The organism is Amycolatopsis sp. NPDC051758, from assembly GCF_044453095.1.
Taxonomy (GTDB): domain Bacteria; phylum Actinomycetota; class Actinomycetes; order Mycobacteriales; family Pseudonocardiaceae; genus Amycolatopsis.
Window position 1 is genome coordinate 1506415 of the sequence record NZ_JBITCJ010000001.1, and the last position, 54028, is coordinate 1560442.

Sequence of the window (54028 nt, forward strand, 5' to 3'; positions counted from 1 at the left end):
CTCCGGTGGGGGCGGGGGGGCTGCGCGGGGCCCCCCCCCCCCCCCGGGGGGGGGGGGGGTGGGGGGCCCCCCCCCCCCCCCCCCCCCCCCCCCCCACGCCGGGTGTCACTTCAGGCCGGTGGCTTCCGCGGCGGCGGGGTCGGAGTCGGCGAGGAAGGTCCGGCAGCGGTCGTACTCCTCGGTCTCGCCGATCTTCCCGGCGGCCTTGCCGAGCACGGCGAGGGCACGCAGGAAGCCCTGGTTCGGGCGGTGCGACCACGGCACCGGGCCGAAGCCCTTCCAGCCGGCACGGCGCAGCTGGTCGAGACCCCGGTGGTAACCGGTGCGGGCGTACGCGTACGCGGCGACGGTCTCACCCGCGTCGAAGGCCTTCTCGGCCAGCGAAGCCCAGGCCTCGCTGTAGTCGGGGTGTTCGGCCGCAACGGCCGCCGGGTCGTTCCCGGCGTCGAGCGCGGCCTGGGCGGCGGTGTGCTCGGGCAGCAGCGTCGGCTCGGGGCCGAGCAGGTTGTGCGTCATGCCGCCCATTGTGCCCACGCGCCCGGATCAGAAGAACAGGCCCGCGAGAACCCCGCCGCCGGCCAGCACCAGCGCGGCGATCAGGACAGCTGCCACAACTCGTTTCGGCATCATGGCGGCACACCATGCCAAGTCCCGCAGCCCGGAAGCAAATCGTCCACCCGTAGGGGTGAACCCCGATTTTGGCGTCGTTTGCCACGGTCTTGGCCCGCTCGTGACCATGACCGGCCATGATGTCGGCATGGCCAAGGCAGTCGACGTCCCCGTCGTGGACGTGATCCCGCGCAGCCCCGTCGCCAAGACGCGGCTGTTCTTCACGCGGCACTGGCACCGCGGCGCCCCCGGGCAGCCGACGCCGGAGTGGGTGCTGCGGTTCTGCTACGGGATGTGGCTGGCGGCGTTCGGGTTCAAGCTGGTCGGCTCGTCGTGGGACATGTCGTGGCACTTCATGTGGCTGCGTGACGACCTGGCCCCGCCGCACCTGATCAACACTGTCGGCACGGTGATCATCGTGGTGCTGGTGGCGATCCACAGCTACACGGGTCTCGGCGCCGACAAGACGTCACTCCGGCTGATGCAGATCGGCCTGCTGACGTTCCTGATCGCGGCGCCGCTCGACGTCATCAACCACCGCGTCAACGGCCTCGACCTGACCGCGTGGAGCCCGTCCCACATGATGCTCTACCTGGGCACGGGCATCATGCAGGCGGGCGTGCTGCTCGGCTGGCTCCGGTCCGCGCCGCCCGGGCGCTTCCGCACCGGCGTGCTGCTCGCGCTGTGGGCGTTCTTCCTGGAGAACACGTTCTTCCCGAACGGCCAGCAGGAGTACGGCATCCTCGGCCTCCGCGCCTGGGAGCGCGGCGCCCCGGAGGCCGAGCCGACGCTGCTCTCGTTCGCGGCGAACCAGATCGGCCACCCGGTCGACCGGACCGCGATCCTGCACTTCACGATGCCGATTCCCGAGTGGGTGTACCCGGTGTGGGGCATCGGCGTGATGGCGCTGATCCTGGCCCTGGCCCGCCGCACGCTGGGTTTCCGCTGGTCGGCTTCCGCGGTGGCGCTGGCGTACATCGCCTACCGCGGCGTGATGTGGCCGCTGCTGCTCGGCATGGGCTTCCCGGTGTCGACGATCCCGTTCTACCTGCTTTTTGTGGGTCTCGCCGTGGACCTGGCGTTCGTCATCGGACGTGGTCACGGGCTTTTGACGGCCGGCGTGGGGGCATTGCTCGTCACCGCGTTCGGGTATGGGGCGCTTTGGGTGCAGTCGCAGTTCCGGCCGTGGGTGCTGGGTGACGCGCACACGGAGTCCGCACCGCCGGTGGCGTACTGGACGGCTTTGGTGGTGCTGGGCGGGGTGTTCGCGCTCTGGGCAGCAGCCGGCCCGGCGACGCGGCGGTGGACCGCTCGACGAACGGTTTCCGAAGCAGTCTGAACACGACGAAGGGGCCGCCACGGAAACCGTGGCGGCCCCTTCGTGTCCGGCTACTTGACCTTCGTCCCAGCCGAGCCGAGGGCCTGGCAGGCCTCGACCACACGCTGAGCCATCCCGGCTTCAGCGGCCTTCAGGTACGAACGCGGGTCGTAGACCTTCTTGTTGCCGACCTCGCCGTCGATCTTCAGGACGCCGTCGTAGTTCTTGAAGAAGTGGTCGACGATCGGGCGCGTGAACGCGTACTGCGTGTCGGTGTCGACGTTCATCTTCACCACGCCGTACGACACCGCCTCGCGGATCTCCTCCGGCAGCGAGCCCGAGCCGCCGTGGAAGACCAGCTCGAACGGCTTTGCGCCGGCGTCGAGGCCGAGCTTCTTCGCCGCCGCCTCCTGGCCGCCCTTCAGCACGTCCGGGCGCAGCTTCACGTTGCCCGGCTTGTAGACGCCGTGGACGTTGCCGAAGGTCGCCGCCAGCAGGTAGCGGCCCTTGTCGCCGGAGCCGAGCGCGTCGATCGTCTTCAGGAAGTCGCCCTCGGCGGTGTACAGCTTCTCGTTGATCTCCGCCTCGACGCCGTCCTCTTCGCCACCGACAACGCCGATCTCGACCTCGAGGATGATCTTGGCGGCCGCCGTCTTGGCGAGCAGCTCCGCGGCGATCTCGAGGTTCTCGTCGAGGTCGATCGCCGAGCCGTCCCACATGTGGGACTGGAACAGCGGGTTCTGGCCGTTCTTGACGCGCTCGGCCGAGATCTCGATCAGCGGGCGGACAAAACCGTCCAGCTTGTCCTTCGGGCAGTGGTCGGTGTGCAGCGCGACGTTGACGTCGTACTTCGCCGCCACGACCTGGGCGAACTCCGCGAGCGCGGCCGCGCCGGTCACCATGTCCTTGACCTTCTGGCCGGACGCGAACTCCGCACCGCCGGTGGAGAACTGGATGATCCCGTCGCTCTCCGCCTCGGCGAACCCGCGGATGGCGGCGTTCACGGTCTCGGACGAGGTCACGTTGATGGCCGGGTAGGCGAACTCGTTCGCCTTCGCCCGGTCGAGCATCTCCGCGTAGACCTCGGGGGTCGCGATGGGCATCGGTATTCCTCCTTGGCAGGGATGGGTCCCGACCGCATCGTACGAGGTGTACCGCCGCCGCACACCGGTCCCCGCGCGGAAACTTCCGCGCACGTGGAATCGGTTCAGAACGATCCCGCCCGGCCGCCGGGCGAACCGGCGGCCGGACGGAGATCACACGCTCAGCGCAGCTCCGAAGCCAGCGCGCGGTACGCGGGCCACGGGTCCTCGTTCAGCACCTGGACGACCACCTGGTCCGCCCCCGCCTCGAGGTGGGCCGAAAGCCCGCTGGCGATCGTCGAAGCATCACCGTGCAAGGCCAGTGCGTCGATCAGGTGGTCACTGCCCTCACCCTCGAGGTCCTCGTCCGTGAAGCCGAGTTTCCGCAGGTTGGCGACGTAGTTCGACAGCCCGAGGTAGTACTTGACCGTGTTGCGGCCGATCGCGCGGGCCTCGGCGACGTCGGTCGAAAGCACGACCTTGTGCTCCGGGGCCAGCAGCTTGCCCGCGCCGAGGATCTCGCGCGTGCTGCGGGTGTGCTCCGGCGTGGTCAGGTACGGGTGCGCGCCCGCCGTGCGCTCGCCCGACAACGCCACCACCTTCGGGCCGAGCGCCGCCAGCGCGCGGCCGCCGACCGGGACGCCCGCCGCGTCGAGGCCGTCGAGGTAGTCGACCAGGGCCGCGTACGGCTTCTTGTACTCCTTCGTCGCTTCGCGGTGGCCCGCGCCGACACCGAGCAGGAAGCGGTCCGGGTACTTCGCCGCGATGCGCTCGTACACCTTCGCGATCGACGCCGGTTCGTCCTGCCAGATGTTCACGATGCCGGTCGCGATGACCAGCGAGTCCGTCGCCGCGAGGAGGCCGTCCACGGAGGCGAGGTCGTCGACACCGGGCGAGCCGCCCAGCCAGATCGCCCCGTAGCCGAGCTTCTCCGCCTCCGCCGCGAACTTCGCGTCGACGTTTGCGTGGTACCGCCAGATTCCGAGCTTGCCCAGTTCGATAGCCATGGAACACTCCAACGCGTGAGACGGCGATTTTCCTCCCGGCCTCCACAAACTAACGTCGAAGGCATGACCAAGCTGGGCAACACCGACCTCGACGTGTACGGACTCAACCTCGGCGGCAATGTCTTCGGCTGGACGGCGGACGAGGCGCAGTCCTTCGCCGTGCTGGACGCCTACACCGCGGCCGGCGGCAACTTCGTGGACTCCGCCGACCTCTACGGCGGGGGCGGCGGCTCCGAGGAGATCCTCGGCAACTGGCTCGCCGCGCGCGACAACCGGGACGACGTCGTCGTCGCGACCAAGGTCGGCATGTGGGACGGCCGGCCGGGGCTCTCGGCGAAGAACATCCAGGCCGCGGCCGAGGACTCGCTGCGCCGCCTGAAGACCGACCACATCGACCTCTACTACGCACACCGGGACGACCCGGACACCCCGCTCGAAGAGACGCTGGAAGCGTTCGACGCGCTGGTCCGCGCGGGCAAGGTGCGCCACCTCGGCGCGTCCAACTACAGCGCCGAGCGGCTCGCCGAAGCACTGTCCATTTCGGACCGGAACGGCCTGGCGCGGTTCGCCGTGCTGCAGCCGCACTACAACCTCGTCGAGCGCGACTACGAGCGTGACCTCGCCCCGCTCGTCGAGCGGGAAGGCCTGGCGACGCTGCCGTACTTCGCCCTCGCGAAGGGGTTCCTCACCGGCAAGTACCGCACGAAGGACGAACCGGGCGACAGCCCGCGTGCCGCCCGCGCATCGTCCTATTTGGACGCCAGCGGCGAGCGTGTGCTCGCCGCGCTCGACGAGGTGGCGGCCGCGCACGGCGTTTCGGTCGCCACGGTGTCGCTCGCCTGGCTGCGCCGGCAGCCGACGGTCGCCGCGCCGATCGCCAGCGCCCGGACACCCGAGCAGCTCACCGACCTCATCGCGTCGGTGACGCTCGACCTGACCGACGCCGAAGTCACCGCATTGAGCGAAGCCTGAACCTACTATCGGGTAGCTTACTGGCAGTAAGTTGAGGTACGGTGCCCTCCAGATAGCGACGTGCGACGTCCAGGAGGGCACCGTGGCCAACCCGTTTTCGCTGCTGAGCGGCACCAAGAAGGTCGACGGCAAGGTCGTCCTGATCACCGGCGCCGCCCGCGGCATCGGGGCCGGGCTGGCCGAGCGGCTCGCCGCCCGCGGCGCGAAGGTCGCCCTCGTCGGCCTCGAAGCCGAGGAGCAGCAGAAGGTCGCCGACCGGATCGGGCCGAACGCGAAGTCCTGGGAAGCCGACGTCACCAGCTGGGACGCGCTCGAGCGAGCCACCGCTGACGTCGTCGAGCACTTCGGCGGCATCGACATCGTCATCGCCAACGCCGGCATCGCCACCGCGGGCTTCGTCCGCTCGGTCGACCGGGCCGCGTTCGAGAAGGTCATCGAGGTCGACCTGCTCGGCGTCTGGCGCACGTTCCGCGTCACGCTCCCGCACGTCATCAACCGCAAGGGTTACCTGCTGGCGATCTCGAGCCTCGCCGCGATCACGCACGCGCCGGGCATGGCGAACTACTCCGCCGCGAAGGCCGGCGTCGAGGCGTTCTCCAACAGCCTGCGCGCCGAAGTCGCGCACCTCGGTGTCAAGGTCGGCGTCGCGCACCCGACGTGGATCCGCACCGACCTGGTCGAAAGCGCCGACGCGCACCCGGTGTTCGGCAAGCTCCGCGCGTCGATGCCCGGCCTGATCGGCAGGACCTACCCGCTGGACGTCGCGCTGGACAACCTCGAGGCGGGCATCCTCAAGCGCGCCCGGACGATCCACGTGCCGCGCTGGGTCGGCGGGCTCAAGCTGCTCCGCGCGTTCCTCCCGCCGATCATCGAAATCGGCTCCCGCAGCCGGGTACCTTCGGCGGACAAGGCCGCGCTGGCCGACATCGAGGCGCGCGGCGCGTTCGAGTCGGCGGTCACCGGGCACGGCGGCCGCGCGGCGACGACCAAGTCGTAGGGAGCTGCGGATGTCGCGTCGGGACCAGATCCGGATGACCGAGGACGAGGTGCGCGCGTACCTCGACGAGCAGAAGGTCATCAACGTCGCCAGCGTCGGCCCGAACGGCCGCCCGCACCTCGCGCCGCTCTGGTACTTCCCGCACGAGGACGGCGTCGCGACCTGGACGTACGGCACCTCGCAGAAGGCGAAGAACCTGCGGCGGCTGCCGGAGGCGACCGCGCTGATCGAAGACGGCGACAGCTACGAGAAGCTCCGCGGCATCTCGCTCGAGGCCGACGTCCAGATCATCGAGGACACCGCGGAAGTCACCCGGATGGGGATCACGCTCATGCAGCGGTACGCGGGTGCCAAGCCCGGTGACCCCGTACCGTCCGAGCTGAGCGCCTTCATCGCAGGTCAGGCCCCGAAACGCATCGGGCTGATCTTCCACCCGACGAAGGTCGTCAGCTGGGACCACACGAAGCTCGGCGGGACGTACTAGTCGGTAGGTAGTACTTCCAAGTAACTGTTACCTGAGGTAACGTCATCTGGGCACATCCTCGACGCAGCGGAGGCCGAGACAGATGACCGAGCGGTTCAAGGTCGTGATCGTGGGCACCGGGTTCTCCGGGCTCGGCCAGGCGATCCAGCTCGAAAAGGCCGGCATCCGGGACTACGTGATCCTGGAGAAGGCCACCGAGGTGGGCGGCACCTGGCGCGACAACTCGTACCCGGGGTGCGCGTGCGACGTGCAGTCGCACATGTACTCGTTCTCGTACGAGCAGAACCCGGACTGGTCACGGTCGTTCTCGCCGCAGCCGGAGATCTTCGACTACCTCAAGGGTGTCGCGGACAAGTACCGGCTGCGCGAGAAGATCCGGTTCGGCGTCGAGCTGACCGGCGCCCACTGGGACGAGCAGGAGCGCCGCTGGACGGCGACCACGAAGGACGGCCGCGAGTTCGTCGCGCAGTTCCTCGTCTCCGGCGTCGGCGGCCTGCACATCCCGCAGGTCCCCGAGCTGCCCGGGATCGCGAAGTTCAAGGGCCAGACCTGGCACTCCGCCCAGTGGAACCACGAATACGACCTGCGCGGCAAGCGCGTCGCCGTCGTCGGTACCGGTGCCAGCGCCGTCCAGTTCGTTCCGAAGATCGCTCCCGAAGTCGCCGAGCTGACGCTCTTCCAGCGCACGCCGCCGTGGATCATGCCGAAGCCCGACCACGCAATGCCGTCGTGGGCGCAGACGCTGTTCAAGCGGGTCCCCGGCACCCAGCGCCTCTACCGCAACGCGCTGTACTGGCTCCTCGAAGCGCGCGCCATCGGCTTCAACGGCCACCCGGCGATCATGAAGGCCGGCGAGCTGATCGCCAAGCGCAACATCGCGAAGGGCATCACCGACCGCGCGCTGCGCAAGAAGGTCACGCCCGGCTACACGATGGGCTGCAAGCGCGTCCTGATCTCCAACGACTACTACCCGGCGCTGGACCGGCCGAACGTCGACGTGAACACCGCCGGGATCAAGGAGGTCAAGGCGCACTCGATCGTCGATGCTGCCGGAGTCGAGCACGAGGTCGACGCGATCGTCTACGGCACCGGCTTCAAGGTCACCGACGCGCTGGAGTACCTCGACATCACCGGGGTCGACGGCCGCAACCTCGCCAAGGAGTGGGCCGCCGAGGGGATGCAGACCCACAAGGGCATCACCGTCTCCGGCTTCCCGAACCTGTTCTTCCTGCTCGGCCCGAACACCGCGCTGGGCCACAACTCCGTCGTGTTCATGATCGAGTCGCAGTCCCGGTACGTCGTCGACGCGATCAAGCTGGCCGACTCCCGCGGCGCCGCGGCGGTCGACGTCCGGCCCGGGGTGCAGGACAAGTTCCAGCAGGACATCCAGGACAAGCTGGTCAAGGGCGTCTGGACGCAGGGCGGCTGCAAGAGCTGGTACCTCGACGCGAAGGGTGTCAACCGGACGATCTGGCCCGGCTTCACCTGGCGCTATTGGCTGGAGACGCGGAAGGTGGACCCGGCCGACTACGAGCTGAGCGGCCGGGCGTCATGACCGTCGAAGAGCCCGAGCAGCTCGTCCTGCACGCCCGGGACGTCAAGTTCGACTGGGCCGCGCTGCCGATGCACTGGATCCCCGGTGAACCGCAGGTCACGCACACCATCAACGTCCTGCACCTGGCACTGCCCGAGGGCGAACGCTGGTTCGTCGAGGTGTTCAAGCAGGCCGTGCCGCTGATCCGCGACGAGCGGCTCAAGGCGGACGTCCTCGGCTTCATCGGCCAGGAGGCGGTGCACGCCGACGCCCACGACGGCGCGGCGGCCCACCTCGAGGCCGCCGGTGTCCGCGTGCGGCCGTACATCGCGCAGATGGAGTGGCTGTTCCGGAAGCTGCTCGGCGACCGCGACCTGACCGGCCAAGCCGCCGAAGAATGGCTGGTCGAACGGCTCGGGATCGTCGCCGCGATCGAGCACTACACGGCGTTCCTCGGCCAGTGGGTGCTCGACGCGCCCCTGGAGCGGGCGGGCGCCGACCCGGTGATGCTCGACCTGCTGCGCTGGCACGGCGCCGAGGAGGTCGAGCACCGGTCCGTCGCGTTCGACCTGTTCATGCACCTCGACGGGCGGTACACGCGCCGGGTGCGCAGCATGGCGGCGGTGACGCCGGTGCTGGCCTGGGTGTTCCTCCGCGGCACGCGGTACCTGATGCGCAACGACCCGACCCGCCCGGGCCGCGCGTCGCTGCGGGGCTATCGCCGGGCGGCGAAGCGGGGGCTGCTGCCGACCGGGCGTCAGCTGCTGCGCGAGATCCGGCCGTACTTCCGGAAGTCGTACCACCCGACGGAGACCGGGAACACCGAGCAGGCGGTGGCGTACCTGGCGAGCTCACCCGCCGCGCGAGCCGCGGAGTGACGCTCGGCCGGCCGACCCGGCTCGACGGCAGCAACCGGACCGACCGCCTGATGTCCACTTTGGTCGGTGTGGTGGGTGTTTACCGCCGGATGTCGCAGTTCAGCGGGAAACGGCGGCCGCCGGTGCGCGCGGTGGACCGGAACCTGCCGCTCGTCATCGAAACCGTCGAACCCGAGGCCGAGGACGTCGTCAGCCTGCGCCTGGCGAACGGCGGCCCGCTGCCGGGCTGGCGGCCGGGCGCGCACGTCGACCTCGTCCTGCCGTCCGGCCTGGTCCGGCAGTACTCGCTGTGCGGCGACCCGTCCGAAAAGGACCATTACCGCATTGCCGTGCGGAAGATCGGCGTCGCGTCGGCCGAGGTCCACGCGCTCACACCGGGCACGCGGGTCACCGTGCGCGGCCCGCGGACGGCGTTCCCGTTTGTCGGCGAGGGCCCGTTCCTGTTCATCGCGGGCGGCATCGGGATCACGCCGATCCTGCCGATGGTGCACCGCGCGACGGCCCTCGGCGCGGACTGGCGGCTGGTCTACACCGGCCGCAGCCGCGCGTCGATGCCGTTCCTCGGCGAACTGCCGGACGACGACCGCGTGTGGATCCGGCCGGACACCGAGTACGGCATCCCCGCGTCCGGCGCCGAGCTCCTCGAAGACGTCCCGGACGGCGCCTCGGTGTACTGCTGCGGCCCGGTGCCGATGATCACCGGCGTCCGCGTCGACCTGGCGCTGACCGGCGCGAAAGCCGTCCACTTCGAGCGGTTCGCCCCGCCACCCATCGTCGACGGCGAGCCGTTCCAGCTGACTCTTCGCAGGTCAGGGCAAGTATTGGCGGTCCCGGGCCACCGCTCGGCCCTCGACGTCCTGCTCGAGGAACGACCCGGCACGGCGTACTCGTGCCGCCAGGGTTTCTGCGGGACCTGCACGGTGCCGGCGGCCGGCGGCGGGTCGATGCGGCTGTGCGTCGACCGCGGCACCGCCATGCTCGACCTATGACGCGTCGGGCACCCAGGCGCCGATGACCGGCTTGAACTCGCGGATGGTCCGTTCGGCGACCACGCCCTCCAGGAAGTACGGGTCCTGGTCGATGGTCTCCTTCAGGTGCGCTTCGTCGTCGGCCTGGTAGAGCGTGATGCCGCCGGAGCCGTCGCCGAGCGGGCCGGCGACCACCACGCGGCCCTGACCGGCCAGGTTCCGCAGGAACTCGCGGTGCCGGGGCCGGACCTCCGGCATCTTCTCCTGGACGTAGGTGATTTCGACGAGGTACCAGGCCATGTGGATCTCCGGGGTCGGGCAGGGGCGGGACGGGACCGACGCTACCGGGCCGTCGCCCGTGTCCCAGCATCCGATCAGTGGCAGTGGGAGGCCAACCCGATAGGCTGGGCGTGCGTCAGTAGCTGTGTGAGCGCTGTGAATACCGTGAACCTGCTGACGCGGCACACCGTGCCCGCTCCCACCCGGGACGACCGGCACGGCCGGACCGGGGTCGAGGACAGGCAGGGGTTCATGCTCGAGGGCAATGCGGAACGCAGTGTCGAGGCAACCCTCGGCCAGCTGCGGGTCATGGACGGTCCGGCCCCGGTGCAGACGCCGGCGCCGCTGACCCTCGAAGACCTCTACCGCCAGCACCGCATGCGGCTGGTCCGGCTGGCGATTCTGCTGGTGGACGAGCCCGCGACCGCGGAAGACGTGGTGCAGGAGGCCTTCACCGGCCTGCATCGCAACTGGGGCCGGCTGCGTGACGCCGCGGCCGCGGTCGGTTACCTGCGCACGGCGGTGGTCAACGGGTCGCGCAGCGTGCTGCGCCGCCGCAAGACCGCCCGGGAGTACGTGCCGCCGCACGCCGTCAACGCGCGGTCCGCCGAGAGCCTCGCGATGCTCTCCAGCGAGCACCAGGCCGTGGTCAGCGCGCTGTCCAAGCTGCCGCCCCGCCAGCGCGAGGTGCTGGTGCTGCGTTACTACGGTGGGCTGAGCGAGGCCGAAATCTCTGAGGCCGCAGGCATCTCCAAGGGTACCGTTAAGTCGACCGCCAGCCGGGCGCTCGAGGCACTCCAGAAGGCCATGCAGACACCACAGTGACCCGGGTGGACCATTCCGATCACTGAGTCGTATCACCATGCTTGGTCCAGACCAATATATGCTGGGGTGCGTGAGAGGCGCCGGAGATTTCGTGATCATGGGCGGCCGGGTCGCCGCCCCGGACCGTGTACTCGACGACGGCTGGGTAGCCGTCTCCGACGGGCGGATCGCCGGCGTGGGTTCGGGGACCCCGCCGTCCGGCGAGCACGTGGACGTCGGCGGGGCACTGGTCGTGCCTGGGTTCGTCGACACCCACTGCCACGGCGGGGGAGGTGCTTCGTTCACCTCCCTCGATCCCGAGGAGCTCCTGACGGCGGTGCGAGCGCACCGCCGTCACGGCACCACGACCATGCTCGCTAGCCTGGTTTCCGATCCGGTGGACATCCTGCGTGAGCAGGTGGCCGCGCTGCGTGAGCTCGCCCAGGACGGCGAGGTCGCGGGCATCCACCTGGAAGGGCCGTTCATCTCGAAGGCCCGCTGCGGGGCGCACGACCCGGAGACGCTGCTCGAGCCGGACACCGGCACGGTCGAGAAGCTCCTGCGCGCGGGCCAGGGCGCGATCCGGATGGTCACCATCGCGCCGGAGCTGCACGGCGGCGTAAAGGCCGTCCGGCAGCTGGCCGAGTCGGGTGTCATCGCCGCCATCGGGCACACCGACGGTGTCGAGGAGCAGCTGCTGCCGGCCATCGACGCGGGCGCGACCGTCGCGACCCACCTGTTCAACGGCATGCGGCCGCTGCACCACCGCGAGCCCGGCCCGGTCGGGGCGCTGCTGGACGACGAGCGCATCACCATCGAGCTCATCTGCGACCTGGTGCACCTGCACCCGACCGTGGTGCGGCTGGCCGCGAAGCACGCGGGCCGCAACCGGACGGTGCTCATCACCGACGCGATGTCGGCCACCGACGCCGCCGACGGCCGCTACACGCTGGGCCGGCTCGAGGTCGACGTGCACGACGGTGTCGCCACGCTCGCGGACAACGGTTCGCTGGCCGGCAGCACCCTGACGATGGACACCGCCTTCCGCAACCTCGTCCGGGGTGCCAAACTCGGCATCCTCGACGCGGTGCACGCGACGTCGCAACGCCCCGCCGAACTGCTCGGCATCGCCGGCCACACCGGGATGCTCTGCCCCGGCTACGCGGCCGACATCGTGGTCCTCGACCAGGACCTGCGGCCGGCGAAGGTGCTGCGCCGGGGTGAATGGGTCGCCGAGGTGGGTACGGCTACCTTGAGTACGTAACTCCGGATTCGAGAGACGGACGGGCGGGATGAGCGAGCCGAAGGACCCCGAGCAGCTGCTGGCGGACGCCCTTCGCGCGCAAGCCGTCTTCGCCCCGCAGGCGTCACCGCCTGCGTCGTCGCCGACCCCGGCCCGGGAACCCGAGCCGGGCACCGACGCCGTCCCGACCAGCGCGATCAACGAGCTGCCGTCGGCCTACGGGCTGCTCTCGGGTGCCGGCGCGGGCTCGCTGGAGCGCGAGCGGGCCGCCCTCGACGCGGCCACCGCCGACGCCGCCACGACGTTCACCCCGCGTCCGGAGCCGCCGACCGTCCGGCAGGCCACCAGCGGCGGCGCGCAGCTCCCCGCGTACTGGATCCTCATGCTGGCGGTGCTCCTGGGCCTCGCCGCGGGGTCCGTGGTGGGCCTGCTGACGCTGGTCTGACCGGGTCTCAGTAACGACTCAGGGTGACCCTGTACCGTTTTTGAGGTGATTCTCGCCCAGAGCACGGTCAACACGATGTCCCTGCTGCCGTCATGGCTCGACCCGCAGCACCTGCTGAGCGGCCTGACCACGCCGGTCATCGCGGTGCTCTGCCTGATCATCTTCGTCGAGAGCAGCATCTTCCCGGTGCTGCCCGGTGACTCACTGCTGTTCACGGCCGGCCTGTTCATCGCGAACGGCACCCTCGACGCGCCGTTGTGGCTGGTCTGCGTCCTGGTGACGGCCGCGGCGCTGCTCGGCAACGTGGTCGGTTACTACATCGGCTACTTCGTCGGGCCCAAGCTGTTCAACCGGCCGGATTCGAAGATCTTCAAGCAGGAGTACGTCGACAAGACGCACGAGTTCCTGGAGAAGCACGGCCCCAAGGCGGTCGTGCTGGCCCGGTTCGTGCCGTTCGTCCGGACGTTCATCACCTGGATCGCCGGCATCGGCCGCATGGACCCGAAGCGCTACTTCACGTACACGGTGATCGGCGGCATCCTCTGGGCCGCGGGCATCACGGTGCTCGGCTCCCTGCTCGGCGGCGTCTCGTTCATCGCGAACAACGTCGACGCGATCTTCGTGCTGATCGTGCTCATCTCGGTGGTGCCGATCGTGCTGGAGTACCTGAAGGCGCGGCGCGAGAAGAAGGCCGCCCTGTCGTCGGCGGACCCCGAGGTCACGCAGCGCATTCCGCGCATCAAGGACTGACTCGTTCTGAACACGGCGAAGGGCCCGCACCGGTCGGCGGTGGGGGCCCTTCGCCGTTCCGGGCCGCCCGAAACTGTCGTACCCCCGCGGTAACGTGAAAACAGGGGGCCCCAAGGGGGGACCCCCGGTCGCGCGGATCAGGTCATCGAGAACATCGACCCGGGGTTGAACAGGTTCTCCGGGTCCAGGGCCTGCTTGATCTGCCGGTGCACCCGCAGCCCGATCGGCCCGATCTCCCGCTCCAGCCACTCGCGCTTGATCTTGCCCACCCCGTGCTCGCCGGTCACCGTGCCGCCGAGGGACAGGCCGATCTCGAGGATCTCGTCGAACGCGCGCTGGGCGCGGGCGAACTCGTCCGGGTCGTCGGGCTGGTAGACGATCGTGGGGTGCATGTTGCCGTCGCCGGCGTGGCCGACCACGGCGATGCGCAGGCCGACCTCTTCGCTGACCTTCTCGCAGCCGCGGATGAGCTCGGCGATGCGGGTGCGCGGGACGCAGACGTCGTCGGTGAGCCAGAGGCCGTACGTCTCCAGCGCGGTCAGCACGACCCGGCGGGCCTGCAGCAGCATCCGGCCCTCTTCGAGGTCCTCGGTCGTGTAGGCGAGGTCGGCGCCGCAGTCGACGCAGATCTGCTCGAGGGCGGCCAGCTCGCGGCGGGCGACCTCACCGCCGGCGTCGGACTGGCCGAGCAGCAGGGCCTGGCAGTTCGAGCCCGCGCCGAGGTCGGTCTTGAGGTAGGTCTCGGACGCCTTGATCGACGACGCGTCCATGATCTCCAGCAGCGACGGCACAAGCCCTTCGCGGACGACACGGGCGACAGCCTCGCCGGCGGCTTCGGTGGTGGTGAAGCCCGCGACGAACGTCGCCGGCGCCTGCGGCAGCGGCTTGAGCTGCACGGTTGCCTGCGTGATGACGCCGAGCGTGCCCTCGCTGCCGACGAACAGCCGCGCGAGGTCGTACCCGGCGACACCCTTCACCGTCCGGCGGCCGGTCTTCAGCAGCGACCCGTCCGCCAGGACGACCTCGAGGCCGAGGACCGAGTCGGTCGTGACGCCGTACTTCACGCAGCAGAGGCCGCCGGCGTTGGTGGAGAGGTTGCCGCCGATGGTGCACCAGTCGTAGCTGGACGGGTCCGGCGGATAGAACAGGCCGTGCTTCTCGACGGCATTGCGGAAGTCGAGGTTGACCACCCCGGGCTGCACGACGGCGAGCCGGTTGCCGGGGTCGATCTCGACGATCTGGTCGAGCTTGGTCAGCGCCAGCATGACGCAGCCGTCGATCGCGTTGGCGGCGCCGGACAGGCCACTGCCGGCGCCGCGCGGCACGATCGGCACCTTGGCTTCGGCACACGCCTTGACGGCGGCCTGCACCTCCTCGACGTTCGACGGCAGCACCACGGCGAGCGGCTTGCCCGACGGCGCGAGCGGCATCATGTCGCGCGCGTAGGAAGCGGTGACGTCGGAGTCGGTGAGCACGGCGTTCTTGCCGAGGAGGTCGCGGAGCCGGGTGACCAAAGCTTCGTTGCTCATGACTTCATGGTAAGCCCGGGTAGTCCGCACTGCGGAAGTTTTGTTTCACATCCGCCGGTTCAGCCCAGCCGGGACTCAGCGGACCAGGCCGTGCACCTTGTCGATGTGCACCGTCAGCAGCACCCGCTGGTCGGTCACCATCGCGTCCCGGTACTCGTCCCAGTCCGGGTGCTCCCCCGACGCCCGGCGGTAGTAGTCGACCAGCGCCTCCACCGTCTTGTCGTCGCGGGAAGCCGCCGGCGCCGTGAGCGACGCCCGGCCCTCGGCGACGACGTAGCTCCAGCCGTCTTCACTGCCGACGTGGTAGGTCACCCGTGGATCGCGGCGCATGTTCTTCGTCTTCGCCCGGGTTTCGGTGATCGACGCGATGATCGTGTCCGTCTCGGCGTCGTACAGGTGCGTGATCGTGGACAGCTGGGGCCGGCCGTCGCGGCGGATCGTGGCCAGGACGCCGTGGCGGTGCTGGGTGATGAAGTCCTTCAGCGCTGTGTCGTCGGTCATACGTCTTCCAACCGGCGATGGCCGCCGTTGTTCCGGAGCAGCCCGGAAGAAATGTGCTTGCATGCGGCAACTAAAGTGTGTTCCGACACATCGACCTCCCCTCCGCTTGCATAACCGCTAGTGAAGGCACATCCTTGCCTGAGGCAACTAGTTGCAGCCGCCAACCAAAGCCGTTGAAGGATCCCTCATGGCACCGAACAGCTCCGCCATCCGGCCCACCGCCGAACTCGACCTCGCCGACCAGCTCGGCCACGAGCTCGTCCGCCTGGTCCGCCTGATCAACAAGGCGAAGTCACAGGTGTCCAAGCAGGGTCCCGACGGGATCGAGCGGGCGGCGTACGCGATCCTCTTCACCCTCATCCACGAGGGCCCGCAGCGCACCAGCCGGCTCGCCGAGTCGCTCCACTCCGAGATCTCCACGATCAGCCGGCAGTCGAGCTCCCTCGTCCAGCACGGCCTGGTCGAGCGCCAGGCCGACCCCGAGGACGGGCGGGCCTGCCTGCTCGCGCCGACGGCCGAGGGCATGCGGGTGTTCGAAGAGAACCGCAAGCAGCGCAACCAATGGCTGGCCGAAGTGCTCGGGGACTGGACCGAAGGGGAGATCCAGACCCTCAACCGGCTCTTCGGCCGGCTCAACACAGGTATCGAGAACCACTCTCCACAACTGGCCGACGCCCACGCGTCCGCCGGTGCTCCGGCCAAGGGGGCCAACGCATGAGTTCCACCACCGAAACGCCGGCCCTGCCCGAGGTGGGTCAACCGCCCCGGCTGAGCCACCGTCAGATCGTCACGATCCTGAGCGGCCTGATGTGCGGCATGTTCCTCGCCGCGCTCGACCAGACGATCGTCGGCACGTCGATCGTCAAGATCGCCAACGACCTGCACGGCTTCGACCTGCAGGCGTGGGCCACCACGGCGTACCTGATCACCTCGACGATCGTCACGCCGATCTACGGCAAGCTGTCCGACATCTACGGCCGCAAGCCGTTCTACCTGGCCGCGATCACGATCTTCGTCGCCGGTTCGCTGGCCTCGACGTTCTCGCAGTCCATGTACGAGCTCGCCGCGTTCCGCGCGGTCCAGGGCCTCGGCGCCGGCGGTCTGATGTCGCTGGCCATGACGATCATCGGTGACGTCGTCCCGCCGCGGGAACGCCCCCGGTACCAGGGTTACATCCTCGCCGTGTTCGGCCTCTCCACCGTGCTCGGTCCGGTGCTGGGTGGCTTCTTCGCCGGCTTCGACACCCTGGGCGGCATCTCCGGCTGGCGCTGGGTCTTCCTGATCAACGTCCCGATCGGTGTTGTCGCGCTGTTCGTCGTCGCCAAGGTCCTGAACGTGCCGCACGAGCGCCACGACCAGAAGATCGACTGGTGGGGCGCGCTTTCGCTGGTCGTCGCGGTCGTGCCGTTCCTGATCGTCGCCGAACAGGGCCAGAAGTGGGGCTGGGGCGACGGCAAGGCGATCCTCTGCTACGTCGTGGGTGGCGTCGGCGTGATCGCGTTCATCCTGATCGAAAAGCTGATGAAGGACGCCGCGCTGATCCCGCTGCGGCTGTTCAAGAACTCGACGTTCACCGTCGCGATCATCGGCGGTGTCATCGTCGGTGTGGCGATGTTCGGCGCGATCACGATGATCCCGCAGTTCATGCAGGTCGTGCAGGGCTACACGCCGACCGAGTCCGGGTTGCTGATGCTGCCGCTGATGGCGGGCATCATGACCAGCTCGATCCTCTCGGGCCGGATCACGTCGAAGACCGGGCACTACAAGATCTTCCCGATCCTGGGCACCCTGCTGATCGCCATCGGCGCGTTCTTCTTCGCGCAGGTCGAGTACAACTCGGCGCTGTGGCACCCGCTGGTCGCCGCGGCCATCATCGGCCTCGGCCTCGGCCAGTGCATGCAGACGCTGGTCATCGCGGTGCAAAACGCCGGCCCGCGCAGTGACATGGGCGCCTCCACCGCGTCGGCGACGTTCTTCCGCCAGATCGGCGGTACCGCCGGTGTCGCCATCTTCCTGACGATCCTGTTCAACACGCTGGGCCCGAACATCACCAAGGCGTTCGGCGGCAAGCTGCCGGCCGGCGCGGGCGCCGGGATCGGCAACCTGTCCGAGAACACCAGCGGCATCCAGAGCCTGCCCGAGGCGATCAAGACCCCGGTGCTGATCGGCTTCACCGAGTCGATCACCACGGTGTTCTACGTCGCGGGCGCGGTGGCCCTGCTGGCCACCGTGGTGCTGCTGTTCATGAAGGAGATCCCGCTGGCCGGGATGAACCCCGCCGCGGCGGCCGTCGAAGGCGGCGAGGCGCTGCTCGACGAGGACGACTTCGCCGACGCGCCGACCGAGATCGTCGAGCCGGTCAAGCCGCTCGACCGTGAGCCGGCCCTGGTCGGCGGCGGGAAGCACGCATTGAACGGGAACGGGCACGGTGACTACCAGGCCGTGTCGGGTGCGCTGCCGATGCCGATCACGAACTCCGTGGCCGACTCCGAGCTCGACGTCCCCGTCGGCGCGGGCGGGCTGCCGGTGACCGGGCACGTGCGCCGTCAGGACGGCAGCCACGTCTCGGGTGCCGCACTGACCCTGATCGACCAGCGCGGCCGCCAGGTCGCGCGGGCCACCGGCGCCGCGGACGGCAGCTACTCGGTGCCCAGCCAGGGCCCGGGCGCGTACGTCCTCATCGTGTCGGCCCACGGCCACCAGCCGCAGGCCTCCAGCGTCGTGATCAGCAACGGGCCGGCGACGGTCGACGTCACGCTCACCGGGTCCGGCGAGCTGACCGGCACCGTGCGGGCGGCCGCGACCGGCTCCCCGCTGGCGAGCGTCACGGTCACGCTGACCGACGGCCGGGGCGAGGTGAACGGCGCGTTCATCACGACCGCGGACGGCACCTACGCCTTCGTCGGGGTCGGCGCCGGGGCCTACACCCTGGTCGCCAGCGGCCCGGGCTACCGGCCCGTCGCGGTGACGCTGACCGTGCCGGACAGCGGCGTGCTGCGGCACGACCTCGAGCTGTCCAGCTCGGTGCAGCTCACCGGCGTCGCGCGGACCGAGGGTGACCGGGTGGTCCCGGACGCGCGGATCACCGTGCTCGACGCCGAAGGCAACGTCGCGGCCGTGGCCCGGACCGACGGTGAGGGCCGGTACGTGGTGAGCGACCTGCCCGCGGGCGCGTACACCGTGGTCGCGAGCGGTTACCCGCCGGCGACCAGCCAGGTGGAGCTCACCGGCGGCGAGGCCGGCCACGACGTCCGGCTGAGCTACGACCAGGCCCTCGACGAGCTGGTCGACCGGTCATGAGCGGTCTGCGAGCGACCCTCCGCACGGCCGAAGGTTGGGCGGTCGAGCACGCCGTGCTCACCGTCACCGACCCGGCCGGGCGGCAGGTCGCCCGGCAGGCGGCGGACGTCCGCGGCGAGGTCGTCACCGACGCGCTCGCGCCGGGCACCTACACCGCCGTCGTCACGGCGGCCGGGTACACCCCGGTCGCCCGGATGGCGCAGGTCGCCTCGGACGGCTCCGGCTCGCTCGGCGACGTCGTGCTCGCCCCGGTCGCCGAGGCGATCGACCTGCCGCCGGCCGGGCCGTGGGTGATCGACCCGATGCACTCGTCGGTGGTCGCGACCGCGCGGCACCTGGGCATCGCGAGCATCAAGGCGCGGTTCCCGGACGTGTCCGGCCGGATCGAGATCGGCCGCCCGGCCGAGCGCTCGTCGGTGCACGCCGAGATCAAGGCGGCGAGCATCGACACCGGCATCCGGATGCGCGACGACCACCTGCGGTCGCCGGACTTCCTCGACGTCGACGTGCACCCGGTGATCACGTTCACCAGCTCGGGCCTGCGCCAGCGCGGCGCGGACTCGTGGACGCTGGTCGGCGACCTGACGCTGCACGGCGAGCGTCGCGAAATCGAGCTGGAGCTGACGTACGGCGGCTGGGGCCCGGACCCGTGGGGCGGCGTGCGCGCCGCGTTCCACGCCGAGACCCAGCTGCACCGCAACGAGTTCGCGATCAACTACAGCGCGATGGTCCGCGCGGGCGTCGCGGCGGTCGGCACGACGGTGAAGGTCGAGCTGGACATCGAAGCGGTGCAGGGCGAGTCGCTGCCGCAGTTCTGAGCGTTGGTTTCGGGAAGGCCCTCTCACCCCTGGTGAGGGGGCCTTCTCCGTACCCAGACAGTCGGCTCACGTACCCAGACAGTCGGCTCGCGTGCCTGGAGGGTCGGTTCGTGAGCCGACCCTCCAGGTACGCCGGCCGACCCTCCGGGTACGCGAGTTCGCCGGTTCGTCCCGCATCGCCGGGAAGGCCCTCTCACCGCTGGTGAGGGGGCCTTCACCGTTCGTGCCGGGTGAATCTTCCGGACCGCTCGATTCGACCGTTCGCCGCGGGGAGTTCACCTCGGGCACGTAGGCTCCGGGTGTGAACGTCGTGAGCATCGAGGCCGCGGGCGTCGGCGTGAGCTGGCTGGACACCGCCGGACCGCTGCTCGTCTGGGTGATCGTGCTGAGCTTCGTGCTGGTCGAATGCGCGCTGATCATCGGGCTGTTCCTGCCCGGTGACTCACTGCTGTTCGGGGCCGGCGTGGTGCTGGCGCAGCACGGGTCGGACGCGAACGCGTGGTTCCTCTCGGGAGCCGCGCTGATCGTCGCCGTGCTCGGGAACCAGATCGGCTACTACATCGGGCGCACCGGCGGCACCAAGCTGATCGCGCGCCGTGACGGCAAGGTGCTGAACCGCCAGGCCCTCGACCGCGCGCAGAAGTTCCTGGACCGGCGTGGCTTCTTCGCGATCGTGGCGGCCCGGTGGATCCCGTGGATCCGCACGCTCGCCCCGCTGATCGCCGGCGCCGCCCGGATGGACCCGCGCCGCTTCATGGTCGCGACGGCCCTCGGCGGCCTGCTCTGGGTCCCGACGCTGGTGCTGCTCGGCTACTACGGCGCCGGCCTGCTGGACACCCTGCCGTGGCTGAAGACGGCCGCGCTGTGGATCAGCATCGTGTTCTTCGTGTTCGGCACCGGGTACGGGGTGCTGCGCTACCGCCAGGAGATGCGCCGCCCCGTCGAAGAGACGGACGACGCGCGCGCCTGACGCGCTTCAGAGTTCCGGGTCGGCCCAGATCTCGAGCTGGATGCCGTCCGGATCGCGGAACACGATGACCTGCGAACCTTCGAACGTGCGGGACGGCGCCGTCGGCAGGTAGGAGACGCCGAACTCCGCGAGCCGCTCTTCCCACTCGACCAGTTCGGCCGTCGAACCCACCTTGAAGGCGACGTGGTCGAGGCCGGCTCTGCGTTCGTCGAACCCGCGTCTGCCGGTGTCGGCGTGCTGCACCAGCACCACGGAGAACTCGTCGCCCGCGGACCTCAGCACCACCTTCCGCAGCCCCGTGTCCGGCTCTTCGCGCCGGGTGACCTCCTCGAGGTCGAGGACCCGGACGTACCACGGCACGCTGCGGTCCACGTCGGTCACGGTGAGCGCGAGATGGTGCACGGACATGAGTTTTGCCATGGCTCTGGAAGCCGTCCTTTCGGCGTGGCGGCTCCCCAGAGTTGCACAGCGTTCGCTCGCCGAAACGGCGGTGACCAAGTTCCCCGTCCGATCGTGATCTCGTCGTCTCCGGACGTCTCAGCAGGCGGACACCGGTGACCGAAGGTCATTCACGTTATACGAGCGGTGCTCGACTGATCACCGGCCGCCACCAACGTCCAGGATCGCGCCCGTGGTGAAGGACGATTCCGGTGACAGCAGGAACAGCACCGTTTCGGCGATTTCGGCCGGCTCGCCCGCTCTGCCCATCGGGATCTGCCGCGCGTACTTCTCGAGCCGGCCGGGCAGTCCGGCGGCCTCGTGCAGGCCGGTGTGGATCATGCCGGGCCGGACCGCGTTGACCCGCATGCCCTCGGCCGCCACCTCTTGGGCGAGGCCGAAGGTCAGGGTGTCGACGGCGGCCTTCGACGCCGCGTAGTGCACCCACTCTCCGGCCGAGCCGGTGCGGGCGGCCGTCGACGAGATGTTGACGATCGCGCCGCCGTGGCCGCCGTGCCGCGTCGACATCCGCCGGACGGCCTCGCGGCAGCACAAGAACACGCCGGTGACGTTCACGTCGAGGGTGCGCCGGACGACGTCGACCTCGTAGGAGTCGAGCCGACCGGGGGTGTTGCCGACCGTCGCGGCGTTGTTGACCAGGCCGGACACCGGGCCGAGCTCGGCAGCCGCGTCGAACAGCGCGCGGACGTCGGCCTCGACCGAGACGTCCGCGCGGACCGCGACCGCCTGCCGCCCGGCTGACCGCACCTCCTCAGCCACCGAGAGAGCGGGCGCGGGATCACCGGAGTAGTTCACGACGACGTCGTAGCCGCGCGAACCCGCCAGCGAGCAGATGGCGGCGCCGATGCCACGGCTGCCGCCGGTGACGATCAGGACGCTCACAGTGCGAAGTTCACCAGCGGGAGGTTCTCCAGCACCAGGTCCGCCCGGTCCCGCGTCTGCGAGATCAGGTCGGCGTTGCGCTGGTCCGAGCCGAGCGCGCGCTGCCGCGCCTCGACCAGCGACCGGCCGTAGCGGCGGTGGCGCGACACCAGCCGTTCGATGCGCTCGGGCTCGTCCGGCGCGAGGAACCAGGCCTCGGTGAGCAGCGGCCGGATCGCGCTCCACGGGTCGTCCGGCAGCAGCAGGTAGTTGCCCTCGGTGATGACGAGCTGGACCTCCGGCGCGACCGGGACGGCGCCGGCGATCGGCTCTTCGATCTCACGGCGGAACTCCGGCGCGTAAACCGTTTCGCGGCCTTCGGCGAGCCTGCGGATCAGGTGGTAGTAGCCGGCCGCGTCGAACGTGTCCGGCGCGCCCTTGCGCTCGGCGCGCCCGAGCCGGCGCAGCTCGACCTGCGCCAGGTGGAAGCCGTCCATGCCGACCACGGCGGCGCGCGAGCCGAGCGCGTTGGCCAACGCCCAGGCCAGCGTGGTCTTGCCGGACGCGGGCGCGCCGATGATGCCGAGCACGTTGCGCTGCCCGCGCACGGTCAGCCCCTCGGCCCTGGCCAGCAGATCGTCGAACGCCGTCATGTCTTGTCCCTTCCTGCGATCGCGGTCGTCCAAGACCGCGGTCCCACAAACCGCACCCGTTCGGCGGCCACCTCGTTGGCGAAGCGAATCCGGTCCGTCACCGACGGTCCCCTGGCCACGGCGACGGCGAGCGCGCCGTGCCAGACGTCTCCCGCTCCTAGTGTGTCTCGCGCTTCCACGGCGGGGACAGGCACCTCACCCGAGCTGCCGTCCGCAGTGGACCACCGCACCGGGCCGGGCCCCGCGGTGGTGATGACGGTGGGGACACCACGCTGGTGGAGGCCGGGTTCCGGCGCGGTGAAGTGCGCGGAGCACGCGGCGACGTCGACCAGCGGGAGCAGCTCGTCGAGCACCGGCTTCCAGCTCCCGGCGTCGAGCACGACCGGCACGCCGGCGGCGTTCGCGGCCTTGGCGACGGCGAGCGCGAGGTTCGGGTGGTGCCCGTCGAGGAGGACCGCGTCCGCCTCGACGGCACCGTCCCAAGTGGCCTCGGAGCCGGCGGCGTTGCGGGAGACGACCGTGCGCTCGCCGTCTCGATCCCGGACGGCGACCGCGCTGACCGGCGGCGGCTCGGACCGCGACGGCGCCAGGTCGACCACCCGCACGCCGTGCGCTTCGAGATCGGCGCGGGCGAGCGCCGCCAGCGGGTGTGCACCGAGGACGGTCACCAGGGTCGCCTCGGCGCCGAGCGCGGCGGCCGTCACCGCGGCGTTCGTCGCGGGCCCACCGGCCGCGACGTCCACCTGCAGCGACTGCACCTTCTCGCCCGGCGCCGGGAGCTCGGTGACCCGTTGGACGACGTCCACGGTGCACAGTCCCACCAGCAGCAACTTCATTTCAAGCCGGCCACGTGGGTGGCGGCTGCGGCCTCTTCGATCTCGCCGTTCTCCTTGAGCCGCAACGCACCCGTGAGCAGGCCGACCACCTGGTTCATCGAGTGCGTCTTCGGCGAGACGACCGCGACGCGCTTGCCGAGGCGGTGCACGTGGATGCGGTCGGCGATGTCGAACACGTGCGGCATGTTGTGGCTGATCAGCACCACCGGCAGGCCGCGGTCGCGGATCCGGCCGATCAGGTCGAGCACCTTGCCGGACTCGGCCACACCGAGCGCGGCAGTGGGCTCGTCCATGATCACGGCCTTGGTGCCGAACGCCGCCGCGCGCGCGACGGCGACACCCTGGCGCTGACCACCGGAAAGCGTCTCGACCGGCTGGGTGATCGACTTGATGTTGATGCCCAGCTCGTCGAGGATCCGCTGCGCCTCGGATCGCATGGTGGCCATGTCGAGCTTCCGGAGCAGCCCGAACGGGCCGCTCAGCCGTTTTTCCCGGCCCAGGAACATGTTCGACGCGATGTCGAGCGCGGGCGCGACGGCGAGATCCTGGTACACCGTCTCGATCCCGTAGTGCCGGGCGTCCAACGGGGACTTGAAGTGGACGGTCTCACCGTCCACTTTGATCTCACCGGCGTCCGGGATCACCGCCCCGGACAGGGTTTTGATGAGTGACGACTTCCCGGCGCCGTTGTCCCCGACAACGGCGAGCACTTCGCCGGGGAGCAGGTCGAAGTCGGCGCCGTCGATCGCGGTGACGCGGCCGTAGCGTTTCACCAGCCCACGGGCCTGGAGGATGGGTTCAGTCATGACTGCTGCTGCCTCCTCGCGATCCGGTCCACCACGACGGCGGCGATCAGCAGGGCCCCGGTGGCGAGGTCCTGGTAGTTGCCGTCGACGTTCATCTGCGTCAGCCCAGATCGCAGCACCGCCACGACGAGCGCGCCCATCAGCGTGCCGAGCACCGAGCCGCGGCCGCCGAACAGGCTCGTCCCGCCGAGGACGACGGCGGTGATCGAGTCGAGGTTGCCGAGCTGGAACTGGTTCGGGTCGGCGTTCGGCGTCCGGCCGAGCGCCTGCCACGCGGCGAGGCCGAAGGCCAGCCCGGCCACGATGTACACCGACAGCACCGTGCGGTTGACCTTGATGCCGGACAGCCGCGCGGACTCCGGCGCGTTGCCGACCGCGTAGACGTGCTTGCCCCACGCGGTTTTGGTCAGCGCGTACCAGACACCGAGGTACATCAGCAGCGCCAGCGTCATGCCGTAGGTGATCGGGATGCCGCCGAAGAGGTACCGCTTGGTGCCGAGCCACTGCAGCAGCCCGTCGGTCACCGGCACGGCCTGGCCGCCGGCGATCAGCTTCGACACCGCGGTGAGCATGGTGAACGTGCCGAGCGTGATGATGAACGCCGGCAGCTTGACCCGCGTCGCGAGCCCGCCGATGAACATGCCGACGATGATCGTCAGCACGATCCCGGCCAGCAGCGCGACGAAGCCGTTGGTGCCGGCCGCGGCGAGCTTCGCCATGATCAGCGTCGCGACGACCATCGACGACGCGTTGGACAGGTCGATGCCCGCGATGAGGATGACGAGCGTCTGGCCCAGCGCGAGCGTCCCGACGACCAGGGACTGCTGGACCACTGTGGACAGGTTGTCGAGGTCGAAGAAGGTGTCCGTGGCCAGCGAGAACACCACGACGGCGACGATCAGCGCGAGCGCCGGGCCGACCGCGGGGGCGCGGAGGAGGAACTCGCCGAGCGACTCACGTTCCTTTGTGGACACTGCGGTTGCCGTCGTCGCGTTTGTAGATGTCACCGTGCGCCTCCCCAGCAGTTCTGCAGACCCCACGCGGTGTCGTGGCTTTCGACCCCGGGCATCGGCTTGTCGGTGATCACGGCGGATCCGGTGTTGAGGAAGCCCGTGGGCTTCTTCCCGGTCTTCGCGTACTCGACGGCGGCGAGCACACCCTGTTCGGCCATCTTCTTCGGGAACTGCATGACGGTCGCCGCGTACTGGCCGTCCTTGACGTTCTGGACGCCTTCGCAGCCGCCGTCGATCGAGCCCATGACGATCTGCCCGGTGAGCCCGCGGGCCTGCAGCGCCGCGTAGGAGCCGCGGCCCATCGGCTCGTTCATCGAGTACACGGCGTTGATGTCGGTGCTGCGCTGGAGCAGGTTCTCCATGCCCTGCTGGGCGAGGCTCTGGTCGCCGTTGGCCGCGGTGTGGCCCTTGATCTCGGGCGAGCCGTCGGTCAGCCCGATGCCCTTGAGGAAACCGCCGTGGCGCTGGGTGTCGACCGAGCTGCCGGCGGTGCCGTCGACCATCAGCAGCTTGGGCGGGGTGCCCTTGAGCGCGGCCTTGACGTAGGCGCCCTGCTGCTCGCCGGCCGCGAAGTTGTCGGTGGCGAAGGTGGCGTCGACGGCGTCCGGCGGTTCGGTGGCGGTGTCGAGGGCGATGACCAGGACCCCGGCGTCACGGGCGTCCTTGATGGCCTTCAGCACGCCGGTCGAGGAGCTGGGCGTGATGAGGATGGTGTTGACGCCCTGCTGCATGAGGTTCTCGATGGCGCGGACCTGGCCGTCGTTGTCCCCGTCGAACTGCCCGGCGAGGGCGTTGAAGTCGGCGCCGTTGGCCTGCGCGGTGGCTCTCGCGGAATCGCGAAGCGCCACGAAGTAGGGGTTCGTGTCGGTCTTGGTGACCAGGCCTACCTTGGCCTTGCCACTCCCGCCCGTGTTGGTGTTGCCGCCCCAATGGCGTTCGACCGTGCAACCGGTCGTCGCGGCGAGGACGGCGGCCAACGCGAGTGCGGTGAGACTTCGCTGTCTCATGGGCTCCCACCCTTTGTTCGTGTCGAAGCTTGCCGATGGTCGGGAAGGTAGACAGACTGCACGGAGGACGCAAGCGTTTGCGCAAACGCTTGCCGGAAAGGATTGGCATGCCCCAGCCGAGATCGTCGCGGCCGACCCAACGCGACATCGCCGAGCTAGCCGGCGTCTCGATCACCACCGTCTCGCACGTCGTGAACGGGACGCGCGCGGTCGCCGAGGACACCAAGGCCGCCGTGCTGCGGGCGATCGAGACCACCGGCTACACCGGCGACGCGATCGCGCGTTCGCTGGTCACCGGCGGGACGCGCTCGATCGGCATGGCGATCTCGCTGGTCGCGAATCCGTACTTCGCGACGCTGATGCAGGCGATCGAGCGCGAGGCCTCGCTGCACGGGTACACCGTGTTGCTGGCCGACACGCACGACACCGCGGACACCGAGCGTGACACGGTGCGAGCGTTGCGCTCCCGCCGCGTCGACGGGCTGCTCATCACCCCGGCCCCCGGCGACGGACCGGTGATCGGCGAGCTGGTGTCGCTGGACGTGCCGACGGTGCTGATCGACCGGCTGACCACCCGCGCCGACGTCGACCAGGTCGGCACGGAGAACATCCAGGCGACGTCGGCGCTGACCGCGCACCTGGCGACGCTGGGGCACCGGCGGATCGGGATGATCAGCGGCGCACCCGGGCTGTCGACGAGCGAGGAGCGGGTGCTGGGTTACCGGCTGGGGCTCGGCCGGTCCGGGCTCACGTGGTCGTCCGAGCTCGTGGCCTGCGGGAACTCGTCGCGCGAGGGCGGCGCGCTGGCGTTGAGCACACTCCTGGCGCTGCCCGAGCCGCCGACCGCGCTGGTCGTCGGGAACGACAGCATGATGGTCGGGGTGCTGCACGAAGCGCGGCGGCGGGACCTTCGCATCGGGCGTGACATGCCGGTGGTCGTCTACGACGACGTCGAGTGGGCGGACCTGGTGGACCCGCCGCTGACGACGATGGCGCAGCCGATCGAGGAGATCGGCCGGCAGGCGGTGCGGCTGCTGCTGGCCCGGATCAACGACCCCGCCCGCAAGGCCGAGACGGTGCGGCTCCCGCCCACCCTGCGTCACCGTGAGTCGTGCGGCTGCCCGCCGGTTCACTCACATCAGTGATTGTTCCGAGTTAGGGGTCTCCCGCCGGTCGTTCAGCGGCTACCTTTCGGCTGAGCGTCTGCGAGGGCATATGACCGCACTTTCGCCAGAGCTCCGGTTGTGGGACCCCCCGGTCACCTACCGGATCGGCGTCGCCATGGGTGTGCACGCGAACCCGTACTCGGGTGAGCTGCTGCGCGCCATCCGCGGCGCCGCCGCCCAGGCCGGGTGCGACGTCATGCTGGCCGACACCGAAGACACCGTCAGCGAAGAGGCGGCGGTCGTGCGCGCGCTGCGGGCGGACCTGGTGGACGGCGTGCTGCTGGTCCCGTCGCCGGGTGACGAAGCGGTGATCAACGGCCTGGTCCGGATGGGTGTCCCGACGGTGCTGGTCGACCGCCTCGCCGCCCGCAACGACGTCGACCAGGTGGGCACGGAGAACGTGCACGCGGTGACGTCGCTGGTCAAGCACCTGACCGAGCGGCGGCACCGCAAGATCGGGTTGATCTCGGGTGACGACGGCCAGGAGGTCAGCCGCGAGCGCGTCCGCGGGTACCGGCTGGGGCTGGAGCAGGCGGGCCTGCGCTTTAACCGCGAGCTGGTCGAGTGCGGTCTGTCGACCTCGGGCGGAGCGGCCCGCGCCACGGCCAAGCTCCTCGACGGCTGGCCCTCCCCGACGGCGCTGGTGGTCGCGGACGAGTCGATGCTGGTGGGCGTCCAGTACGAGGCCCACCGCCGCGGCATCCGGATCGGCTCCGAGCTGGCAGTGGTCGGCTACGGCGACATGGGCTGGGCCCGCCGGGTCAGCCCGGCGGTGACAACGTTGGCTCAGCCGATCGCGGACATCGGCCGCCGCGCGGTGCAGATGCTGCTGTCCCGGATGGCGGACCCGGACCGGCCGCCGGAATCGATCCACTTGACCCCGAAGTTCTTGCACGGCGCGTCCTGCGGATGCTGACCGCGGCAGGATGGGCCAGGTGATCCGACTCGCGCACACCGCCCAGCTGCCGGCCGCCGAACTCGGTGCGGTCCGAGACCTGCTCGAGGGCGCGTACCAGGACTTCGACCTCCCTGGCTGGGAGAACACCCTCGGCGGGATGCACGCGCTGGCCTTCTCCGGCGATGAGCTGGTCGGCCACGCCTCCCTCGTGCAACGCCGCCTCCTGCACGGCGACCGCGTGCTGAACACCGGGTACGTCGAGGGCGTCGCGGTCCACGCGGACCATCGGCGGCGCGGGATCGCGAGTGAGTTGATGGTGGTGATGGAAGGGCTGCTGCCCGGGTACGAGGTGGGCGCGCTGAGCGCGTCCAGGGCCGGGGCGCCGTTGTACGCGGGACGAGGTTGGCAGCTGTGGCGCGGCCCGACCTTCGCGCTGACGCCGGGCGGAATCCGGCGCACCGAAGACGATGACAACGTTTACGTGTTCCCGGGCCGGGCGCCACTCGATCTTGACCTCGACGGCGAGCTAACCGCCGACTGGCGGGCCGGCGACGTCTGGTGACAGCGTCGCCGCCGCTTCCAGCAGCATCCAGCCGCCCACCTGGACCGACATGTCGCGCTCCGGGGCGTCCGCCGGCAGTGGCAATGCCGGTGCCGGGCGGTCCCAGAACGCGCTGAACACCGGGCCCTCCGCGGCGCCGGACCAGCACGCCTCCGCCGAGCGGAGCACCAAGGACCGGGCCACCGCAGCCTCCGGGCCGGGCAAGGAAAGCGCCGCCAACGCCAGGTACCGCGCGAGGATCGCGCCGAACAGGCCGCCGTCGCCGCCGCTTTGGCCGCGGATCACCCCTCCCGGGGCACAGTGCTCAGCCACCGCGCGCACCGTCCGCGCCGCATTGTCCATTTCGTACAGTTCCAGGCACGCGCCGAGGTAGACCCCTTGGCAGTACGTGTAAACGTGCTTGACCAGCTCGCCCGTGTCCGTCCGGATGCCGTCCCACACCAACCCCGAGGAAGGATCGACCAAAGTGGACGTCATCCACGAAGTCATCTCGCGGGCGCGCGTGAGATTTCCCGATCGTGCGTGGAAGATCGCCGCCGGGCCGTTGGCGGGGGCGTTCTTGAACTCGTCTCCGCGGCGCCACCAGATTCCGCCGCCCGCCGCCTCCGTCCAGCCCGACAGCAGCTGCGTGTCGATCGCCGCGATGGCCGGGCCGACGTCGATGCCCAGCGAGGACACCCGTTGCAGCGCAAGGCCGAGCCACGCGATGTCGTCGTAGTAGTCGTTGGTCCAGCGGCCGAAGTTGCGCAACCGCACGGAACGCACGAACGAACGGATCAGCGCCAGGCGCTCAGGAGTGGGCGCACGCAGCTGAGCATCCACCAGCGTGTCCAGCAGGTGCGCTTGCCACCAGTAGTTCCAATGCCAGTGGAGCCGCTGGCCGGGAGAAGCCGGCCAGCCGCTGCGGCCCAGCACCGTCGACGGCAGCCCCCACACCCGCCGCAGGTGCCGGGCAGTCACCGCGCGTTCGGCAGCCGAGACGTCCATGGCGCAATCCTGCCTTGCCCATCCACATACCGCTCGGTATGTTGAAGGACCCCGACGGCCTGCGAGGTACTCATGACCACGGCACACGTCACCTGTCCGCTGTGCGAGGCGACCTGCGGGCTCGACGTCACGCTCGACGAAAACCAGCAGGTCACGCGCGTAAAGGGCGACGAGGAGGACGTCTTCTCGAAGGGCTACATCTGCCCGAAGGGCGCGTCGCTCGGCGCGCTGCACCACGACCCCGACCGGCTGACCGCGCCGCTGCTCAAGCGCGACGGCGAGTTCGTCGAGGTCAGCTGGCAGGAGGCCTACGACGAGATCGACCGGCGGCTCGTGCCGATCCTCGAAGAGCACGGCCGTGACGCCGTCGCCGTGTACGCGGGCAACCCCGGCGTCCACAACATCGCGCTGACGCTCTACGGCCGGGTGCTCTACAAAGCCTTGGGCACCAAGAACTTCTACAGCGCGACGTCGGTCGACCAGATGCCGAAGCACTACTCGTCCGGCACCATGTTCGGCGACCCGCTCGCGATCCCCGTGCCCGACCTCGACCGGACGCGGCACCTGCTCGTGCTCGGCGCGAACCCACTCGTCTCGAACGGCAGCCTGATGACCGCGCCGGACATCCGCGGACGGCTGCGCGGCATCCGTGACCGCGGCGGCAAGATCGTTGTTGTTGATCCGCGCCGCACGCGCACCGCGCAGTTCGCCGACGAACACCACGCCATCCGGCCCGGCACCGACGCGCTGCTGCTGTTCGCGCTGGTCAACGTCCTGTTTGCGGAGAACCGCGTCAATCCTGGCCGCCTCGAAGCACACCTCAACGGCCTCGACGACGTCCGCACGCTGGCCCAGCCGTTCACGCCGGAGGCCGTCGCGCCGCGCACCGGCATCGGCGCCGCCGAGATCCGGCGGATGGCGCTGGAGCTGGCCGACGCCGAAAACGCCGTGGTCTACGGCCGGATCGGCACCACGACCCAGACGTTCGGCACCATCGCGAGCTGGCTGGTCGACGTCCTCAACGTGCTCACCGGCAACCTCGACGAGCCCGGCGGCGCGATGTTCCCGCTGGCCGCGTGCCAGCCCACCGGCAACCGGCGCCCGTTCGCCGTCGGGCGCTGGCACAGCCGCGTGCGCAAGTACCCGGAGGTGGTCGGCGAACTGCCGGTCGCGACGCTCGCCGACGAGATCGAAACGCCGGGTGCCGGCCAGGTCCGCGCGCTCGTCACCATCAGCGGCAACCCCTGCCTGAGCACGCCGAACGCCGGGCGGCTGGCCGAGGCGCTGAAGCAGCTCGACTTCATGATCTCCGTCGACGTCTACCTGAACGAGACGTCGCGCCAGGCCGACGTCATCCTGCCCGGCCCGTCACCGCTCGAACGCCCGCACTTCGACCTGGCCTTTTACCAGCTGTCGGTGCGCAACGTCGCCAACTGGACGCCGGCCACACTGCCGTCGAAGCTGCCGCAGGAGTGGGAGACGATGCTGCGGCTCACCGGCATCGCCACCGGTCAGGGGCCCGAAGCGGACGTCGCGGCGCTCGACGACTTCGTCGCCGCCGAGACCGCGCGCCGGAACAAGCTGGAGGTCACCGGGGACCGCACCGGGCCCGCCCGGCTGGTCGACCTGCTGCTGCGCGCCGGCCCCTACGACGTCACGCTGGCCGACCTCGAGGCCGCGCCGCACGGGATGGACTTCGGGCCGCTGAAGCCGCGGGTCCCGGACGTGCTGTGCACGGCATCCGGGCGGATCGAGCTGGCCCCGGAGACGATCGTCGCCGACGTCCCGCGGCTGCGCTCCGAGCTCGCCAAGCCGCTCGACGACGGCCTGGTGCTGATCGGGCGCCGGCACCTGAGCTCGAACAACTCGTGGATGCACAACCTGAAACCCCTGGTACGCGGCGGCAACCGGTGCACGGTCCAGGTCCACCCGGCCGACGCGACCCGCCTCGGCCTCACCGACGGCGCGCTCGCGTCGGTGACGTCCCGCGCCGGCAAGCTCGAGGTGCCGGTGGAGGTGACCGACGAGATCCGCCCGGGCGTGATCAGCATCCCGCACGGCTGGGGCCACGACGTCGCCGGTTCGCGGACGCGGGTGGCGAGCGCGAACCCCGGCGTCAACTCGAACCTGGTCGCCGACGAGACCCTGCTGGACGTGCCGTCCGGGACGTCGGTGCTGAACGGCATCCCGGTCGAGGTCGCGCCGGCCTAGGCCCGTCAGGTTCGGACCGGTGTTCCCCAGCCAGGTCCAGAGCGTGTAAGTGGGCGCGATGGTTCTGGAGCCGGTCGGCGTGGCCGCGGCCGGCGCCGCGGCTCACGGAAACGGGTTGGGCGTCACCAGGCGGTGGTCAGGTCCGCGTGCTGCCGCACCCAGGCGTGCATGACGATCCCGGCCGCGACGCCCGCGTTGATCGAGCGGGTGGTGCCGAACTGGGCGATCGACACCACCAGGGACGCCGCCTCCTGCGCCGACGGCGACAGGCCCGGGCCTTCCTGGCCGAACAGCAGCACACACTCGCGCGGGATGTCGGCCGTCTCGACCGGCTGCGAGCCCGGCGTGTTGTCGACGGCGACGAGTGCCAGGTTCCGCGAAGCGGCGAAGGCCAGCAGCTCGGCGACGTCGTCGTGGTGGCGGAGGTGCTGGTAGCGGTCGGTCACCATGGCGCCGCGCCGGTTCCAGCGGCGGCGGCCGACGATGTGGACCTCGGCCGCGGCGAACGCGTTGGCCGTGCGGACCACCGTGCCGATGTTGTGGTCGTGCTGGAAGTTCTCGATGGCGACGTGGAACGGGTGCCGCCGGCTGTCCACATCGGACACGATCGCCTCGCGGCGCCAGTAGCGGTAGGCGTCGACGACGTTGCGGCGGTCGCCGTCCCGGAGCAGGTCCGGGTCGTACCGCTCGTCGGTGGGCCACTCACCCGGCCAGGGTCCGACGCCGACCTCTTCGCGGCTCACCCACTCGGTGGGTCCGACGTCGTGCGATGCGCTCACACCGACGATTGTCGCCCCACCCGCGAGTGGCGCCCTAGGCGGACTGCCAAAGCTCGATGCGGTTGCCCTCGAGGTCGGTGACCCAGCCGAAGCGGCCGATGCCGTCCATGTCCTGGGTCTCGTCGGCCACGTCGGCGCCCTTCTCGCGGAGCTGCACGAGCATGGCGTCGAGGTCACGGACCCGGAAGTTCAGCATGGCCTGCTGGGACGGCGATCCGAAGTAGTCGGTCCCGGCGTCGAACGGCGCGAAGACCGTCGGGCCCGGCTCCTGCTGCCACGTACCGCTCTCGTCGGCGTCGAGGCCGAGGAAGTCGCGGTACCAGGCGCCGAGGGCCGCCGGATCCGCGGCGCGGAAGAAGTACCCACCGATGCCGAGCACACGTTCCATGGCCTGATGGTGCCCTAGCCGAGGTGGACCGGGTGCGCCTGGGCCTCTTCCTCGTGGTGGTGGCGCCAGCGCTGGTACACACCGACGTAGGAGTAGGCCACCAGGGCGATCGCGATGATGCCGATCGCCGGCAGCCACGACTTCGGGAACACCGTGTCGTACAGGTAGTAGGCGTTGAAGCCGCCGGGCAGGTCACCGAGGCCCTGCTGGTGGCGGAAGTAGTTCTCCAGCGCGGTGAACGGGCACGGCACCGGTGTCACGTTGACGAGGATGCCCCAGGCCGCCGCGAACATGTGGACGAAGATCAGCTTCGGCCAGCGCCAGGCGACGAACCCGCCGAGCCCGATCAGCAACAGGGCGAGCAGGTGCACCGCAACGGTCACTTCGGCCAGGAACTTCGCCACCACACGCCCCCTTCACCGACCCCCTACCAGCGACTTTACTCCGGTGATCGGGATCGGCCGCCCTCAAGGATGCCCAGAGCTGTGATGTTCAACCCACCGGAGCAACTGGTTCACCTGGGCGGTGACGGAGGCGTCACACCCGGTGGGAATTCCGGCGGGCGCTTCGCGGGGTACTTCGTCGGTTCCTCGTGGGGGTACTGGTCGGGCGCGCCGTCCGGTTTCTTCCGGTTCGGGTCGGACGGGCGCTTCGGCTCGTCAGGCGGCTCTTCCATGGGGTGGACGCTACGCCCGGCTCACCGGGCCCGGACCCCGGATTTCGCGGTCAGCCGAATTTCCAGGCGGACCGGCAGGGTGTCGACCTCGAGGGCTTGCCGCAGCCGCGGGACGGCGTGCTCGGCAACCCGCTCCCGGACAGCGGCGGCGTGGGTGTCCCGATCGGTGGTGACGATCAGCAGCAGCTCCGGCGCTTCCCGCGGCCCCGAGAGCCAAGCCGACGCGGTCCGGACGCCTTCGTAACTCTCGACGTCGGCCGCGAACGGAGCGGCGGCGGTCGCCGAGTCCAGCACGGTCGCGCCGGTGGTGCCGTCACTCCGCCAGGCGACGGTCTTCGGCCTGCGGAACGCCTGTGCGGCGAGCCATCGGAGGCACAGCAGGCCGAGCAGCACCGCGACGGCGATCGCCACCCAGAACACCCAGGTCGGCGGGGGTGCGTCGCCCGGGACGAGGGGTGCTGACGGGTCGAGGACGCGCAGCCGGCCGAAGTGCGTGGCCAGCGCGAACCCGCCCGCGGCGAGGAGGACCAGGCCGATCAGGGCGAGGAGGGTGCGGTTGAGAGCGGCGGGGCGGTTCATCGCGGACCTCCTGGTTTTGGTGGCTGCAGCGGCCGAGCGAGGTGGGGCCGGGCATCACCGGCCGGTTCCCCTTCGGGCCGGGCCGGGCGAGCTGCGCGTACCCCAACCCGGCCCTCGGTGGCCGGGCCGAGCGGAGCGGACGAGTACCGGGCGAGCATCGCCGGCCGCCTCATCGCGCGCTCCTCACTCGGACCCGGACCTTCGGCGGCCGCGCCAGCTCGATCCCGTCGAGCCGCCCCTGCACCGCGGACCGGACCGCGTCCGCGAGCCCCTCGGTATTCGTGCGGTTGGTCTTCACCCGCACCTTCACCGTGCGGCGGCCGAGCTTCAGCCCCGCCGCCGCGACGCCGTCGACCTGCGCTGCCGTGGCGCGCAGCGACGTCCGCAGGCCATGGCGCGTCGTGCCGGTGTCGAAACCCGGCGCCGGCGCCAACGGCAGCACCACCGGGCGGCCCCGGAGCACGGCCGCCGCCAGCAGCACCACTCCCGCCAGAACCGCTGCCCCGCCCCCGACGAGCACGGGCAGTTCGTTCCAGGCGGTGTTGTGCACGCGGGCGGCGACCGCGTCGTAGGACAGCAGCGGCTGCTCGCCGAGCAGGCGCTGCACCAGCGCCGTCACGACCAGCGCGCACGCCGCGAGCAGGACGAGCGCGGTCACCACCGCCGGCACGCTCCGCCGGGGCCGCCTCACCGGACCCTCCGGCGAGGCTGCTCCGGCCGCGTCAGCGCGACCGTGATGTCCACCCGGCTCGTGTCGAGCCCGGTCAGTTCCGTCGTGCGGTCGAGCAGGTGCGCCCGGACCTTCTCGACTGTCGCCGCGATCGGCGCCGGGTAGGCGAGCGGGAGTCGAACGTCCACTGTGGTCGATGATCCGTCCACAGTGGCCTCGGCGGTGACGTCCCCGGCGACGCCGTCGACCTCACGGGCGGCGTGCGCGGCGATCCGCCGCACCGCCCGCGGTTCCACGGTGGTCACTCCGCGTTCCACGGTTACCTCCGATCGCGCGCGGCGCCCACGAGGGCGGACAGGTCGAGTTTGCCGTCGAGCCAGCGGCCGGCCAGCAGGCCGATCCCGCCGAGCACGAGCACGGCGACAAAGGCGCCGAACCCGCCGAAACCGGCGGCAAAACCGAGGGCGAGGCCGTAGAGCAGGCCGATCAGGGTGGCGTTCATCGTCACTGCACCCGGTCGCTGGTGACGGGCTCGTCGTCGTCCCCGGGGATGTGGACGTCGTTGACGTTGATGTTCACCTCGACGACCTCCAGCCCGGTCATCTGCTCGATCGCGGTGATCACGTTGCGGCGCACGGCCCGCGCGAGATCCGCGATGGCCACGCCGTACTCGACGAGGATCTGCAGGTCGACCGCGGCCTGCTTCTCGCCGACCTCGACCGAGACGCCCTGGCCGACACTGGCGGACGCGCCGGGGATGCGGTCGCGGATGGCGCTCAGCGCACGGGCGGCGCCACCGCCGAGGGCGTGCACACCGGTGACTTCGCGCGCGGCGAGCCCGGCGATCTTCTGGACGACGGTGTCGGCGATGGTGGTGGTGCCCTGCTTGGTGACGAGCGCGGTGTCGGTCTTCGTGGTGGTGGCCACGGTGGTGTTCTTCTCGGCCGTCGCGGTCATGAGGTCCTCCCTGGATGTCCTGTGCCTCAAGGCTTTCTGCCTTGTTCGTAGGTAAGGACCCCGTGGTGGGGAGATCGTCACTCGCTCGATCGTGTGACGTGGCTCTCGGCGGTCAGACGAAGGCCGCGCCGTCGACGTCGGTGACCACCAGGCGCAGCCGGGCCTTCTCCCACTCCGTGCCCGCCAGCACCGGCCGCACCAGCTCGGCCGCCTGGTCCAGCAACGGCGGGATCGGCAGCCGGGTGGCGATCAGGCGGATCTGGACGAGCTCGGGGCTCAGGTCCACCGCCATGCCCTCCCAGTCCACCGGTAGCCACGTCGTCTCCGGGGAAACCGGGGTTGCCGGGCGGAGGCCGTCGACCGCCCTGAGTGCGCCGACGATCTTCTCGACGGCTTCGTTCGCGGTCACCGGGACGCCGGCTCGATGTCCATGATGGACACCGAGACCTCGTCGACGACCAGGCCCGTCTGCGACGTCACCGAGCGGCCGATCGCGCGCTGCACCGCCCGGCCCACCGCCGCGGCTTGGTCGACCTTCGCCGTGACCAGGTCGACGTGCACACTCACCCGGCCGTCGGTCGTGCGGACCCGGACGCCGTCCGCCGGAGCCGGGTCGAGGCCCTTCCACCGCTGGCGGGCCGCCCGCGTCCACGCCGTCACCAGGCCGCGCAGGCCCGGTTCGAGGCGCACCACGCCCGGCGTCGTGATCGCCGCCCTGGCCGCCACGCTGGCGATCACCGGATCGGCGATGACGTACTCCACGCTCATTCCCCTGGCTCCCCGGCAGTGTCTTCCGCAGCTGTGTCTTCCTCAAAGATGTCGTCGACCAGCAGGTCGAGCCTCGCCAGCGTCAGCCCCACCCGGGCCGCGGCCGCCGCGGTCACCCGCTCCCGCACCTGCGCCAACGCTTCACCGCCGGTAGCGTTCCGCAAACTCACCGCAAGGGTGAGGTCCACTTCGACCACGCCGTCTTCGCCGGTCCGCACCCGGCAACGGCGCGCGCGGACGCCGTCGACGGTGTCCGCCGCATAGCGCAGCACCGCCGCCACCGCCTGCTCGCTGATCTCCACGAACCCGGGTTCCGGGGTCGGCAGCCGCACCATCCGGTCGCGCCGCACCTCGGCCCGGACCGCCGACATGATCCGGCCGAACAGGTCCGGGGACGGCGCGTCCTCCTCCGCCACCAGTTCCGATGTGGCCTCGCGCAGCGCGAGCAGGCTCTCCCGCGCGGCTCGGCAGTGCGGGCAGGTCAGCTCGTGCTCGTCGGCCAGCCCGGCGCCGACCGCGTCCAGCCGTTCCCACACCTGCTCGACATCACGTTCGCAGGGCAGCTCGTAGTCCGTCATCGCCATGGCTTCATCACCTCCGCCAGCTGGGCCCTGGCCCGCGCGATCCGGCCGCGCACCGCGGTCGTGTTCGCGCCGACGACTTCGCCGATCTCTTCGTAGGACCGGCCGTGCACCTCCCGCAGCAGCCAGCACGCCCGTTGGTCCGGGGTCAGCTGCGCCAGCGCCGCGTTCAACGCCGCGAGCTGGCCGCTCACCTGCGCGGCCCGCTCCGGCTGGAGGTCCGCCCGCGGCGACTCGGCCGTGTCCAGGTCGACGTCGGCCTGTGGCCGGCGCGCACGGATCGTGTTCAGGCAGCGGTTCGTGGTGGCCCGGTAGAGCCACCCGACGAACGCCGCGTCCTCGCCGAGCTGGTCGAGCTTGCGCCAGGCGTTGAGGAACACCTCCTGCACGACGTCCTCGGCGTCCCCGCGGTGGGCGAGCATCTTCACCGCGAGCCGGAACATCTGGCCCTGGTAGCGCAGCACGAGCTGCTCGTACGCCCGGACGTCACCGTCCCGCGCGCGGCCCACGAGGGTCGCGTCGTCGAGCGGCGTTGCGGGCTCCGCGCTGGTCGTCACGGCACCTCCTCTGCAGGAGGACACCGGGGCACGGAAAACGTCACGCACTGATTGTGGGTGACGGTGCTCACCGGGGCGAGTCCGTGACGATCACGCGCCTCGGTGGTCCTTCCACCACCAGGGCGCCCCGCCGGGGCGCCGTCGGAGGAGGAGGTGCCCCATGTCGCTGGGCGACAAGATCAGCAACAAGGCCGAAGAGCTGGGCGGCAAGGCCAAGGAGGCGGCCGGCTCGGCCACCGGCGACGAGCAGCTGCAGGCCGAAGGTCAGACCGACCAGGCGAAGGCGGGTCTGAAGGGCGCGGTCGAGAACGTCAAGGACGCCGCGAAGGACCTGTTCAAGAAGTGAGCCGAGCGGATCCGGGGACCACCGCGGTGGTCCCCGGATCCGGCGTCAGTCCAGGCCGAGGTCGTCCTTGCCGAGGACGTAGCGGTACTCGAGGCCTTCCTTCTCGATGGCCTCCCGCGCCCCGGTGTCGCGGTCGACCACCGTCACCACGCCGATCACGTTCGCGCCCGCTTCACGCAGGGCCGCGACCGCTTCGAGCACGCTGCCGCCGGTGGTGGAGGTGTCCTCGACGGCCAGCACGCGCTGCCCCCGGACCTCCATGCCTTCGATGCGGCGCTGCATGCCGTGTTCCTTGACGGACTTCCGCACGACGAACGCGTCGAGCACAACCCCGTCCGTGGCCGCGGAGTGCAGCATCGCCAGCGCGACCGGGTCGGCGCCGAGCGTCAGGCCGCCGGCCGCCACGTAGTCCCAGTCCGCCGTCAGCTGGCGCAGCAGCTTGCCGATCAACGGCGCGGCCGCGTGGTGCAGCGTCGCCCGCCGGAGATCGATGTAGTAGTCGGCTTCCTTGCCGGACGCCAGGGTCACTTTTCCGTGCACCACGGAAAGATCGGTGACCAGCCTGGCCAGTTCGAGTTTCGCCGCTTGATCCAACCCGGGGTTCGCCACGGCCGTGAGTCTTACACACGGCCGTGGTCACTCTCCGATGGATGTGGCGTCGACCGCACGCCCGCGCGTCGCCGCCCAGGCCGGGACGAGGATCGCCACCAGGGCCAGCACCACGGCGATCGCGAGCACCACCAGGTAGACGGCGATCGGCCCCGACGGCAGCAGCGAACCGGTCACCACCAGGCAGAACGGCACGATCGCGCCGGCCGCAGTCGCCGTGCCGAGCAGGATCGCGATGGTCGCGATCAGCCCGCCTTCGACGCCGGCCATCCGCAGCACCTGGCCGCGGGTGAACCCGCTCAGCCGCTGCAGCCCGAACTCGCGGCGGCGTTTGCCGGTGGCCATCACCAGTGTGTTCACCACCGAAATCACGGTGTAGGCGATGATCATGCCGACGAGCAGGTAGTTGACCCAGGCGCCGACCTCGTTGCCCTTCGCGTGCGCCGCGATCAGCACGGCACGGTCGCCGACCTGGACCGGCAACCCCGCTGTCGCCTCGCGAAGGCGCGAAGTCAGCGTCGCCGGGTCGACGCCGGGAGCGGCGCGGACCAGCAGCTGCGGAGCGAGCCCGAGCGTCGTGTGCGGCGCCAGCAGTCCGGCGGGCAGGACGAGGCTCTCGAACCCGGCGCGCTGCTTCTCGACCGCCCCCACCCGCACGTCCACCGGGGTGCCGTCACCGAACCGCAGCGACAGGGTGTCGCCGACGTGGCGGCCGAGCGTGTCCGGCACCGTGATCGTGGTCCCGGTCAGCTCGCTGACCCCGATGGCGGGCCAGCCGTCCTTGTCCTGGTTCGAGTCGAACGGCTTCTCGATGAACACCGTGCTCGTGGCGTACTCCGACGCGCCGGCCACCCCGGGGACCGCGCGGACCCGGTTCACCACCGAAGGATCGAGGCCGATCGGCGAGCCGACAACGGCGTCCGCCCGCAGGTCCTCGGTGTACGCCTGGTTCGAGACGGCTTCCTGGGTCGTCTGCAGGTAGATGTTGGCGGTCGCGATGCCGACCGCAAGCATGATCGGGGTGACCGCGCCGGCCGTCCGGACCGCGACGACGCGCGTGTTGAGCAGCGCGACCCGGCCGATGACGCCGCTGATCGCCTGGACCGGCCAGCGCAGCAACGTCGCCATCACCTTGGTGACGCCGGGGCTGATCGCCGCCAGGCCGAACGCCCACAGCATCACCGCCGGGCCGGACGTGCTGGCCGCGACCGGGCCGGTCATCACCGCGACCGTGACGATGCCCAGCGCCGTCCCGCCGCCGAAGCACAGGATCGCGGTGATCAGCCGGATCGGCGTCAGCCAGCGCCGCTCGACGGCGGCTTCGGCGAGCGCCTCGGTCGGGCGGACCTTCGACGCACGACGGCCGGCGACGAAGGACGCGGCGATGACGGCCAGCAGGGACGCGCCCGCGGCGACCGTCGCCGGCAGCCAGCCCTGCTCGAACCGCAGCACGTCGGGGACGACGTGGTTGGCCGCGAGCTGGTCGAACAGCCAGTTCCCCAGCACTGGGCCGAGCACCACCGCGGCCCCCACCGCGAGCAGGCCGACGACCAGCGCCTCGCCGAGGACCATCCGCCGCAGCTGGCGGGGAGTCGTGCCGATCGCGCGCAGCAGCGCGAGTTCACGCTGGCGCTGCTGGGTCGACAGCGAGAGCGTGCCCGCGACGACGAACACCATGACCATCGCCGACAGCCCGCCGGAGACGGCGGCCAGCACGATGAGGTTTTCGCCGCTCTGGTCGACCTCCGGGAACTCCAGGAGCCCGCGGTCGGTGCCGGTCGTGACCACACCGGCGTCCCCGACCGCGGCCGTCACCGCGGCGACGTCGCCGCCGAAGACGCCGATCGTGTCGAGCTTGCCCGGGTGCCCGGCCAGGCGTTCGGCGTCCTCGGTGCTGAAGAAGACCGCCGAGTCCCGCATCTGCTGCGGCGCGGTCGCGATGCCGGAGACGCGGTACTGGCCGGCCTCGCCGTGCGCGGCGACGGGCAGCGTGGCGCCGACGGGGATCCCCAGTCCGGCGTCGACGACGACCTCGCCGGGCCGCGGCGCCTGACCCTGCAACGCATACGGCGTCAAGACGGCGGAGTCCCAGGCGTGCCCGAGGGCGCTCGCGGAACCGATCTGCGCCGGGAAGTTGACTTCGCCGACCACACTCGTGACACCGGGGACCGCGCGCAGGCGGTCCGCCAGCGAAGCGTCGAGCCGGACGCGCTCGGGCAGCGTCGCGTTCTTGAACTTGTGCTTGTCCTCGGGGTCGAGGGTCGCCGGGTCGTCCTCCGGCAGCGCGAGCGTCTGCTGCCCGCCGACGACGATCGGCGCCGCGGCCAGCCGCTGCACCGGCGTCTCGGACCGGATGCCCGTCTCCATCAGGCCACCGCACGCCGAGACGATCAGCGCACCGAAGAACACGGCGACGAACGTCGCCAGGAAGGCGCCCTTGCGCTGGCGCAGGGTGCGCAGTGCGAGCTTGAACATCAGACCCGCACCGCCGCTCGGTCCCAAGCACCCAGGTGGGTCATCCGCTCGGCAACGGCGGCCGCGGTCGGCCGGGCCAGCCGGCCGGCGATCCGGCCGTCGGCGAGGAACACGACGTCGTCGGCGTAGGACGCGGCGACCGGGTCGTGCGTCACCATGATCACCGTCTGGCCCGACGCCCGGACGGACTCGCGCAGCAGGCCGAGCACGTCGGCGGCGGTGCTGGTGTCCAGCGCGCCGGTCGGCTCGTCGGCGAACAGCACGGCCGGGTCGGTGACCAGGGCGCGCGCGATCGCGACGCGCTGCTGCTGCCCACCGGACAGCTGCCCGGGCAGGTGCTTACGACGCCCGTCGAGCCCGACGTGCGCGAGGATCCGTGCCACGAGCCGCTTGTCCGGGCGCTTCCCGGCCAGCTGCAGCGGCAGCACGACGTTCTGCTCGACCGTGAGCGCCGGGAGCAGGTTGAACGCCTGGAAGACGAACCCGACGCGGTCGCGCCGCAGCTTCGTCAGGTAGGTCTCGCTCTTGCCTTCGAGGTCCTGGCCGTCGAGCACGACCCGGCCCGACGTCGGCCGGTCGAGGCCGGCCGCGCAGTGGAGGAACGTGCTCTTGCCCGAACCGGACGGGCCCATCACCGCCGTGAACCCGCCCCGCGGGAACGAGATCGAGACCCCGTCCAGCGCGACCACGCCTTCGCCGTACTCCTTGCGCACAGCTTCGAGCCGGACCGCGTCGGCTGCCTCGTGCCACCCAGTTGTCATGGCAAGAACGCTAGGCAGGCAGCGCCCGAAGCTCCCTGGTGCAGACGCGCGTTTCGAAGGTAGGGACAGCCCTACTCAGGTGCGGCCCTTGCCGCCGAAGCCGCCGCTGATCCGGCGCAGCACGGCGCGCGGCAGCAGTCCGCCGATCGCGACGACGGCTTTGTACTGCAGGCTCGGCACCGAGATCACCTTGCCGCGGCGCAGGTCCGCGAGCGCTTCGCCGACCACTTGTTCGACACCCAGCCAGGCGATTTTCGGGCCGGGTTTGTCGATGCCGGCCCGCTGGTGGAACTCGGTCGCGGTGAAACCGGGACAGAGGGCCATCATCCGGACGCCCTTCGGCAGCGACGCGGCGATGCCTTCGGTGAACGAAGTGACCCAGTTCTTGCTGGCCGTGTACGTCGAGCCGCGGCCGCTGAAGAAGCCCGCGACGCTGCCGACCTGGATGATGTCTCCGCGGCCGCGCCGGATCATGCCCGGCAGCACGGCACGGGTCAGCCGCAGCACGGCGGTGACGTTGACGTCGAGCTGGCGCTGCAGCGCGTCCGGCGGGATCGTCCAGAAGTCGCCGTTCAGGCCGAACCCGGCGTTGTTCACCAGCAGGTCGACCGGACCGGCGGCGAGCCGCTCCTCGACGGCCGCCCGTCCGTCCACTTCGGACAAGTCGGCGGCGAGCGCTTCGACCGCGACACCGTGGCGTTCCCGCAGTTCAGCCGCGTACGCCTCCAGTCGCGCGGTGTCCCGGGCGACGAGCACCAGGTCGAACTTCTCGGCGGCGAGCGTGCGCGCGAACTGCGCGCCGATGCCTGCGGTGGCGCCGGTGATCACGGCGGTGGTGGTCATGTGGGTGAACCATACCCGCTGGTCAGACCCTCCAGGTGCAGCCGTTTCGAGCCCGGGTTATCGTCGGCGATCATGGGTAAGCACAGCAGGCGCAAGAGCGGCTACCTGCCCAAGGTCGCCGCCGGCGCGGCGCCCGTGGCCCTGCTCTTCGCGGCCCCGGCCACCGCCTTCGCGACGCCGTCCGACCTCACCCTGCCGCTCGACCGGATCGAGCTCCCGGTCGACCACCGGCACAGCGGCGCGCTCACCGACGACGGCACCACCCTGTCCGCGACCCGCCACGACGTCGTCACCAAGCAGCTCGGCGACGTCCGGCTCGCGGCCGACCTCGCCGAGGCCGTCGCCGCCGGCGGGGACCGCCTCGGCGCGGGCGATCGGGCCCGCCACGGCGTTTTCCTGGGCAACGGCGTCGACGTGCTCAGCGAGAACGCGGAGCAGGTCGACACCGGGCTGCGCGGCGTCTTCTCCGGGGACCTCACGGGTGCGCTCTCGGCGCGCCGGTCGTCCGGGCAGGCCGTCGACCTCGGCATGCTGGGCGCGGTCGGCACCGCGTCCGAACAGCACTTGACCGGCCAGCTCTCCGGGGTCCTCGACCTGGGCCAGCAGCACGAACTGGGTGGTCAGCTGGGCCCGGCCTGGGGCCTGGTGAAGACGAGCCAGTCCGTCGGCCCGGCGGCGTCCGGCTCGATCAGCGGCGACCTCGGCGTCGACCACGTGACCGAGGTCCAGGGCGGCTCGACGACCACGGTCCGCGGCACGCTCCGCCAGCACGAGTCGCTGACGGCGAGCGTGCTCGACCAGCCGGTGCTCGACCTCTAGTCCTGCTGCGGCGCCGGCGGGTCCGCGGGCGGCTGCTGGACCGGCGTCCCGGCGGCCGGGGTCGGCGGGTTGCCCCCCACGGACGGGATCGGCGCACTCGCCTGGTGACGGCCGGCGTCGTAGTCCTCGTCGAACGGGTCGACGATGTCCGCGATCTCGCCGAGGTCGCGCAGCAGCCGCTCGAGCCGCGACGGCCCGGCGGTCGGGACGACACTCGCGAGCACCCACTCGGCCTCGAGCCAGGCCACCCCGACGTCACCGCCGAGCTGGTCCGCGGCGTCGACGAGCTCCTGGGTGATCACAGCCCGAGCGCCGTCGGCGTCGTCCGCGAAGGCGTAACGCGAGCCGATCGGGCCGAGCATCTCGGGCATGTCGGCGCGCTGGAACGGCACGCTGGACAGCCACATCTCGATCGGGATCCGGTGCTTCTTGTTGCAGCGCACGGCGACCACGACCGCGGGGATCTGCCCCTCCGACTCGATGTCGAAGATGAACACGGGCCGGCGGCCGTCGGAGGTGAAGGTCGACCCCGCGACGACGTTGACGGCGGCGTCCGCGCCGAAGTAGCCGATCGCACCGTTGGACCACTGCTGCGGCAGCCGTTCGTCCTCTTCGACGAACTGCCAGCCGCGCAACTGAGCCCAGCGCATGCGCTCGCGGTTGCGCGAGCCCTCCTTCGCCCGGTCGGCAGCGAGCAGCCCGAGGCCCGCCACCAGGGCGACGGCCGCGATGACGAACCAGATCCACGCCGGAATACCCACGACGTGCAGGGTATCGCCTGCTACGCCGAAGAGATGAGCGACGGTACCCGTGTCGCCGGGCCCGTTCGGACCATTTCTCCGTTCCCGGGTCGACAAATCGCCATCTCAAGCCACTTTGGACGGCGGGCGGTCGCCGAAAAGCCGTGAGGGGCACCTTCAGGGACTTGGCTTCCCTGAAGGTGCCCCTCACGGCGTTGGACAGCTCAGACGCGCGTCACCGTCAGCGCGTCACCCGCTTCCATGTCCGGGATGTCGACCCGGACCGTGTCGCCGTCGCGGACCTCGCCGGACAGCAGCTCCTTCGCGAGCTTGTCGCCGATCGCCGACTGGACCAGCCGCCGGAGCGGGCGGGCGCCGTAGATCGGGTCGAAGCCGTTGAGCGCGAGCCACTCGCGGGCGCCGTCGGTGACCTCCAGGTTGAGCCGGCGCTGGGCCAGCCGCGCGGCCAGCCGGGCCACCTGGATGTCCACAATGGACGTCAGCTGCTCGGTTCCGAGCGAGTGGAACACGACGATGTCGTCGAGCCGGTTGAGGAACTCCGGCTTGAACTGCCGCTGAACCACGTTCAGCACCGCGTCCCGCCGCTGGCGTTCGTCCAGGTTCGGGTCGGCGATGGCCTGCGAACCGAGGTTGGACGTCAGGATCAGGATGGTGTTCCGGAAGTCCACCGTCCGGCCCTGGCCGTCGGTCAGCCGCCCGTCGTCGAGGACCTGCAGCAGCACGTCGAAGACGTCGGGGTGGGCCTTCTCCACCTCGTCGAGCAGCACCACCGAGTACGGCCGGCGCCGGACGGCTTCGGTCAGCTGCCCGCCCTGGTCGTACCCGACGTAGCCCGGCGGGGCGCCGACCAGGCGCGCCACCGAGTGCTTCTCGGCGTACTCGCTCATGTCGATCCGCTGGATCGCGCGCTCGTCGTCGAACAGGAACTCCGCCAGCGCCTTGGCCAGCTCGGTCTTGCCGACGCCGGTCGGGCCGAGGAAGAGGAACGAGCCGGTCGGGCGGTCGGGGTCGGCGACGCCGGCCCGGGCGCGGCGCACCGCGTCCGCCACGACCTGCACGGCTTCCTTCTGCCCGATGACACGCCGGCCCAGCTCCTCTTCCATCCGGAGCAGCTTGCCGGTCTCACCCTCGAGCAGCCGGCCGGCCGGGATGCCGGTCCACGCGCTGACCACGTCGGCGACGTCGTCCGCGCCGACCTCTTCCTTGAGCATCACGTTCTGCTGGCTGACCTCGTTCGCCGCGGTGGCCGCCGCGAACTCCTTCTCCAGCGCCGGGATCCGGCCGTACCGCAGCTCGGCGGCCTTGCCCAGGTCACCGTCGCGCTCGGCCCGGTCGGACTCGCCGCGCAGCTGCTCCAGCTGCTCCTTGAGCTCGCGGACCTTCTCGATGGAGCCCTTCTCGTTCTGCCAGCGCGCGGTCAACGCCGTCAGCGTCTCGCGCTTCTCGGCCAGCTCGCCACGCAGTGTCGCCAAGCGATCGAGAGAAGCGGCGTCGCTCTCCTTCGCGAGCGCCATCTCCTCGATCTCCAGGCGCCGCACGGCCCGCTCGACCTCGTCGATCTCCACCGGCCGCGAGTCGATCTCCATGCGCAGCTTGGACGCGGCTTCGTCGACCAGGTCGATCGCCTTGTCCGGCAGGAAGCGCGCGGTGATGTAGCGGTCGGACAGCGTCGCGGCCGCGACCAGCGCGGCGTCCGTGATCCGGACACCGTGGTGCACCTCGTAGCGCTCCTTCAACCCGCGAAGGATCGCGATGGTGTCTTCCGGCGACGGCTCGCCGACCAGCACCTGCTGGAAGCGCCGCTCCAGGGCGGCGTCCTTCTCGATGTGCTGGCGGTACTCGTCGAGCGTGGTCGCGCCGACCATCCGCAGCTCACCGCGGGCGAGCATCGGCTTGATCATGTTGCCGGCGTCCATCGCGCCCTCGCCGGTCGCGCCGGCGCCGACGATGGTGTGCAGCTCGTCGATGAAGGTGACGACCTCGCCCGCGGAGTCGGTGATCTCCTTGAGCACGGCCTTCAGCCGCTCCTCGAACTCGCCGCGGAACTTCGCGCCGGCCACCATCGACCCGAGGTCGAGGGCGATGACGCGCTTGCCGCGCAGCGACTCCGGCACGTCGCCGGCGATGATGCGCTGGGCCAGGCCCTCGACGATCGCCGTCTTGCCGACGCCGGGCTCGCCGATCAGGACCGGGTTGTTCTTCGTGCGCCGCGACAGCACCTGCACCACCCGGCGGATCTCGGTGTCCCGGCCGATGACCGGGTCGAGCTCGCCGGCGCGGGCGCGCGCGGTGAGGTCGACGCCGTACTTCTCCAGCGCCTTGAACGTGCTCTCCGGGTCCGCGCTGGTGATCCGGGCGGAACCGCGGACCTTGGCGAACGCCTCGCGCAGCGCGTCCGGCGTGGCGCCGTGGCGCTTGAGCAGGTCGGCCACCTGGCCGCCTTCGGTGGCGAGCCCGACGAGCAGGTGCTCGGTCGAGACGTACTCGTCACCCAGCTCGGTCGCCAGCTTCTGGGCGTGCGTCAGCGACTTGACGGCGAAGGTGTCGAACTGCGGGCTCGAGACGGTCGCGCCGGTCGCCGACGGCAGCGCCGCGATGATCGGCTCGAGCTCCTTGTGCACCACCCCCGGGTCGGCCCCGACCGCGGTCAGCAGCGGTGCGGTCAGCCCCTCACCCTGCGCCAGCAGGGCGCCCAGCAGATGGGCGGCCGAAACGTGCGGGTTGCCGGCCATGGTGGCCGCCTGCGCCGCGGACGAGATCGCCTGCTGGGTCTTCGTGGTCGGGTTGAAAGCGTCCATCCCTCACCTCATGCTCGATACATCAAAAGTCGTGGTGACAGGCCTGACCGAGACCTGACACTATCCTCAACGCACGAAAACTTGAGTCTGTTCCGCTCAACTCTGACCAGGTGTCACGGCGCTGGCCGGCAACCGGCTCCCCAACGTCCCGAGCCCGGCCACGGCGAGCGCGGCACACGTCCCGACCAGCACCCAGGGTAACCAGTCGGCCACCGAAAACAACGCGACCACCGCGGGCGCCAGCACCTGTGCCACGGTGAACGCGTACTGGTACGCAGCGAGATAACGTCCGCGGGCCACCGGAGGTGCCGCCGCCTCCGCCAGCGCGCCCGACCGCGGCCCGAAGACGAGGTCACCGGCGGCGAACACCAGCGTCGACGCCAGCAGGTACACCACCTGCCAGCCGTCGGGCACGAGCAGCACCCCCAGGCTGACCAGGCACCACGCGGTGAACAACGCCGAGCCCGCCCGCATCGCGGCGAGCCGGGTCAGCCGCGCGGTGAGCCGCAGCGCGAGCGTGCCGCCGAGGCTGGTCACCACGGTCAGCAGGGCGAGGATCGCGCCGGGCAGCCAGGCGGGGCCGTGCAGCCGGTCGATCACGAACACCGGCGTGCCGATGAGGAAGAACTCCAGGGAGAGCCCGAAGAGCGCGCTGAAGAGGATCAACGCGAGGTACGGCCGGTTGCGCAGCACCTTGACCGACCCTTCGTCGTGGTCCCGGTGCGGCCGCGCGAGGTGGACGAAGAGGGCGAGGACCGCCGCGGCCACGAAGAACGTCACGACGTCCAAGACGAGCGCGATCCGGTACCCGGCCGTGCCGAGCCAGGTCAGCAGCGCGCCCGCCACGAGACCGCCGAGGCCGAAGCAGCCGGCCCGCACCATCCCCACTTCGGCGAACGGCCGATCCTTGGGGACGTCACCCGCGACGTCGGCGATGAACACGAACAGAGAGCTGTAGAACAGCTGCTGCCCGGTGGCGAGCAGGACCGCGGCGCCGACCACGGTGCCGGCGCCGTCGGCGAGGAGGTACGCCCCCACGCCCGCCGCCTGCAGCAGCTGGGCACAAATCACCACCACGCGTGGCCCGACGCGGTCGACGAGCCGGCCGGCCAGCGGCGGCACCACGAGCCCGCCGACGGTGCCCAGCGTGACGGCTGTGCCCGCCACGGCCAACGGCACACCGACGACCTGGGTCACGTAAACCAGGGCCAGCGGGAGGAAGAGACCCGAGCCGAAGTTGTCGATTCCCAGCGCACACAGCAGTGCGACCCGGCTACGCGACACCCACCGACGTTAACTCTGTGACACACCGCGAAGTCAGGACCGAACGGACACTTTCCACCGGGCCAAAAGCAACTTCGGGTGTCCTCCGTTCACTTGGTCGTGTCAGCCAAGCAGGCGACGCTGCCGAGAGCGCGGCGGAGGTCGGCGTTCATCTCGGCAAGCCGGCCGGTGAGTTCGGTGACGCGCTCGTCGTCCCAGCCGCCGAGCGCCGTCTCCATGAAGTCGAGGTAGTTGGCGCGCCAGCGGGCGAGCTCCTCCCGGCCCTTCTCGGACACGCTCACCAGCGACGCGCGGCCGTCCTCGGGCGCGGGGCGGCGGTCGACCAGCCCGGCGGCGGAGAGCTGGGTGATCTGCCTGCTGACCACCGACAGGTCGACGAACCGGCGTTTCGCCAGCTCGGACGGCCGGGCCTCGCCGTTCTTGGCCAGGTCGGACAGCAGCATCGCGGCCGCCGGGTGCAGGCCCGGCCGGTCCTGCCAGGACTGCATGACCCAGGCGTGCTGAAGCTGCGAAGCGCTCTTCAGCTCGCGCATGAGCTCGACCCGGACATCGTCGTCGGTGTCGTCGAAGCCCATCGGGACCTCCTCCACGGCCAATACTTGTGCAATACAAGTTTATTGCCGGACGCTTGCGCGGGCAAGGATCACCCCGGTGAGGTCCCCCACGCCGTAATACACCCGGTCGGAGCAACAATGCGGGCAAAAGGGCCCCCGGCGGCTACCCTGCGGACGAGCCGTGCGCGCGGCGCGTACGAGTGACGAGGTGGCAGTAGTGGCGATGGACCCAGGAGGCGGCTGTGCGCAGAACTGCCGTCACCGCGCCCGGGCCGGCGGTGGATGATCGGGTGCCGTCGCCCAACCGTCCCCGACCAGCGAACACCCCGTCATGAGCGCCGATTCCGTAAGCCCGCTTCCCCGGTCTTCCGCCCCGCGTGAAGCACCCGCGGCGGTCGCCGCGATGGTCCAGCTCATCCGGGACAGCTGGGCCAAGGCCGAGCCCTACATCGCGGACATCTCACAGTTCTTCTACGGGATGCTGTTCACCCTCGCCCCGACCACACGCGACTTCTTCCCGATCAACATGGAGATCCAGCGCGGCCGGCTGGTCCGCGCGCTGGTGCACATCGTGCAGATGGTGGACCGGCCCGACGACCTCGCGCCGTTCCTGCAGCAGCTCGGCCGCGACCACCGCAAGTTCGGCGTGGTCCCGCGGCACTACGAAGCCGTCGGCACCGCGCTGCTGGCGTCCCTGAAGAACCACCTCGGCCGTGAGTGGACACCCCAGGTCGAGCGCGCGTGGGCCGAGGCGTTCACCATCGCCGCGCGGGCCATGCAGGACGCCGCCGCGGCCGACCAGAACCCGCCGTCGTGGCACGCCACCGTGGTCGAGCACCGGCGGCTGACCTGGGACCTCGCCCTGGTCAGGCTGGTGCCGGACCAGCTGGTGCCCTACCACCCCGGCCAGTACATGAGCGTCGAAGTGCCGCAGCGGCCCCGGCTGTGGCGCTACCTCTCGCCGGCGAACGCGCCGCGCGAAGACGGCGGCATCGAGTTCCACGTCCGCGCGGTCGACGGCGGCTGGGTCTCCCGCGCCATCGTCAGCCACACCCAGCCCGGCGACGTCTGGCGGCTCGGCCCGCCGCTGGGCCGGCTGCGGGTCGACCGGGAGCGGTCACGGGGCGTGCTGATGGTCGGCGGCGGCACCGGGGTCGCGCCGCTGCGGTCGATCCTCGACCACCTCGCGCTCTGGGGTGAGAACCCGAAAGTGCACCTGTTCTACGGCGGGCCGTCCCGCGAGGACCTCTACGACCTCGAAGAACTGCGCGGGCTCGCGTCCACCAACCCGTGGCTGTCCATCACGCCGGTGGTGGAGCGCGGGGGTGAGGTCCCCGGGTTCGAGCCGGGCACGCTGGCCGACGCGGTCACCCGGTACGGCTCCTGGCCGAACCACGACATCCTGGTGGCCGGCTCGCCGGCGATGATCCGCGCGACGGTGTCGCGCATGCTGGTGGCGGGCAGCGCGCTGGACCAGATCCAGTACGACCCGTTCACGATCGACTAGTTCCCGAAATCGCGATGCACCCGTCCGCCGAATAGTCGCGCGGACACGGACAATTGTTACGGCGCTCGGTTAATCCATCCGGATGATCATTTTTACGCAGCGCCAGACGGGGTTGACCGCGCGTGGTGAAATTGCTCCGTTCGAGCGGGAACGCGCGTAATCACGCGCATCTGCACGGGAATGCGCCTACAGTCGGAAACCCTCGGGGGCGGCACGTGACAGATGCCGCAGGCATGGCGTGGAAAATCCTTTGCACGACTGGAGATCACCGTTCCCGATGAGTGCTGAATCCGTGAAGATCTTCACACCACCCAAGACCGTTCCGGTTTCGGCAGTGGAAGGTCGCGAGATGGCCCGGCTGATCCGTGAAAGTTTTGCGGCGGTCGAGGCGAAAGCCGACGAACTGGCGCAGTACTTCTACGGCGCGTTGTTCGTGGTCGCCCCCGATTGCCGAGATCTTTTCCCGGTCACCATGACGACACAGCGGAGCAGGTTGCTCCGCGCGCTCGTGTACGTCGTGCAGATGGTCGACCGGCCCGACGAGCTGGTCACCTTTCTCGGCCAGCTGGGCCGCGACCACCGCAAGTTCGCCGTCGTCTCCCGGCACTACGACGCCGTCGGCATCGCGCTGCTCGCGGCCCTGAAACGGTTCCTCAAGGAGAAGTGGACCCACGAGGTCGAATCCGCCTGGACCACGGCGTACGGCATCATCGCCAAGACCATGCGCGAGGCCGCCCAGGCGGAGACCGGGCCCGCGTCGTGGGCGGCGACCGTCCTCGAGCACCGCAAGCTCAACCGCGACGTCGCCCTGGTACGCGTTCAGACCGAGGGCCTGCTCCCGTACCGCGCCGGCAGCTACGTGAGCGTCGAGGTGCCGCAGCGCCCCCGCCTGTGGCGGTACCTCTCGCCGGCGGGCGCCCCGCGCGGTGACGGTCAGATGAGCTTCCACATCCGCACGGTGCCCGGCGGCTGGGTCAGCGGCAGCATCGTCAACCACACCAAACCGGGCGACGTCTGGCGCCTCGGCCCGGCGATGGGCAACCTCTTCGTCCGGCCGACGACCACCCGCCGGCGGCTCCTGATGATCGCCGGCGGCACCGGCGTCACCCCGTTCGTGTCGATCCTCGACGACCTGGCGCACTGGAAGCGGAACCCGCCGGTCCACCTCTTCTTCGGCGGCCGAAGACCGGAAGACCTCTACGCGCTGGAAGAGCTGCGGCGGATCTCCGCGGTGTCGAAGTGGCTGACGGTCACCCCGGTCACCGAGGAGGGCGCGCTGGCCGGTGGGGACCGCGGCACGCTCGCGCACGCGGTGACCCAGCGCGGCACGTGGAAGAACCACGACGTCCTGGTGTCCGGTTCACCGCCGATGATCCAGGCGACCATCGCGAAGCTGCTGGCCGCCGGCGTCGACCTCGAACGCATCTCCTACGACCCGTTCACCTTGGACTGAACGCGCTATCGTCGCCGATATGGAGACGACTATTCCGGTTTCGGACGGCACCATCGGCGGCTACCTGGCGGAGCCCGCCGGCGCGGGCCCGCACCCCGGCGTGGTGCTCATCCACGACGCGTTCGGGCTGAGCCAGGACACCAAGAACATCACCGACCGGTTCGCCGCCGAGGGGTACCTCGCGCTCAGCCCGGACCTGTACTCCCGTGGCGGCATGCGCCGCTGCGTGCGCCGGGTGTTCTCGGACATGTTCGCGAACCAGGGCCGGACGTTCGACGACATCGAGGCGTCACGCGCGCTCCTGGCCGGCCGCCCGGACAGCTCGGGCCGGATCGGCATCGCCGGGTTCTGCATGGGCGGTGGCTTTGCGCTCGTCGCGGCGTCACGCGGGTTCGAGGCGTCCGCGCCGTACTACGGGCAGCTGCCGAAGAACCTGTCGGTGCTGGACGACGCCTGCCCGGTGGTCGCCAGCTTCGGCAAAAAGGACTTCTCGCTGCGCGGCGCCGCGGCGAAGCTCGAGACGGCGCTCACCGAGCGCGACATCCCGCACGACGTCAAGGAGTACCCGGGCGCGAGCCACGGGTTCGCGAACAAGGTCGACGTCGCGCCGCCGCTGAACCTGCTGCTCAAGGTGGTTGGGTTCACCTACCACCACGAAGCGTCGGAAGACGCTTGGGGCCGGGTGACGTCTTTCTTCGGCGAACACCTGCAGCAACCGGCCCGACCTTCGCACTGAGCCGAGCGGGCTATCGAAGTCGCCGGATGGCTGTAGTTCGTTGACCGTTGTGCCCGATTCACCTTATGGTCTAGACCACATCTTCCCCGGATGTGCTCGTTCGTCCTCCCTCCGGAACGACGCTGTTCCCCCTCGAGGAGCCGAAATGACCTGGAAACGCAAGCTCTTCGCGGCCGCAGCCGGTGCGCTCCTCGCCCCGGTGCTGGTCGTCGTCCTCCCCGCCACCTCCGCGAGTGCCCACGGGTACGTCTCGGACCCACCCAGCCGGCAGGCCAACTGCAAGGCCGGGAAGGTGCCGAACTGCGGGCAGATCGTCTACGAACCGCAGAGCGTCGAGGGCCCCAAGGGCCTGCGCAGCTGCAACGCCGGCCTCGGCCAGTTCGCCGAACTGGCCGACGAGTCGAAGCCGTGGCCGGCCAAGTCGGTCGGCACCACGGTGACCTTCAACTGGGTGTTCACCGCACGGCACGCGACCTCGAACTACGAGTACTACATCGGCAACACGCGCGTCGCGAACATCCCCGGCAACAACCAGCAGCCGCCGGCGACCGTGCAGCACACGGTGAACCTGGCCGGCTACTCGGGCCGGGTGAAGGTGCTGGCGATCTGGAACATCTCCGACACGGCCAACGCGTTCTACAGCTGCGTCGACCTCCAGATCGGTGGCGGTGGCACGCCGCCGCCGACCACCACCCCGCCCCCGACCACCACCCCGCCGCCCACCACGACCCCGCCCCCGACGACCACTCCGCCGCAGAGCGGGACCTGGGCCGCGGGCACGGCGTACAAGGCCGGTGACGTCGTGACCTACGGCGGCGCGAGCTACCGCTGCCTCCAGCCGCACACGGCGATCGCGGGCTGGGAGCCGCCGAACACCCCGGCCCTCTGGCAGCGTCAGTGAGGCTGCTCCTGGTCGTCGTCGCGCTGCTGCTGGCCGGATGCGGCAGCGGCGCGACGACGGCCGCCCCCACCTACAACGCGGCAGACGTGATGTTCCTGCAGATGCTGATCCCCCAGAACCAGCAGGGCATCGACGTCGTCCGGCTGGCGAAGGACCGCCCGCTGCCCGCGTCCCTGAAGGAGCTCGCGTCGGCGATCGAGGTGACGCAGCAGAGCGAGATCGACGACATGAAGCGCTGGCTGCGCGACTGGGGCCAACCCGAGACGATGGACATGGACC

60 protein-coding genes (1 of these 60 cut by a window edge) are annotated in these 54028 nt (G+C 70.6%); 26 read left to right on the plus strand and 34 right to left on the minus strand.

All coding sequences use genetic code 11. The features are described 5' to 3' along the window. Positions 1–105: 105 nt before the first annotated feature. On the minus strand, positions 106–516 hold the full coding sequence (locus tag ACIA5G_RS07840) for a DUF3151 domain-containing protein (protein WP_395921423.1): 411 nt from the start codon (positions 514–516) through the stop codon (positions 106–108). A 241-nt stretch (positions 517–757) separates the two neighbouring features. On the opposite strand from ACIA5G_RS07840, the gene ACIA5G_RS07845 reads away from it, so the two are divergent. Beyond that, on the plus strand, positions 758–1948 hold the full coding sequence (locus ACIA5G_RS07845; protein WP_395921425.1) for a hypothetical protein: 1191 nt from the start codon (positions 758–760) through the stop codon (positions 1946–1948). A 50-nt stretch (positions 1949–1998) separates the two neighbouring features. Here the strand turns inward: ACIA5G_RS07845 and fbaA are convergent, their stop codons facing one another. Both fbaA and ACIA5G_RS07855 read right to left on the minus strand, forming a co-directional pair. Beyond that, positions 1999–3030: a class II fructose-bisphosphate aldolase gene (gene fbaA / locus ACIA5G_RS07850; RefSeq protein WP_395921426.1), complete on the minus strand. Its 1032-nt coding sequence runs from the start codon at positions 3028–3030 to the stop codon at positions 1999–2001. Positions 3031–3191: 161 nt separating this feature from the next. Then, positions 3192–4016 carry an LLM class F420-dependent oxidoreductase gene (locus ACIA5G_RS07855; protein WP_395921427.1) on the minus strand — a complete coding sequence of 275 codons (825 nt, stop codon included), beginning with the start codon at positions 4014–4016 and terminating at the stop codon, positions 3192–3194. Positions 4017–4079: 63 nt separating this feature from the next. Between ACIA5G_RS07855 and ACIA5G_RS07860 the strand changes: the two genes are divergently transcribed. The 6 genes from ACIA5G_RS07860 (at position 4080) to ACIA5G_RS07885 (ending at position 9870) form a co-directional block, all read left to right on the plus strand. Beyond that, positions 4080–4988 (plus strand): aldo/keto reductase, encoded by a 909-nt coding sequence (locus ACIA5G_RS07860; protein WP_395921429.1) that lies wholly within the window; start codon positions 4080–4082, stop codon positions 4986–4988. 82 nt (positions 4989–5070) lie between these two features. Next, positions 5071–5985, plus strand: coding sequence for an SDR family oxidoreductase (locus ACIA5G_RS07865; RefSeq protein WP_395921430.1), 915 nt, complete (start codon positions 5071–5073; stop codon positions 5983–5985). Between the two features lie 10 nt (positions 5986–5995). Further along, positions 5996–6469, plus strand: a complete 474-nt coding sequence (locus ACIA5G_RS07870) for a pyridoxamine 5'-phosphate oxidase family protein (RefSeq protein ID WP_395921432.1) — start codon at positions 5996–5998, stop codon at positions 6467–6469. 82 nt (positions 6470–6551) lie between these two features. Then, positions 6552–8024 carry a flavin-containing monooxygenase gene (locus ACIA5G_RS07875; RefSeq protein ID WP_395921434.1) on the plus strand — a complete coding sequence of 491 codons (1473 nt, stop codon included), beginning with the start codon at positions 6552–6554 and terminating at the stop codon, positions 8022–8024. Next, entirely contained in the window at positions 8021–8881 is an 861-nt protein-coding gene (locus tag ACIA5G_RS07880; RefSeq protein ID WP_395921436.1) for a metal-dependent hydrolase, read from the plus strand. Before ACIA5G_RS07875 ends, ACIA5G_RS07880 begins: the two co-directional genes overlap by 4 nt. Before the next feature lie 50 nt (positions 8882–8931). Next, a complete protein-coding gene (locus tag ACIA5G_RS07885; protein ID WP_395921949.1) occupies positions 8932–9870 on the plus strand; it encodes a PDR/VanB family oxidoreductase in 939 nt (312 codons plus the stop codon). On the opposite strand, the gene ACIA5G_RS07890 is transcribed toward ACIA5G_RS07885, so the two are convergent. Further along, the gene (locus ACIA5G_RS07890; protein ID WP_395921437.1) at positions 9865–10149 is read right to left on the minus strand and encodes a YciI family protein; all 285 of its coding nucleotides are present in this window, start codon (positions 10147–10149) and stop codon (positions 9865–9867) included. The two genes, ACIA5G_RS07885 and ACIA5G_RS07890, sit on opposite strands and share 6 nt — an antisense overlap. A gap of 231 nt (positions 10150–10380) precedes the next feature. On the opposite strand from ACIA5G_RS07890, the gene ACIA5G_RS07895 reads away from it, so the two are divergent. The 4 genes from ACIA5G_RS07895 to ACIA5G_RS07910 all read left to right on the plus strand — a co-directional run bounded on the left by ACIA5G_RS07895 (position 10381) and on the right by ACIA5G_RS07910 (position 13370). Then, positions 10381–10953 carry a SigE family RNA polymerase sigma factor gene (locus ACIA5G_RS07895; protein WP_395921951.1) on the plus strand — a complete coding sequence of 191 codons (573 nt, stop codon included), beginning with the start codon at positions 10381–10383 and terminating at the stop codon, positions 10951–10953. A gap of 91 nt (positions 10954–11044) precedes the next feature. After that, a complete protein-coding gene (gene nagA / locus ACIA5G_RS07900; RefSeq protein ID WP_395921952.1) occupies positions 11045–12196 on the plus strand; it encodes an N-acetylglucosamine-6-phosphate deacetylase in 1152 nt (383 codons plus the stop codon). Between the two features lie 28 nt (positions 12197–12224). After that, positions 12225–12620, plus strand: a complete 396-nt coding sequence (locus ACIA5G_RS07905) for a hypothetical protein (RefSeq protein WP_395921438.1) — start codon at positions 12225–12227, stop codon at positions 12618–12620. A 45-nt stretch (positions 12621–12665) separates the two neighbouring features. After that, positions 12666–13370, plus strand: coding sequence for a DedA family protein (locus ACIA5G_RS07910; protein ID WP_395921440.1), 705 nt, complete (start codon positions 12666–12668; stop codon positions 13368–13370). 137 nt (positions 13371–13507) lie between these two features. On the opposite strand, the gene ACIA5G_RS07915 is transcribed toward ACIA5G_RS07910, so the two are convergent. Together ACIA5G_RS07915 and ACIA5G_RS07920 are read right to left on the minus strand one after the other, a co-directional pair. Next, positions 13508–14899 carry an FAD-binding oxidoreductase gene (locus tag ACIA5G_RS07915; protein ID WP_395921441.1) on the minus strand — a complete coding sequence of 464 codons (1392 nt, stop codon included), beginning with the start codon at positions 14897–14899 and terminating at the stop codon, positions 13508–13510. Positions 14900–14974: 75 nt separating this feature from the next. Continuing rightward, on the minus strand, positions 14975–15400 hold the full coding sequence (locus tag ACIA5G_RS07920) for a PPOX class F420-dependent oxidoreductase (protein WP_395921442.1): 426 nt from the start codon (positions 15398–15400) through the stop codon (positions 14975–14977). A gap of 187 nt (positions 15401–15587) precedes the next feature. On the opposite strand from ACIA5G_RS07920, the gene ACIA5G_RS07925 reads away from it, so the two are divergent. From ACIA5G_RS07925 to ACIA5G_RS07940, 4 genes are all read left to right on the plus strand, one after another. After that, positions 15588–16118 carry a MarR family winged helix-turn-helix transcriptional regulator gene (locus ACIA5G_RS07925; RefSeq protein WP_395921443.1) on the plus strand — a complete coding sequence of 177 codons (531 nt, stop codon included), beginning with the start codon at positions 15588–15590 and terminating at the stop codon, positions 16116–16118. Continuing rightward, positions 16115–18700 carry an MFS transporter gene (locus ACIA5G_RS07930; protein WP_395921444.1) on the plus strand — a complete coding sequence of 862 codons (2586 nt, stop codon included), beginning with the start codon at positions 16115–16117 and terminating at the stop codon, positions 18698–18700. Before ACIA5G_RS07925 ends, ACIA5G_RS07930 begins: the two co-directional genes overlap by 4 nt. Then, complete coding sequence (locus ACIA5G_RS07935; protein WP_395921445.1) at positions 18697–19518, plus strand: YceI family protein; 822 nt, start codon at positions 18697–18699, stop codon at positions 19516–19518. The genes ACIA5G_RS07930 and ACIA5G_RS07935 overlap by 4 nt, the downstream gene beginning before the upstream one ends. 301 nt (positions 19519–19819) lie before the next feature. Beyond that, entirely contained in the window at positions 19820–20488 is a 669-nt protein-coding gene (locus tag ACIA5G_RS07940; RefSeq protein ID WP_395921446.1) for a DedA family protein, read from the plus strand. A gap of 6 nt (positions 20489–20494) precedes the next feature. Here ACIA5G_RS07940 and ACIA5G_RS07945 read toward each other — a convergent pair whose 3' ends face one another. From ACIA5G_RS07945 to ACIA5G_RS07975, 7 genes are all read right to left on the minus strand, one after another. Next, positions 20495–20908 carry a VOC family protein gene (locus ACIA5G_RS07945; protein WP_395921448.1) on the minus strand — a complete coding sequence of 138 codons (414 nt, stop codon included), beginning with the start codon at positions 20906–20908 and terminating at the stop codon, positions 20495–20497. A 177-nt stretch (positions 20909–21085) separates the two neighbouring features. Next, positions 21086–21829, minus strand: a complete 744-nt coding sequence (locus ACIA5G_RS07950) for an SDR family oxidoreductase (protein ID WP_395921449.1) — start codon at positions 21827–21829, stop codon at positions 21086–21088. Beyond that, a complete protein-coding gene (locus tag ACIA5G_RS07955) occupies positions 21826–22461 on the minus strand; it encodes a nucleoside/nucleotide kinase family protein (RefSeq protein ID WP_395921451.1) in 636 nt (211 codons plus the stop codon). Before ACIA5G_RS07955 ends, ACIA5G_RS07950 begins: the two co-directional genes overlap by 4 nt. Beyond that, positions 22458–23297 carry a PfkB family carbohydrate kinase gene (locus ACIA5G_RS07960; RefSeq protein WP_395921453.1) on the minus strand — a complete coding sequence of 280 codons (840 nt, stop codon included), beginning with the start codon at positions 23295–23297 and terminating at the stop codon, positions 22458–22460. Before ACIA5G_RS07960 ends, ACIA5G_RS07955 begins: the two co-directional genes overlap by 4 nt. Beyond that, a complete protein-coding gene (locus ACIA5G_RS07965; RefSeq protein ID WP_395921455.1) occupies positions 23294–24103 on the minus strand; it encodes an ATP-binding cassette domain-containing protein in 810 nt (269 codons plus the stop codon). The genes ACIA5G_RS07960 and ACIA5G_RS07965 overlap by 4 nt, the downstream gene beginning before the upstream one ends. After that, entirely contained in the window at positions 24100–25077 is a 978-nt protein-coding gene (locus tag ACIA5G_RS07970) for an ABC transporter permease (RefSeq protein WP_395921954.1), read from the minus strand. The genes ACIA5G_RS07965 and ACIA5G_RS07970 overlap by 4 nt, the downstream gene beginning before the upstream one ends. A 29-nt stretch (positions 25078–25106) precedes the next feature. Then, positions 25107–26123, minus strand: coding sequence for a substrate-binding domain-containing protein (locus ACIA5G_RS07975; RefSeq protein ID WP_395921457.1), 1017 nt, complete (start codon positions 26121–26123; stop codon positions 25107–25109). A 107-nt stretch (positions 26124–26230) separates the two neighbouring features. On the opposite strand from ACIA5G_RS07975, the gene ACIA5G_RS07980 reads away from it, so the two are divergent. The 3 genes from ACIA5G_RS07980 to ACIA5G_RS07990 all read left to right on the plus strand — a co-directional run bounded on the left by ACIA5G_RS07980 (position 26231) and on the right by ACIA5G_RS07990 (position 28749). Next, positions 26231–27268 (plus strand): LacI family DNA-binding transcriptional regulator, encoded by a 1038-nt coding sequence (locus ACIA5G_RS07980; RefSeq protein ID WP_395921459.1) that lies wholly within the window; start codon positions 26231–26233, stop codon positions 27266–27268. Positions 27269–27338: 70 nt separating this feature from the next. Beyond that, complete coding sequence (locus ACIA5G_RS07985; protein WP_395921461.1) at positions 27339–28205, plus strand: LacI family DNA-binding transcriptional regulator; 867 nt, start codon at positions 27339–27341, stop codon at positions 28203–28205. Positions 28206–28224: 19 nt separating this feature from the next. Further along, positions 28225–28749 (plus strand): GNAT family N-acetyltransferase, encoded by a 525-nt coding sequence (locus tag ACIA5G_RS07990; protein ID WP_395921463.1) that lies wholly within the window; start codon positions 28225–28227, stop codon positions 28747–28749. On the opposite strand, the gene ACIA5G_RS07995 is transcribed toward ACIA5G_RS07990, so the two are convergent. Continuing rightward, on the minus strand, positions 28714–29736 hold the full coding sequence (locus ACIA5G_RS07995) for a glycoside hydrolase family 76 protein (protein ID WP_395921464.1): 1023 nt from the start codon (positions 29734–29736) through the stop codon (positions 28714–28716). The genes ACIA5G_RS07990 and ACIA5G_RS07995 overlap by 36 nt on opposite strands. A gap of 72 nt (positions 29737–29808) precedes the next feature. On the opposite strand from ACIA5G_RS07995, the gene ACIA5G_RS08000 reads away from it, so the two are divergent. Beyond that, positions 29809–31947, plus strand: coding sequence for a molybdopterin oxidoreductase family protein (locus ACIA5G_RS08000; RefSeq protein WP_395921465.1), 2139 nt, complete (start codon positions 29809–29811; stop codon positions 31945–31947). A 122-nt stretch (positions 31948–32069) separates the two neighbouring features. Here the strand turns inward: ACIA5G_RS08000 and ACIA5G_RS08005 are convergent, their stop codons facing one another. The 12 genes from ACIA5G_RS08005 to ACIA5G_RS08060 all read right to left on the minus strand — a co-directional run bounded on the left by ACIA5G_RS08005 (position 32070) and on the right by ACIA5G_RS08060 (position 37902). Beyond that, positions 32070–32726: a TrmH family RNA methyltransferase gene (locus ACIA5G_RS08005; RefSeq protein ID WP_395921467.1), complete on the minus strand. Its 657-nt coding sequence runs from the start codon at positions 32724–32726 to the stop codon at positions 32070–32072. A gap of 34 nt (positions 32727–32760) precedes the next feature. Further along, positions 32761–33114, minus strand: a complete 354-nt coding sequence (locus ACIA5G_RS08010) for a VOC family protein (RefSeq protein WP_395921469.1) — start codon at positions 33112–33114, stop codon at positions 32761–32763. A gap of 14 nt (positions 33115–33128) precedes the next feature. Further along, positions 33129–33518: a DUF2784 domain-containing protein gene (locus ACIA5G_RS08015; protein ID WP_395921470.1), complete on the minus strand. Its 390-nt coding sequence runs from the start codon at positions 33516–33518 to the stop codon at positions 33129–33131. 293 nt (positions 33519–33811) lie between these two features. After that, positions 33812–34369: an alkaline shock response membrane anchor protein AmaP gene (locus tag ACIA5G_RS08020; protein WP_395921471.1), complete on the minus strand. Its 558-nt coding sequence runs from the start codon at positions 34367–34369 to the stop codon at positions 33812–33814. Between the two features lie 169 nt (positions 34370–34538). Continuing rightward, positions 34539–35060 (minus strand): DUF6286 domain-containing protein, encoded by a 522-nt coding sequence (locus ACIA5G_RS08025; RefSeq protein WP_395921472.1) that lies wholly within the window; start codon positions 35058–35060, stop codon positions 34539–34541. Further along, positions 35057–35344, minus strand: a complete 288-nt coding sequence (locus ACIA5G_RS08030) for an Asp23/Gls24 family envelope stress response protein (protein WP_395921473.1) — start codon at positions 35342–35344, stop codon at positions 35057–35059. The genes ACIA5G_RS08025 and ACIA5G_RS08030 overlap by 4 nt, the downstream gene beginning before the upstream one ends. A gap of 14 nt (positions 35345–35358) precedes the next feature. After that, positions 35359–35541: a hypothetical protein gene (locus tag ACIA5G_RS08035; RefSeq protein WP_395921474.1), complete on the minus strand. Its 183-nt coding sequence runs from the start codon at positions 35539–35541 to the stop codon at positions 35359–35361. 2 nt (positions 35542–35543) lie between these two features. Continuing rightward, a complete protein-coding gene (locus ACIA5G_RS08040) occupies positions 35544–35996 on the minus strand; it encodes an Asp23/Gls24 family envelope stress response protein (RefSeq protein WP_395921475.1) in 453 nt (150 codons plus the stop codon). A gap of 112 nt (positions 35997–36108) precedes the next feature. Further along, positions 36109–36405 (minus strand): hypothetical protein, encoded by a 297-nt coding sequence (locus ACIA5G_RS08045; protein ID WP_395921477.1) that lies wholly within the window; start codon positions 36403–36405, stop codon positions 36109–36111. Beyond that, positions 36402–36764, minus strand: a complete 363-nt coding sequence (locus tag ACIA5G_RS08050; RefSeq protein WP_395921479.1) for an Asp23/Gls24 family envelope stress response protein — start codon at positions 36762–36764, stop codon at positions 36402–36404. The genes ACIA5G_RS08045 and ACIA5G_RS08050 overlap by 4 nt, the downstream gene beginning before the upstream one ends. Further along, positions 36761–37348, minus strand: coding sequence for an Asp23/Gls24 family envelope stress response protein (locus ACIA5G_RS08055; RefSeq protein WP_395921480.1), 588 nt, complete (start codon positions 37346–37348; stop codon positions 36761–36763). The genes ACIA5G_RS08050 and ACIA5G_RS08055 overlap by 4 nt, the downstream gene beginning before the upstream one ends. Further along, positions 37339–37902, minus strand: a complete 564-nt coding sequence (locus tag ACIA5G_RS08060) for an RNA polymerase sigma factor (RefSeq protein WP_395921481.1) — start codon at positions 37900–37902, stop codon at positions 37339–37341. The genes ACIA5G_RS08055 and ACIA5G_RS08060 overlap by 10 nt, the downstream gene beginning before the upstream one ends. A gap of 160 nt (positions 37903–38062) precedes the next feature. Here ACIA5G_RS08060 and ACIA5G_RS08065 point away from each other — a divergent pair, with 160 nt between their 5' ends. Next, a complete protein-coding gene (locus ACIA5G_RS08065) occupies positions 38063–38248 on the plus strand; it encodes a CsbD family protein (protein WP_395921483.1) in 186 nt (61 codons plus the stop codon). 45 nt (positions 38249–38293) lie between these two features. Here the strand turns inward: ACIA5G_RS08065 and pyrE are convergent, their stop codons facing one another. From pyrE to ACIA5G_RS08085, 4 genes are all read right to left on the minus strand, one after another. Further along, positions 38294–38857: an orotate phosphoribosyltransferase gene (pyrE, locus tag ACIA5G_RS08070; protein ID WP_086671745.1), complete on the minus strand. Its 564-nt coding sequence runs from the start codon at positions 38855–38857 to the stop codon at positions 38294–38296. A 27-nt stretch (positions 38858–38884) separates the two neighbouring features. Beyond that, positions 38885–41332, minus strand: a complete 2448-nt coding sequence (locus ACIA5G_RS08075) for an ABC transporter permease (RefSeq protein ID WP_395921484.1) — start codon at positions 41330–41332, stop codon at positions 38885–38887. Further along, positions 41332–42093, minus strand: coding sequence for an ABC transporter ATP-binding protein (locus ACIA5G_RS08080; protein WP_395921485.1), 762 nt, complete (start codon positions 42091–42093; stop codon positions 41332–41334). The genes ACIA5G_RS08075 and ACIA5G_RS08080 overlap by 1 nt, the downstream gene beginning before the upstream one ends. A 75-nt stretch (positions 42094–42168) precedes the next feature. Further along, the gene (locus ACIA5G_RS08085; RefSeq protein ID WP_395921486.1) at positions 42169–42936 is read right to left on the minus strand and encodes an SDR family NAD(P)-dependent oxidoreductase; all 768 of its coding nucleotides are present in this window, start codon (positions 42934–42936) and stop codon (positions 42169–42171) included. 72 nt (positions 42937–43008) lie between these two features. Between ACIA5G_RS08085 and ACIA5G_RS08090 the strand changes: the two genes are divergently transcribed. After that, positions 43009–43755, plus strand: coding sequence for a hypothetical protein (locus tag ACIA5G_RS08090; protein WP_395921487.1), 747 nt, complete (start codon positions 43009–43011; stop codon positions 43753–43755). Here the strand turns inward: ACIA5G_RS08090 and ACIA5G_RS08095 are convergent. The 4 genes from ACIA5G_RS08095 to ACIA5G_RS08110 all read right to left on the minus strand — a co-directional run bounded on the left by ACIA5G_RS08095 (position 43752) and on the right by ACIA5G_RS08110 (position 49173). Continuing rightward, positions 43752–44516, minus strand: coding sequence for a hypothetical protein (locus tag ACIA5G_RS08095; RefSeq protein WP_395921488.1), 765 nt, complete (start codon positions 44514–44516; stop codon positions 43752–43754). The two genes, ACIA5G_RS08090 and ACIA5G_RS08095, sit on opposite strands and share 4 nt — an antisense overlap. 203 nt (positions 44517–44719) lie before the next feature. Further along, the gene (gene clpB, locus ACIA5G_RS08100; protein ID WP_395921489.1) at positions 44720–47314 is read right to left on the minus strand and encodes an ATP-dependent chaperone ClpB; all 2595 of its coding nucleotides are present in this window, start codon (positions 47312–47314) and stop codon (positions 44720–44722) included. Between the two features lie 96 nt (positions 47315–47410). Next, positions 47411–48598 carry an MFS transporter gene (locus ACIA5G_RS08105; protein WP_395921490.1) on the minus strand — a complete coding sequence of 396 codons (1188 nt, stop codon included), beginning with the start codon at positions 48596–48598 and terminating at the stop codon, positions 47411–47413. An 89-nt stretch (positions 48599–48687) separates the two neighbouring features. Continuing rightward, positions 48688–49173, minus strand: a complete 486-nt coding sequence (locus tag ACIA5G_RS08110; RefSeq protein ID WP_395921491.1) for a MarR family winged helix-turn-helix transcriptional regulator — start codon at positions 49171–49173, stop codon at positions 48688–48690. Between the two features lie 310 nt (positions 49174–49483). Between ACIA5G_RS08110 and ACIA5G_RS08115 the strand changes: the two genes are divergently transcribed. The 5 genes from ACIA5G_RS08115 to ACIA5G_RS08135 form a co-directional block, all read left to right on the plus strand. Beyond that, on the plus strand, positions 49484–50659 hold the full coding sequence (locus ACIA5G_RS08115; protein WP_395921493.1) for a globin domain-containing protein: 1176 nt from the start codon (positions 49484–49486) through the stop codon (positions 50657–50659). A gap of 349 nt (positions 50660–51008) precedes the next feature. Next, positions 51009–52112 carry a globin domain-containing protein gene (locus ACIA5G_RS08120; protein WP_395921495.1) on the plus strand — a complete coding sequence of 368 codons (1104 nt, stop codon included), beginning with the start codon at positions 51009–51011 and terminating at the stop codon, positions 52110–52112. Between the two features lie 19 nt (positions 52113–52131). Further along, a complete protein-coding gene (locus tag ACIA5G_RS08125; RefSeq protein ID WP_395921496.1) occupies positions 52132–52848 on the plus strand; it encodes a dienelactone hydrolase family protein in 717 nt (238 codons plus the stop codon). Between the two features lie 145 nt (positions 52849–52993). Continuing rightward, on the plus strand, positions 52994–53749 hold the full coding sequence (locus ACIA5G_RS08130) for a lytic polysaccharide monooxygenase (protein WP_395921497.1): 756 nt from the start codon (positions 52994–52996) through the stop codon (positions 53747–53749). After that, positions 53746–54028: the 5' portion of a DUF305 domain-containing protein gene (locus ACIA5G_RS08135; protein WP_395921498.1), read on the plus strand. Its footprint extends 257 nt past the window's final position; the window shows 283 of its 540 coding nt (coding positions 1–283); its start codon is at positions 53746–53748; the stop codon falls past the right edge of the window. The genes ACIA5G_RS08130 and ACIA5G_RS08135 overlap by 4 nt, the downstream gene beginning before the upstream one ends.

Bases quoted from the DNA above. Each gene is read 5' to 3' on its own strand.
- ACIA5G_RS07960 (WP_395921453.1), bottom strand. From the start codon at position 23,297: ATGAAGTTGCTGCTGGTGGGACTGTGCACCGTGGACGTCGTCCAACGG.
- ACIA5G_RS07885 (WP_395921949.1), top strand. From the start codon at position 8,932: ATGTCCACTTTGGTCGGTGTGGTGGGTGTTTACCGCCGGATGTCGCAG.
- ACIA5G_RS08110 (WP_395921491.1), bottom strand. From the start codon at position 49,173: ATGGGCTTCGACGACACCGACGACGATGTCCGGGTCGAGCTCATGCGC.
- ACIA5G_RS07985 (WP_395921461.1), top strand. From the start codon at position 27,339: ATGACCGCACTTTCGCCAGAGCTCCGGTTGTGGGACCCCCCGGTCACC.
- ACIA5G_RS08000 (WP_395921465.1), top strand. From the start codon at position 29,809: ATGACCACGGCACACGTCACCTGTCCGCTGTGCGAGGCGACCTGCGGG.
- ACIA5G_RS07880 (WP_395921436.1), top strand. From the start codon at position 8,021: ATGACCGTCGAAGAGCCCGAGCAGCTCGTCCTGCACGCCCGGGACGTC.
- ACIA5G_RS08080 (WP_395921485.1), bottom strand. From the start codon at position 42,093: ATGACAACTGGGTGGCACGAGGCAGCCGACGCGGTCCGGCTCGAAGCT.
- ACIA5G_RS07995 (WP_395921464.1), bottom strand. From the start codon at position 29,736: ATGGACGTCTCGGCTGCCGAACGCGCGGTGACTGCCCGGCACCTGCGG.
- ACIA5G_RS08090 (WP_395921487.1), top strand. From the start codon at position 43,009: ATGGGTAAGCACAGCAGGCGCAAGAGCGGCTACCTGCCCAAGGTCGCC.
- ACIA5G_RS08020 (WP_395921471.1), bottom strand. From the start codon at position 34,369: ATGAACCGCCCCGCCGCTCTCAACCGCACCCTCCTCGCCCTGATCGGC.
- ACIA5G_RS07905 (WP_395921438.1), top strand. From the start codon at position 12,225: ATGAGCGAGCCGAAGGACCCCGAGCAGCTGCTGGCGGACGCCCTTCGC.
- ACIA5G_RS08120 (WP_395921495.1), top strand. From the start codon at position 51,009: ATGGCCCGGCTGATCCGTGAAAGTTTTGCGGCGGTCGAGGCGAAAGCC.
- ACIA5G_RS07875 (WP_395921434.1), top strand. From the start codon at position 6,552: ATGACCGAGCGGTTCAAGGTCGTGATCGTGGGCACCGGGTTCTCCGGG.
- ACIA5G_RS07920 (WP_395921442.1), bottom strand. From the start codon at position 15,400: ATGACCGACGACACAGCGCTGAAGGACTTCATCACCCAGCACCGCCAC.
- ACIA5G_RS07955 (WP_395921451.1), bottom strand. From the start codon at position 22,461: ATGACGGCGTTCGACGATCTGCTGGCCAGGGCCGAGGGGCTGACCGTG.
- ACIA5G_RS07860 (WP_395921429.1), top strand. From the start codon at position 4,080: ATGACCAAGCTGGGCAACACCGACCTCGACGTGTACGGACTCAACCTC.
- ACIA5G_RS07980 (WP_395921459.1), top strand. From the start codon at position 26,231: ATGCCCCAGCCGAGATCGTCGCGGCCGACCCAACGCGACATCGCCGAG.
- ACIA5G_RS07855 (WP_395921427.1), bottom strand. From the start codon at position 4,016: ATGGCTATCGAACTGGGCAAGCTCGGAATCTGGCGGTACCACGCAAAC.
- ACIA5G_RS07965 (WP_395921455.1), bottom strand. From the start codon at position 24,103: ATGACTGAACCCATCCTCCAGGCCCGTGGGCTGGTGAAACGCTACGGC.
- ACIA5G_RS07840 (WP_395921423.1), bottom strand. From the start codon at position 516: ATGACGCACAACCTGCTCGGCCCCGAGCCGACGCTGCTGCCCGAGCAC.
- ACIA5G_RS07975 (WP_395921457.1), bottom strand. From the start codon at position 26,123: ATGAGACAGCGAAGTCTCACCGCACTCGCGTTGGCCGCCGTCCTCGCC.
- ACIA5G_RS08115 (WP_395921493.1), top strand. From the start codon at position 49,484: ATGAGCGCCGATTCCGTAAGCCCGCTTCCCCGGTCTTCCGCCCCGCGT.
- ACIA5G_RS08085 (WP_395921486.1), bottom strand. From the start codon at position 42,936: ATGACCACCACCGCCGTGATCACCGGCGCCACCGCAGGCATCGGCGCG.
- ACIA5G_RS07935 (WP_395921445.1), top strand. From the start codon at position 18,697: ATGAGCGGTCTGCGAGCGACCCTCCGCACGGCCGAAGGTTGGGCGGTC.
- ACIA5G_RS07930 (WP_395921444.1), top strand. From the start codon at position 16,115: ATGAGTTCCACCACCGAAACGCCGGCCCTGCCCGAGGTGGGTCAACCG.
- ACIA5G_RS07870 (WP_395921432.1), top strand. From the start codon at position 5,996: ATGTCGCGTCGGGACCAGATCCGGATGACCGAGGACGAGGTGCGCGCG.
- ACIA5G_RS08055 (WP_395921480.1), bottom strand. From the start codon at position 37,348: ATGGCGATGACGGACTACGAGCTGCCCTGCGAACGTGATGTCGAGCAG.
- fbaA (WP_395921426.1), bottom strand. From the start codon at position 3,030: ATGCCCATCGCGACCCCCGAGGTCTACGCGGAGATGCTCGACCGGGCG.
- ACIA5G_RS08130 (WP_395921497.1), top strand. From the start codon at position 52,994: ATGACCTGGAAACGCAAGCTCTTCGCGGCCGCAGCCGGTGCGCTCCTC.
- ACIA5G_RS08010 (WP_395921469.1), bottom strand. From the start codon at position 33,114: ATGGAACGTGTGCTCGGCATCGGTGGGTACTTCTTCCGCGCCGCGGAT.
- ACIA5G_RS07895 (WP_395921951.1), top strand. From the start codon at position 10,381: ATGCTCGAGGGCAATGCGGAACGCAGTGTCGAGGCAACCCTCGGCCAG.
- ACIA5G_RS08075 (WP_395921484.1), bottom strand. From the start codon at position 41,332: ATGTTCAAGCTCGCACTGCGCACCCTGCGCCAGCGCAAGGGCGCCTTC.
- ACIA5G_RS07945 (WP_395921448.1), bottom strand. From the start codon at position 20,908: ATGGCAAAACTCATGTCCGTGCACCATCTCGCGCTCACCGTGACCGAC.
- ACIA5G_RS07845 (WP_395921425.1), top strand. From the start codon at position 758: ATGGCCAAGGCAGTCGACGTCCCCGTCGTGGACGTGATCCCGCGCAGC.
- ACIA5G_RS07890 (WP_395921437.1), bottom strand. From the start codon at position 10,149: ATGGCCTGGTACCTCGTCGAAATCACCTACGTCCAGGAGAAGATGCCG.
- ACIA5G_RS08125 (WP_395921496.1), top strand. From the start codon at position 52,132: ATGGAGACGACTATTCCGGTTTCGGACGGCACCATCGGCGGCTACCTG.
- ACIA5G_RS07915 (WP_395921441.1), bottom strand. From the start codon at position 14,899: ATGAGCAACGAAGCTTTGGTCACCCGGCTCCGCGACCTCCTCGGCAAG.
- ACIA5G_RS08035 (WP_395921474.1), bottom strand. From the start codon at position 35,541: ATGAACGCCACCCTGATCGGCCTGCTCTACGGCCTCGCCCTCGGTTTT.
- ACIA5G_RS07925 (WP_395921443.1), top strand. From the start codon at position 15,588: ATGGCACCGAACAGCTCCGCCATCCGGCCCACCGCCGAACTCGACCTC.
- ACIA5G_RS08050 (WP_395921479.1), bottom strand. From the start codon at position 36,764: ATGAGCGTGGAGTACGTCATCGCCGATCCGGTGATCGCCAGCGTGGCG.
- ACIA5G_RS08040 (WP_395921475.1), bottom strand. From the start codon at position 35,996: ATGACCGCGACGGCCGAGAAGAACACCACCGTGGCCACCACCACGAAG.
- clpB (WP_395921489.1), bottom strand. From the start codon at position 47,314: ATGGACGCTTTCAACCCGACCACGAAGACCCAGCAGGCGATCTCGTCC.
- ACIA5G_RS08065 (WP_395921483.1), top strand. From the start codon at position 38,063: ATGTCGCTGGGCGACAAGATCAGCAACAAGGCCGAAGAGCTGGGCGGC.